At 54.5% G+C, this 57,671-nt stretch carries 50 protein-coding genes, 1 tRNA gene, 1 pseudogene and 1 riboswitch (1 of these 53 running past the window's edge); of the genes and pseudogenes, 48 read left to right on the plus strand and 4 right to left on the minus strand.

Annotated elements, in window-relative coordinates:
• Positions 1-127, plus strand: a pseudogene (locus HMPREF1508_RS10515) (IS256 family transposase); the annotation flags it as partial.
• 42 nt (positions 128-169) lie between these two features.
• Here HMPREF1508_RS10515 and HMPREF1508_RS02380 read toward each other — a convergent pair.
• Genes HMPREF1508_RS02380 through HMPREF1508_RS02390 form a run of 3 tightly spaced genes read right to left on the minus strand, consistent with a single transcriptional unit; the run spans position 170 to position 2,434 of the window.
• Complete coding sequence (locus HMPREF1508_RS02380) at positions 170-934, minus strand: ABC transporter permease (protein WP_044959113.1); 765 nt, start codon at positions 932-934, stop codon at positions 170-172.
• 13 nt (positions 935-947) lie between these two features.
• On the minus strand, positions 948-1,673 hold the full coding sequence (locus HMPREF1508_RS02385) for an ABC transporter permease (RefSeq protein ID WP_044959115.1): 726 nt from the start codon (positions 1,671-1,673) through the stop codon (positions 948-950).
• Complete coding sequence (locus tag HMPREF1508_RS02390) at positions 1,670-2,434, minus strand: ABC transporter ATP-binding protein (protein ID WP_044959117.1); 765 nt, start codon at positions 2,432-2,434, stop codon at positions 1,670-1,672. The genes HMPREF1508_RS02385 and HMPREF1508_RS02390 overlap by 4 nt, the downstream gene beginning before the upstream one ends.
• 162 nt (positions 2,435-2,596) lie before the next feature.
• On the opposite strand from HMPREF1508_RS02390, the gene HMPREF1508_RS02395 reads away from it, so the two are divergent.
• From HMPREF1508_RS02395 to HMPREF1508_RS10340, 11 genes are all read left to right on the plus strand, one after another.
• Positions 2,597-3,298 carry a response regulator transcription factor gene (locus HMPREF1508_RS02395; RefSeq protein WP_044959119.1) on the plus strand — a complete coding sequence of 234 codons (702 nt, stop codon included), beginning with the start codon at positions 2,597-2,599 and terminating at the stop codon, positions 3,296-3,298.
• A gap of 4 nt (positions 3,299-3,302) precedes the next feature.
• Positions 3,303-4,664 carry a sensor histidine kinase gene (locus HMPREF1508_RS02400; RefSeq protein WP_044959121.1) on the plus strand — a complete coding sequence of 454 codons (1,362 nt, stop codon included), beginning with the start codon at positions 3,303-3,305 and terminating at the stop codon, positions 4,662-4,664.
• Between the two features lie 244 nt (positions 4,665-4,908).
• Positions 4,909-7,527: a glycoside hydrolase family 3 protein gene (locus HMPREF1508_RS02405; RefSeq protein ID WP_044959122.1), complete on the plus strand. Its 2,619-nt coding sequence runs from the start codon at positions 4,909-4,911 to the stop codon at positions 7,525-7,527.
• Between the two features lie 345 nt (positions 7,528-7,872).
• Positions 7,873-9,030: a bifunctional glycosyltransferase family 2/GtrA family protein gene (locus HMPREF1508_RS02410; protein WP_044959124.1), complete on the plus strand. Its 1,158-nt coding sequence runs from the start codon at positions 7,873-7,875 to the stop codon at positions 9,028-9,030.
• A complete protein-coding gene (locus tag HMPREF1508_RS02415; RefSeq protein ID WP_198015547.1) occupies positions 9,020-10,120 on the plus strand; it encodes a phosphodiester glycosidase family protein in 1,101 nt (366 codons plus the stop codon). The genes HMPREF1508_RS02410 and HMPREF1508_RS02415 overlap by 11 nt, the downstream gene beginning before the upstream one ends.
• A 25-nt stretch (positions 10,121-10,145) precedes the next feature.
• Entirely contained in the window at positions 10,146-10,682 is a 537-nt protein-coding gene (locus HMPREF1508_RS02420) for a hypothetical protein (RefSeq protein WP_044959125.1), read from the plus strand.
• A gap of 72 nt (positions 10,683-10,754) precedes the next feature.
• On the plus strand, positions 10,755-11,606 hold the full coding sequence (locus tag HMPREF1508_RS02425; protein ID WP_044959127.1) for a class B sortase: 852 nt from the start codon (positions 10,755-10,757) through the stop codon (positions 11,604-11,606).
• A gap of 309 nt (positions 11,607-11,915) precedes the next feature.
• Entirely contained in the window at positions 11,916-13,415 is a 1,500-nt protein-coding gene (locus tag HMPREF1508_RS02435) for an efflux RND transporter periplasmic adaptor subunit (protein WP_044959131.1), read from the plus strand.
• Positions 13,415-14,107: an ABC transporter ATP-binding protein gene (locus tag HMPREF1508_RS02440; protein ID WP_044959134.1), complete on the plus strand. Its 693-nt coding sequence runs from the start codon at positions 13,415-13,417 to the stop codon at positions 14,105-14,107. The genes HMPREF1508_RS02435 and HMPREF1508_RS02440 overlap by 1 nt, the downstream gene beginning before the upstream one ends.
• Positions 14,107-15,438, plus strand: a complete 1,332-nt coding sequence (locus HMPREF1508_RS02445) for an ABC transporter permease (RefSeq protein ID WP_044959137.1) — start codon at positions 14,107-14,109, stop codon at positions 15,436-15,438. Before HMPREF1508_RS02440 ends, HMPREF1508_RS02445 begins: the two co-directional genes overlap by 1 nt.
• The gene (locus HMPREF1508_RS10340; RefSeq protein WP_198015548.1) at positions 15,435-15,599 is read left to right on the plus strand and encodes a hypothetical protein; all 165 of its coding nucleotides are present in this window, start codon (positions 15,435-15,437) and stop codon (positions 15,597-15,599) included. The genes HMPREF1508_RS02445 and HMPREF1508_RS10340 overlap by 4 nt, the downstream gene beginning before the upstream one ends.
• Positions 15,600-15,605: 6 nt before the next feature.
• On the opposite strand, the gene HMPREF1508_RS02450 is transcribed toward HMPREF1508_RS10340, so the two are convergent.
• A complete protein-coding gene (locus HMPREF1508_RS02450) occupies positions 15,606-16,652 on the minus strand; it encodes an aldose epimerase family protein (protein ID WP_044959140.1) in 1,047 nt (348 codons plus the stop codon).
• 310 nt (positions 16,653-16,962) lie between these two features.
• Here HMPREF1508_RS02450 and HMPREF1508_RS02455 point away from each other — a divergent pair, with 310 nt between their 5' ends.
• From HMPREF1508_RS02455 to ftsH, 36 genes are all read left to right on the plus strand, one after another.
• Positions 16,963-19,278, plus strand: a complete 2,316-nt coding sequence (locus HMPREF1508_RS02455; protein ID WP_242834482.1) for a transglycosylase domain-containing protein — start codon at positions 16,963-16,965, stop codon at positions 19,276-19,278.
• Positions 19,279-19,380: 102 nt separating this feature from the next.
• Positions 19,381-19,454 (plus strand) — tRNA-Pro (locus HMPREF1508_RS02460).
• Positions 19,455-19,687: 233 nt separating this feature from the next.
• Positions 19,688-20,620 carry a hypothetical protein gene (locus tag HMPREF1508_RS02465; RefSeq protein ID WP_156923157.1) on the plus strand — a complete coding sequence of 311 codons (933 nt, stop codon included), beginning with the start codon at positions 19,688-19,690 and terminating at the stop codon, positions 20,618-20,620.
• Positions 20,613-21,683 (plus strand): SPL family radical SAM protein, encoded by a 1,071-nt coding sequence (locus HMPREF1508_RS02470; RefSeq protein ID WP_044959147.1) that lies wholly within the window; start codon positions 20,613-20,615, stop codon positions 21,681-21,683. Before HMPREF1508_RS02465 ends, HMPREF1508_RS02470 begins: the two co-directional genes overlap by 8 nt.
• Positions 21,684-21,733: 50 nt before the next feature.
• Positions 21,734-22,990 (plus strand): hypothetical protein, encoded by a 1,257-nt coding sequence (locus HMPREF1508_RS02475; RefSeq protein ID WP_049906852.1) that lies wholly within the window; start codon positions 21,734-21,736, stop codon positions 22,988-22,990.
• A 91-nt stretch (positions 22,991-23,081) separates the two neighbouring features.
• Positions 23,082-24,104 carry a GTP-binding protein gene (locus HMPREF1508_RS02480; protein ID WP_044959149.1) on the plus strand — a complete coding sequence of 341 codons (1,023 nt, stop codon included), beginning with the start codon at positions 23,082-23,084 and terminating at the stop codon, positions 24,102-24,104.
• 83 nt (positions 24,105-24,187) lie between these two features.
• Positions 24,188-24,907: an HAD family hydrolase gene (locus HMPREF1508_RS02485; RefSeq protein WP_044959150.1), complete on the plus strand. Its 720-nt coding sequence runs from the start codon at positions 24,188-24,190 to the stop codon at positions 24,905-24,907.
• Positions 24,908-25,402: 495 nt separating this feature from the next.
• On the plus strand, positions 25,403-26,083 hold the full coding sequence (locus HMPREF1508_RS02490) for a F0F1 ATP synthase subunit A (RefSeq protein ID WP_006906879.1): 681 nt from the start codon (positions 25,403-25,405) through the stop codon (positions 26,081-26,083).
• 124 nt (positions 26,084-26,207) lie between these two features.
• Entirely contained in the window at positions 26,208-26,429 is a 222-nt protein-coding gene (gene atpE, locus HMPREF1508_RS02495) for an ATP synthase F0 subunit C (RefSeq protein ID WP_006906878.1), read from the plus strand.
• Positions 26,430-26,495: 66 nt separating this feature from the next.
• Positions 26,496-26,963, plus strand: a complete 468-nt coding sequence (locus HMPREF1508_RS02500; RefSeq protein ID WP_044959151.1) for a F0F1 ATP synthase subunit B family protein — start codon at positions 26,496-26,498, stop codon at positions 26,961-26,963.
• Complete coding sequence (atpA, locus tag HMPREF1508_RS02505) at positions 26,964-28,760, plus strand: F0F1 ATP synthase subunit alpha (protein ID WP_044959153.1); 1,797 nt, start codon at positions 26,964-26,966, stop codon at positions 28,758-28,760.
• A gap of 33 nt (positions 28,761-28,793) precedes the next feature.
• Positions 28,794-29,759, plus strand: coding sequence for an ATP synthase F1 subunit gamma (gene atpG / locus HMPREF1508_RS02510; protein WP_006906875.1), 966 nt, complete (start codon positions 28,794-28,796; stop codon positions 29,757-29,759).
• Positions 29,746-31,137, plus strand: a complete 1,392-nt coding sequence (gene atpD, locus HMPREF1508_RS02515) for a F0F1 ATP synthase subunit beta (protein WP_006906874.1) — start codon at positions 29,746-29,748, stop codon at positions 31,135-31,137. The genes atpG and atpD overlap by 14 nt, the downstream gene beginning before the upstream one ends.
• Positions 31,138-31,217: 80 nt before the next feature.
• Positions 31,218-31,637 carry an ATP synthase F1 subunit epsilon gene (gene atpC / locus HMPREF1508_RS02520; RefSeq protein ID WP_006906873.1) on the plus strand — a complete coding sequence of 140 codons (420 nt, stop codon included), beginning with the start codon at positions 31,218-31,220 and terminating at the stop codon, positions 31,635-31,637.
• A gap of 317 nt (positions 31,638-31,954) precedes the next feature.
• On the plus strand, positions 31,955-32,404 hold the full coding sequence (locus tag HMPREF1508_RS02525) for a MarR family winged helix-turn-helix transcriptional regulator (protein ID WP_084640211.1): 450 nt from the start codon (positions 31,955-31,957) through the stop codon (positions 32,402-32,404).
• Positions 32,401-34,155: an ABC transporter ATP-binding protein gene (locus HMPREF1508_RS02530; RefSeq protein WP_044959154.1), complete on the plus strand. Its 1,755-nt coding sequence runs from the start codon at positions 32,401-32,403 to the stop codon at positions 34,153-34,155. The genes HMPREF1508_RS02525 and HMPREF1508_RS02530 overlap by 4 nt, the downstream gene beginning before the upstream one ends.
• On the plus strand, positions 34,155-36,068 hold the full coding sequence (locus tag HMPREF1508_RS02535) for an ABC transporter ATP-binding protein (RefSeq protein ID WP_044959157.1): 1,914 nt from the start codon (positions 34,155-34,157) through the stop codon (positions 36,066-36,068). The genes HMPREF1508_RS02530 and HMPREF1508_RS02535 overlap by 1 nt, the downstream gene beginning before the upstream one ends.
• 123 nt (positions 36,069-36,191) lie before the next feature.
• On the plus strand, positions 36,192-36,815 hold the full coding sequence (locus HMPREF1508_RS02540; RefSeq protein WP_156923158.1) for a hypothetical protein: 624 nt from the start codon (positions 36,192-36,194) through the stop codon (positions 36,813-36,815).
• 171 nt (positions 36,816-36,986) lie between these two features.
• The gene (pth, locus tag HMPREF1508_RS02545) at positions 36,987-37,589 is read left to right on the plus strand and encodes an aminoacyl-tRNA hydrolase (RefSeq protein WP_044959160.1); all 603 of its coding nucleotides are present in this window, start codon (positions 36,987-36,989) and stop codon (positions 37,587-37,589) included.
• 8 nt (positions 37,590-37,597) lie between these two features.
• Positions 37,598-41,143: a transcription-repair coupling factor gene (gene mfd, locus HMPREF1508_RS02550; protein WP_044959257.1), complete on the plus strand. Its 3,546-nt coding sequence runs from the start codon at positions 37,598-37,600 to the stop codon at positions 41,141-41,143.
• A gap of 112 nt (positions 41,144-41,255) precedes the next feature.
• Positions 41,256-42,320, plus strand: coding sequence for a peptidylprolyl isomerase (locus tag HMPREF1508_RS02555; protein WP_044959163.1), 1,065 nt, complete (start codon positions 41,256-41,258; stop codon positions 42,318-42,320).
• A 126-nt stretch (positions 42,321-42,446) separates the two neighbouring features.
• Positions 42,447-43,739, plus strand: a complete 1,293-nt coding sequence (locus tag HMPREF1508_RS02560; protein WP_044959164.1) for a UDP-N-acetylglucosamine 1-carboxyvinyltransferase — start codon at positions 42,447-42,449, stop codon at positions 43,737-43,739.
• A gap of 187 nt (positions 43,740-43,926) precedes the next feature.
• A riboswitch (SAM riboswitch) is annotated at positions 43,927-44,026 on the plus strand.
• Between the two features lie 180 nt (positions 44,027-44,206).
• Complete coding sequence (gene metK / locus HMPREF1508_RS02565; protein WP_044959259.1) at positions 44,207-45,388, plus strand: methionine adenosyltransferase; 1,182 nt, start codon at positions 44,207-44,209, stop codon at positions 45,386-45,388.
• Positions 45,389-45,538: 150 nt separating this feature from the next.
• Positions 45,539-46,999: a sensor histidine kinase gene (locus tag HMPREF1508_RS02570; protein WP_044959166.1), complete on the plus strand. Its 1,461-nt coding sequence runs from the start codon at positions 45,539-45,541 to the stop codon at positions 46,997-46,999.
• On the plus strand, positions 46,996-47,685 hold the full coding sequence (locus tag HMPREF1508_RS02575) for a response regulator transcription factor (protein ID WP_006906860.1): 690 nt from the start codon (positions 46,996-46,998) through the stop codon (positions 47,683-47,685). Before HMPREF1508_RS02570 ends, HMPREF1508_RS02575 begins: the two co-directional genes overlap by 4 nt.
• 76 nt (positions 47,686-47,761) lie before the next feature.
• On the plus strand, positions 47,762-48,472 hold the full coding sequence (locus HMPREF1508_RS02580; RefSeq protein ID WP_044959169.1) for a metallophosphoesterase: 711 nt from the start codon (positions 47,762-47,764) through the stop codon (positions 48,470-48,472).
• Entirely contained in the window at positions 48,469-49,329 is an 861-nt protein-coding gene (locus HMPREF1508_RS02585) for an RluA family pseudouridine synthase (protein ID WP_044959171.1), read from the plus strand. The genes HMPREF1508_RS02580 and HMPREF1508_RS02585 overlap by 4 nt, the downstream gene beginning before the upstream one ends.
• 78 nt (positions 49,330-49,407) lie before the next feature.
• Positions 49,408-50,190 carry a histidine phosphatase family protein gene (locus HMPREF1508_RS09595; protein WP_049906854.1) on the plus strand — a complete coding sequence of 261 codons (783 nt, stop codon included), beginning with the start codon at positions 49,408-49,410 and terminating at the stop codon, positions 50,188-50,190.
• A gap of 103 nt (positions 50,191-50,293) precedes the next feature.
• Positions 50,294-51,733 (plus strand): proline--tRNA ligase, encoded by a 1,440-nt coding sequence (proS, locus tag HMPREF1508_RS02595; RefSeq protein ID WP_044959172.1) that lies wholly within the window; start codon positions 50,294-50,296, stop codon positions 51,731-51,733.
• 17 nt (positions 51,734-51,750) lie between these two features.
• Positions 51,751-53,118 carry an HD domain-containing protein gene (locus tag HMPREF1508_RS02600; RefSeq protein ID WP_044959262.1) on the plus strand — a complete coding sequence of 456 codons (1,368 nt, stop codon included), beginning with the start codon at positions 51,751-51,753 and terminating at the stop codon, positions 53,116-53,118.
• A gap of 89 nt (positions 53,119-53,207) precedes the next feature.
• Positions 53,208-53,483: an HU family DNA-binding protein gene (locus tag HMPREF1508_RS02605; protein ID WP_044959174.1), complete on the plus strand. Its 276-nt coding sequence runs from the start codon at positions 53,208-53,210 to the stop codon at positions 53,481-53,483.
• A gap of 209 nt (positions 53,484-53,692) precedes the next feature.
• Positions 53,693-53,932 carry an RNA-binding S4 domain-containing protein gene (locus tag HMPREF1508_RS02610; RefSeq protein WP_044959175.1) on the plus strand — a complete coding sequence of 80 codons (240 nt, stop codon included), beginning with the start codon at positions 53,693-53,695 and terminating at the stop codon, positions 53,930-53,932.
• A 93-nt stretch (positions 53,933-54,025) separates the two neighbouring features.
• Positions 54,026-54,352, plus strand: coding sequence for an FtsB family cell division protein (locus tag HMPREF1508_RS02615; protein ID WP_006906852.1), 327 nt, complete (start codon positions 54,026-54,028; stop codon positions 54,350-54,352).
• 79 nt (positions 54,353-54,431) lie between these two features.
• Positions 54,432-56,021, plus strand: coding sequence for a tRNA lysidine(34) synthetase TilS (gene tilS / locus HMPREF1508_RS02620; RefSeq protein WP_044959176.1), 1,590 nt, complete (start codon positions 54,432-54,434; stop codon positions 56,019-56,021).
• A complete protein-coding gene (gene hpt, locus HMPREF1508_RS02625) occupies positions 56,014-56,541 on the plus strand; it encodes a hypoxanthine phosphoribosyltransferase (protein WP_044959177.1) in 528 nt (175 codons plus the stop codon). The genes tilS and hpt overlap by 8 nt, the downstream gene beginning before the upstream one ends.
• Before the next feature lie 65 nt (positions 56,542-56,606).
• Positions 56,607-57,671 carry the 5' portion of an ATP-dependent zinc metalloprotease FtsH gene (gene ftsH, locus HMPREF1508_RS02630; RefSeq protein WP_044959178.1) on the plus strand. The gene runs 837 nt beyond the window's last position, so only the first 1,065 of its 1,902 coding nucleotides appear in the window; the start codon lies at positions 56,607-56,609; the stop codon falls past the right edge of the window.

The following is a 57,671-nucleotide window of genomic DNA, read 5'->3' on the forward strand; positions in this document are numbered from 1 at the left end:
CATTGCCGCCATATATAAAAAGATGAGTGAGAAGCAAAAACTAGAAAAAAATCTTTCGATATGGGGAGATGCTATTGTTTGGAGCGATTTCCATAAGGTGGACAGATTCTATGATCAATGGGATTAGCCATCAACACGTTTTGTCCTATAACCCGTGATTTCTGATAATTTACCTCATTTCTTTTTTCCCAAACTGGGTAACTGCCAATACGAAACACAGAACAAACATTACAACCGCACATGGCAGGAAGGGAAGCATCTCGAAAGCAGCGCCGGATGTTTCTGCCGTAAAGTCATAGAGCAAGCAAGATACAAGATAACCACTGTAACAATACGGGTAAACAATCCACAGCGGCGTGTTCGCAACCAATACGCCAGGAATAATAAGTAACAAATTCAATCCCACAGAAAGAATCGGCTTTTCAAACAGCACAGTAATTGCCCACATAGCTGCAATGCTCGGCAGCATTGTCAGAAACAAGCCCAGGCACCGTTGCAGCAGATACAGGACCGGTAAGGCTTCTGTCACTCCCATTGTCTGTGTTGCAAGCATCCCGGCAATTAGGAAGACGACAAGAAAGACCACTACTTCCATGAACAGATAAAATACCAGCACGCAGAACTTGGCAATGGAAAGCGCATATCGGCTGATTGGCAAAGCCAGCATTTTCAGAATACCATTATTTCCAGTTTCCCGACCTGCAATCATCACACAGACAACGATCATACTGAGTGGTAACAGATAATACGCATAAAGCAGTGTACTTTGAATGAACATGGCAGACCATGCGTTTGTAGATTCCGGGGTAAAATGGTGGCTTAGGCTTGCAACACCGGTTGTAACCACTAGTAGAGGTGCAATAAAGATCAGGGGTACGATCTTTGATCGTTTTACTTTTATAAACTCGATTTTGAGTAAATCACAAAAGCTCATTTTCTCATTCCTCCTACTCGTAGCGTCTATACTTCGCCAACCACAAACCCATGGCAAGGAAAAACAGTGTTTCCGCCAAAGCGACAAGTGTAACCGTCGGATCAGGCTGGGCGCTCATGGCTACCGCCGGTTTGAGAATGACCACAAAAGGATGCAGCAACAGAAGAGTCAGATCGGAATTTGCAAGAGCCATACCGCTTAAAAACCCGGCGATACCAATGCCAAGCGGCACCCACATATTTTCGAAACGCGAGGAAACCAACAGCATAAAGGACAACACCGGCATGGATGTGATAAAAGAATATCCGGCAAAGCAAAGCAAGGCACCCATTTTAAATGTTCCGTCCGGCAGATCCGCCATGCCGATTCGTGCAAGCGTCAAGTTTTGCAGCACGATTGCAAGCAAAAACATAACCGTCAGAAGTAAAAATTTGCATAGATACATTGTCGGGACACTTACAGGAAGCATATACATCTTCCTGACAGCATTCCCCTTAAACTCCATGTTGTAGATTATGCAGGTAGCAACAAGGATACCGAACAGATTCAAAACCAGAATCATGCCGTAAAGCTGGGTAAGCAGGACATCCATAGGAGCCAGCGGAAGATTTAGAAGTGCCTCTTTCCGCACAAGGAAATTAACAAACGCGTAGACGGCTCCCAAAACACCAACAGCCAGCAGGACAGGAATCACGCCGGTACGCTTTTCTTTCCGAAGTTCGATTGCCAGAATTTTCATAATCTAGCCCTCCGTTTTCTCTCTGTATTGTCCTTTTCAACGATAGAAAGGAAAACATCTTCCAAATTGTCCGCAGCGAAACCGGATTGCAGGGCATATTGACGCAGATCATTCATACTTCCCTCAAACAAAAGTCGTCCGTGGTTTAGAATACCAATATCATCCGCAATTAATTCGATTTCAGACAACATATGGGACGAGATCAGCACCGTACAGTTATAAAGACTGGGCAAGGATTTTACCAGATTGCGGATTTCGTGAATACCGGACGGATCAAGACCGTTGGTAGGTTCATCCAGAATCAGGATTGGCGGGCGCCCCAGAAGTGCTCCGGCAAGACCCAAACGCTGTTTCATACCCAGTGAATATTTTTTGGCCAGCCGGTCACCGAATTCGGTCAACCCTACCAGGTCCAGGGCATCCTCCACATCGGTTTTCGACAAGTCTAAAATGCGACGAATAATATCGAGATTTTCCCGACCGGTCAGATTTGCATAGAAGGACGGCGCTTCAATGAAAGAACCGATTTCTTTGAGAATGCTAATCCGATCACCCGGAAACTGCTTATTATCAATGGTAAAGTTGCCCTTTGTCGGTGCCGTCAGGCCCAGCAGCATTTTCATAGTTGTGGATTTTCCCGCGCCATTGGGACCAAGGAAACCATAAATGCTGCCCTTGCGAATATGAAGTGAAACATTGTTGACCGAAGTAAAATTCTTATACTTCTTTGTCAACTGTTCCGTTGTAATGATATAGTCCATAGAAATATCTCCTTTCGATGCTTTTATGGTTTTATGGTATAACTGCAACCTGACATCTACATTCTCCCGTCCTTACTTTTACCTTACTTTTTAAGGGATGAGACCGCAGAATATACGCCGATGATATAATGAAAATCAGGGAATCAGATTGGAGAAAACGCTATGGACAATTCCTTTTTGCACACTAAGAGGCTCCTGTTGGTAGATGATGAACAGGAGTTATTGAAGATGGTAACGGATATATTGAAAGATGCAGGATTTGAAACGATCTTTACGGCTGCGTCTGTCAAAGAGGCTATTTTAATCGCAAAAAAAGAAAATCCTGATTTCATTGTTCTGGATGTCATGCTGCCGGATGGAGACGGCTTTTCTCTGATGCAGCAGCTCCGTACGATTAGTAATGTACCGATCATTTTCCTGACAGCAAAAGACGAGGCAACAGATAAATTATCGGGCTTGGGTCTTGGTGCAGATGATTATATTTCAAAGCCTTTTATGCCGCAGGAATTATTACTGCGTATCTATGCGGTACTGCGTCGCGCCTATAAAGAGGATGCGCCGCTGCTTGTTTTAGACGGATGTACGATTGATTTTAGCCGGGCCGAAGTTCATAAGGGCAGCGAAATTATTTCCTTAACCGCCAAAGAACACACCTTACTCGAAACACTTGCCCACAATGAAGGAAAGATTGTTACCGTGGATGCGCTTTGTGAAGCGCTATGGGGAGATAATCCCTTTGGCTATGAAAACAGCCTTAATGCTCATATCCGGCGCGTCCGGGAAAAGATCGAAACCGACCCGTCAAAGCCTGTGTCCCTGATAACGATTAAAGGGTTAGGTTACAAATTGACAGCAAGAAAGTGATGTTATGAGATCATTTGCAAATTATATATCGAAACACCTCATATCTTTTGCCGCCTTTATCTTGATATTGCTGTTGCTTAACGCAGTAATATTCACTTTGACATTTCAAAAGATGGTGACCGAGGATTATGGAGATTCATCTCCGCAATCCATGTTGAAAATGACTGCTGCTGCCGCCACGCCGGAACAAGTGTCGGAAAATGCGCTGCAAAAGCTCCGGCAGAATCATATTTGGGCGCTTTATCTAAACGCAGATGGAAAATGTTATTGGTCGATTGATCTGCCCGATGAAGTACCGAAAAGCTATACCATCCAAGATGTTGCACTGTTTTCAAAAGGATATATTGAGGATTACCCGGTTTTTGTCTGGAACACCGATGACGGGCTGCTGATATTGGGGTATCCAAAAGACAGTTATACAAAACTCACCAGCAATTATTATTCTATTGCTATACTCAGGCGATTCCCTGTCTTTGCATTGGGAATGTTTGCATTGGATGTTCTATGTCTCTTTTTGGCCTATTATTTTTCTAAACGTAAAATCGTTCGCAGCACCGAACCGATTGTGTCTGCTATAGAAACTCTAGCGGACGGAAAAACAGTTTCCCTTCACATCAGCGGCGAACTATCGGAAATTGCCAGTAGCGTGACCAAGGCTTCTTCTATTTTGAACAGACAAAATGAGGCACGCGCAAACTGGATCAGCGGTATTTCTCACGACATCCGCACACCTCTCTCCATGATTATGGGGTATGCGGGCCGCATTGCAGAAAATGAAACTGCCAGCAGGACCATTCGGGAACAGGCAGAAATCGTACGGAAACAAAGCGTAAAGATCAAAGAGCTGGTAAGGGATTTGAATTTAGTATCGCAGTTGGAATATGAAATGCAACCGCTTCATAAAGAAGAAATTCGCTTATCCAAATTACTGCGCTCCTATGTAGCTGACTTGTTGAATACAGGAGTTGCCGACAGCTATCATATCAGAATTGAGATTACTCCTGATTCCGAAAATACTGTATTAAAATGTGATACCAGATTGATTTTACGAGCTGTGAACAACCTTGTTCAGAACAGCATGAAATACAATCCGCAGGGCTGTGAAATCTGCCTTTCTCTTGCAATATCCAACAATAAACTTATCCTGGCGGTTACAGATAACGGAATAGGAATGTCTGCGGAGAAACTGCAGGAGATGGAAGAAAAGCCTCATTATATGAAAAGCACAGATGAACGACTTGATTTGAGGCATGGACTTGGGCTGCTGATTGTCCAACAGATCGTCGAAGCCCATCAAGGAGATTTTGCGATTGTATCTGTTTTCCCACACGGGTGCAGAGCAACATTGACTTTCCCCTCCTCATGAAAAACAAGCCCAAAGAAGTATCTGTTCTCCTGCAAATATCCTTGTATTTCAAACGATTTGCGGGTTAGTTCTCAAAGTTTACAGGTAAATTTACAGGACTCTGTGTTACTCTTATTCATATCAAAGCAATATCCGTGAGAGATCATTTCATCGTTTATGAAAACTGAAGTTTTTATGGAGGAAATTCTATATCATATAGGAAATCATATCGGAACAATGAGGTAGATTAGAAATGAGGTGAGGAATGGCGAAACTTTATGCAAGCAGAAGTCCAGAGGTCTCTGAGAGGGAGAGGCGCAACGGAGAACGCTCTCGGCGAATTGCAAGCCAGGGAATGGTTCTCCTGGAGAATAACGGTACCCTTCCGCTGCGAGAGACATCTGGGAATATCGCTCTCTATGGCAATGGAGCGCGGCGCACGATTAAGGGAGGGACCGGATCCGGCGATGTCAACAGCCGTGAGATCGTCAACGTTGAGATGGGACTGGAGAATGCCGGTTATCAGGTTGTCACGAAGGAGTGGATTGATCGCGACTGTCAGAATGTGGCAGCCGCGCTGCGCCAGTATCAGGAGAAAATCACTGCCAACCTGCGCGGGAATGGTCAGAGCGCAATTATGGATATTTTCACGAACCCTTTTATTGAGCCGGCAATTGTGTCTGTTGAGGATGACGATATCAAGACGGATTTGACAGATACGGCCATATATGTCCTCTCAAGGAATTCAGGAGAGGGAGCGGATCGCCGGCTTGATCCGGGACAATATTATCTCTTCGAAGAGGAGATTGAGGCCTTGAAGAAGCTGGCCGTCGCATATGAGAATCTGATTTTGGTTCTTAATGTAGGCGGGGTCATTGATATGAAGGCAATCAAATCCATTCCGGGGATAGATGCGGTTCTTCTTATGTCCCAGGCCGGCAATTATGGGGGTTATGCTCTGGCCGATGTTCTGACCGGAAAGGAAACACCCTCTGGTCATCTGACCACAAGCTGGCCGGTCAATTATGAAGATACGCCGATTGCCGACAGCTTCAGCTATCGGAATGGAGATCTGGATGATGAGTACTACACCGAGGGAATTTACGTAGGTTATCGGTACTATGACAGTTTTAATGTGACCCCGCAATATCCCTTTGGCTATGGTAAGTCCTATACGAAGTTCCGACTTGAGGCAAATGACATCGAGCTTGATGGGGATACCATTCGTCTGCAGGTAAGAATAATCAATGCGGGAGATCGCTATGCGGGCCGGGGTCTGGCGCAGGTCTATGTCTCCGCGCCCGCCGGAAGGCTGGAGAAGCCCTACCAGGAGTTGAGGGGTTATGCCAAATCCACCCTTTTAGAGCCAGGCGCTTATCAGGATCTGTCTATCGAGATCCCAACCAGATCGCTGGCTTCCTATGATGAGGAGAAGGCCGCCTGGATCCTGGAGTCCGGAGATTATCTGATCCGCCTTGGTCAGCACTCCAGAGACAGCCGGGTTGTCGCAAGGATTCACCTGGATCGGGAAGTAGTTACGGAACACCTGTCCAATCGCCTGCCTTTGGATTGCCGAATGCAGGAGCTGTCCAGAACAGGTGTCAGGCCCTATTCCTATCCTGATGAGGAGGCAGAGATTGCCAATGCCCTGGTTTTGGAGCTTATGGCAGAGGAGATAGACAGCCGCAGGGTGACTTATTCCAAACTACCGAAAGAGATTCCCCTGCGTGCGGCGCAGACAAGGCGGTTGACTTTAAAGCAGGTGAGAGAGGGGCAGATTTGTCTGGAGGATTTCCTCGGGCAGCTGCGTCCGGAGGAATTGGCCGCTCTTTGCGTCGGAAGTCAGCGAGGACAGTTTGGTGCCTCAGGTCCTCAGATCGGCGCATCATCGACTGCGGTTGTCGGCGCGGCCGGGGATACGACATCTCTTCTGATCGATGATTGCGGAGTTCGCAATCTGGTGACTGCGGATGGGCCGGCAGGACTTCGCCTGTCCAAAAGCTTCAAGGCAGATACGAAGGGGAATGTCCTGACCTCCGGTATGGCAATCCCAGGCTTTGAGTTTCTGGAGACTCTGGCTCCCAAGCCGGAGATACCCGCTGACGCGATAGACTACTATCAATACACGACGGCGATTCCCATCGCGACGCTCCTGGCACAGACCTGGGATCTGCATCTGATTGAAGAGGCAGGCGATATTGTGGGTGAGGAGATGGAAGAGCTGGGTGTCGACCTCTGGCTTGCTCCCGGCATGAATATTCATCGCTCTCCCCTCTGCGGTCGCAATTTCGAATATTATTCAGAGGACCCGCTGATCACCGGGAAATGCGCTGCGGCCGATACCCTGGGCGTGCAGAAACATAAGAGTGCAGGCACGACGATCAAGCATTTTGCCTTTAACAATCAGGAGGATAATCGAAATCATGTCAACTCTCATGTCAGTGAGAGGGCTGCTCGCGAGATCTACCTCAGGGGCTTTCAGATTGCGGTTGAGACTGCGCACCCCTGTTCGATTATGACTTCCTATAACCTGATCAATGGGGAGCATACGGCAAACAGCTACGATCTTCTGACGGCCATTGCCCGAGATGAGTGGGGATTTGACGGAATCATCATGACGGACTGGGGGACGACAGGCAGTATGGGGCAGTTGGATCCCGGCGGTAATTCCAGTGAGAGAAAGTATGGCGATTCCTATGCGTCAGGCTGTGTCAAGGCTGGAAATGACCTGACCATGCCTGGCAGTCAGGAGGATGTCGACGATATTTTGAATGCCCTTGGAAAGAAGGAGGGGGAAGTTCCCTATCCTTTGACGCTGGCGGAACTGCAGAGAGCCGCGGGCAATATGCTGAAGCTGATTCTGCGTATGGACCGGCCGATATAATCTGGGCGGGCTTCCCGTCTATGGTTCCCTTTTCCTTCTCGCGGCAGTGCTTACAGGCGGTCTGGTTGCGAAGAAGAGAAGACAGGCAAGATAAGAGAGTATGTAAAGTCGCAAAAAGAGAATTTAGTTGTGATCAGAAAGAGCGTTTGAGTCGTTTGACTTAAGCGCTCTATTTTTTGGCCAGGGAGTATTCGCTTTAAGGTTCATTTAAGGGCGGGCGTCTAGTCTATGTACAAGTCAATTCGGATCGCGCGATGACGGATGAAGAAATATGAGGAGCGACCAGCTCATATCATACTGACTCCGGAGCGCGGGAAGAGAGCGAGACTTGGAAAGGAGGACGCTATGGATGACTATTTCATCTTGATCCCGGCCCATGAGCCGGACGATAGGCTCTTGGAACTTGTGGAGGAGCTGCGGGGCAGAAGCGGCTCCCTGGAGGCAAATCTGCATGTGCTGGTTGTGGATGACGGAAGCAGGAGGCCGGAGGCCCAGGCTGTCTTTCGCTGTCTTGAGGAACTGGCCGGCCAGGCTGGATCGGACTCCGATTCCATGCCTGAGACGGATGAGAGCAGGACAAAGACGAGGGAGAGCAGGGCGGAGACGGGATTTCGCCTGATGCTCCTTCGGCATCCGCAGAATCGGGGAAAGGGAGCTGCTCTTCGCACAGGTCTTGCCTATTTGAGACGGCTGGTTGAGAAGCCCGGCGTTGTGGTCTTAATGGACGCAGATGGACAGCACAGGCCGGACGATGCCCTGCATCTGGCTCACCGCTGCCTGTATGGGGCCAACGGACTCTACCTGGGGAGCCGGCATTTTTCCGGGGAAATCCCACTGCGCAGTAAGCTGGGAAACCGGTTGACCTGTCAGGTCTTTGCTCTGGTGACAGGGCAGAAGGTCTCGGACACGCAGACGGGACTGCGGGCCTTCTGTACGGCCTACATTCCGAAAATGTGCAAGATCGGCGGAGAGCGGTATGAGTACGAGATGCGCATGCTCTTAGAATTTGCCGGAGATCGGATCCCCATTTATGAGATCCCGATCGAGACAATCTATGAGAACAATAATGCCGGCAGTCACTTCCATGCGGTGAGGGACTCCATTCGCATCTACAGGGTGATTTTCGAGCAGATCATCTCCTTTGCCGGAGTTTCTCTCGCGTCCTTTGGGCTGGACTATCTGCTCTATGCCCTGATGACATTGATGATTCCTGTCGTCGGGGCTAACGTCCTGGCCCGTCTGATCAGCGCGGCCTTTAATTACAGTCTGAACCGGAAGCTCGTTTTCCATCATCGGGGCAGGCTGGGAAGAAGTTTCAGCCGCTATGCGTTGACGGCTGTCCTGGTGCTTTGCGCTGACACATGTCTGGTCTATGGGCTGACCGCACTTGGGCTGGGGGCACTGACCGCCAAGCTGATCGCGGAACCGACCATCTTTATCTTCAGCTATCTGGTCCAGAAGAACTTTGTATTTGTGAGAAAGGAGGTGCCCTATGTGGCCTGAGAAGAAAAAAATAGAGGACGAATTTCAGGAGGGCAGAGAAGGTAAGAATCCCGGATCAGGGACTCAGAAGAAATCAGACGGCGGAAAGGGCCGGGGACTGGCAGGAAGAAGATTTCGTATCGCTTCGACGGCCCTTTTGATCGCCTTCAGCAGCTATTTTCTCCTGGATACCTTTGTCCTGGCCCGTTCCTATGCCGCGTCCAGCCAGAGCTCTCTCAGCAGCTCGGAATTCGCCAGTCTGAAATCGTCAGGCAGCTCCGGGAGCTCTTCATCCTCCTCAGGGAATTCAAAGAGCAGCTCCAGTCAGACGACCGGGACCTTGACGGAGGGGAGCAGCGGAAGCGGAGTGTATGCTGACGCGACGGTTGTAGGGACTTATTCGGACGACAATGTGACCATTACGGTATACCGCTTCTATGAGAACAGTACCTATATCTATGTGGCGGATGTTCAGGTCAGCTCAGCGGAATACATCAAGAGCGCCTTCGCCCAGGGGACCTACGGAAAGAACGTGACAGCCAAGACATCCAGCATCGCTGACAGCGTCGGAGCGATCCTCGCGATTAATGGCGACTACTACGGGGCCCAGGAATCCGGCTATGTGGTTCGCAACGGCGTTGTCTACCGGTCTACAGCTGACAGCGATGATCAGGTCCTGGCTATTGGGACAGATGGATCCATGAAGGTGGTTAATGCCTCCGACGCGACAGCGCAGGAGCTGGTTGATCAAGGGGCCTGGCAGGTCTATAGCTTTGGACCGGGTCTGATTCAGGACGGCAATGTCACTGTGACGGTCAATTCCGAGGTGGGCAAGGCCATGGCCTCCAACCCGAGAACCGCGATCGGCCAGGTCGGACAGGGTCACTATGTCTTTGTGGTCTCTGATGGGCGTAGCAGCGAGAGCCAGGGACTCTCCCTCTACCAACTGGCCCAGTTCATGAAATCTCTTGGGGCCACAACGGCCTACAATCTGGACGGCGGAGGATCCTCCACCATGGTCTTCCAGGGTAAGGTAATCAACAATCCCACAACAACGGGACACGGAACGAGTGAGAGGAGTGTGAGCGACATTGTCTACATCGGAAGCTAAGAAAAGAAGCAGAAACTATGGACTTATGACCGGATTTATCCTGGCCTTCGGACTGATTTACGAGTGTTTCAGTTATGGAGTGTATGCCCCGGCCATGTATTTGGCCTTCCTGATTCCCCTTTTGGGAGGTCTGGTTCCAAGCCTGATTCTCTGGTCCGGGGTCAAGGGTCATCGCAGAGGCCGAATCGGAGCTGATCCCGGAGAAGACGCGGATGCGGGGACAATGGCCGGCTTGAGGCAAAAAGGAGGCCATGGCGTCGGAAGGGCGATTTCTTCCCTGACCAGAAGTATCTGGGACGCCGCGGTACTGACTCTGACCCTGGGAAGCCTTCTGAGCGGAGTCCTTGCCATTTACGGGACAAGCAACCGCCTTATTCTGGCATACTGGCTGGCCGCAGGCGGATTGACAGCACTGGCTCTTTTCTCTCTCGCCCGGGATCTGAGGGCAAAGAAAACCCCGGATGTCTCCCTGTCTCTGTCGAGAGCCTACTCCCCGAATCCGGGCCGGGCAGACAAAAGGGATCCCGCGAACCTGGAATACGTCTGGGAACAGGCGGATTGACTTTGCCCAATCGATTGATTAGAATGGGTTCTATTCACAAAACATTCATAAATGCAATTGATTGGAAGTTCTATGAGAGAAATAAAGCAGGAGCCAAAGAAGGAGAAGAGGAAGAAGTCGGGAATTGTCTATAACATCCTGATCGCTGTCTGTTTCCTGGTAATCGTATATTCAGGGGGGAGGATCCTCCTGACGCTGAAGGATTATCATGACTCGGAGCAGGTGTACCAGAACGCCAGGGGCGCGGTCACTGTGGCGGATTCATCGAAAGAACAGGCCAAGGAGTGGTATCAGCAGGTGATGGTCGACTTCCCCGAGTTGCTCAAGCAGAATGACACGGTCAAGGCCTGGATCTATATGGAGAACAATGACCACGTCAATTATCCGGTGCTCTACAAGGAGAATGATGATAATTACTGGCTGCGAAAGTCCATGGACGGCAAGTACGCGATTGCCGGCTCCATCTTCCTGGAGGGGAAGAACCGGCCGAACTTCGAGGACTACCACTCCCTGGTCTACGGGCACCAGATGAATAACAAGACCATGTTCGGGAGTCTGAGCGACTACAAGGATGATCCGAATTATTACCAGGATCATCAGTATTTTCAGATTATCCGGGGAGATGTGGTCTATCGCTATCAGGTCTTTGCGTGGTCCGACCAGAACGAGAACAGCGATGTCTATGCCGTCTTTAAGGACAAGGGAGAGGATTACGCCAACCATCTGAAGCTTCTAGAGAAGGACGCCATGACTAAGACGGACGTGCAGGTCAGTGCGGATGATAAGGTGGTGACCCTGTCTACCTGCTCTAAGACGTCTGACCGCTTCATTGTCAGCGGAAAGCGGGTGGCCGCCTATGTATACGCGTCCGGACAATTGTTAGATGAAGCGCAGGCCAATGCCTACGAGAGCCAAAATCCCTGATGGCTGGCCAGACACCTCTGTGTCGTGGCTTTAAAATTGAATAGGAAGCCAGGGGCTGTGAGAATTGCGCGAACGCGTTTTCACGGTTCCTTTTTCTTGTGTCCAGGGGAAAAGGATGTCTATAATAGACAGTAAATCAGCGGAGGACAGCCTGCTGGGAAAGCATATCAGACAAGGCCAGGGGCTGCACAGACCGGGCGTAGCCCTGAAGGCAGCAGGCCAGAAGCCTGGCGCGGAAGATGGAAGGTTGGAGGTAGCAGGCGGGGGTTTGACATTAGCCTGGAATCCTGGAATATCGTGAGGCTTATTATGAAGGCGAGATTCATACAGTTTTGGAAGAAGCACAGGAAATTGCTTGTTTTTCTGATCATCGTTTTAGCTCTGGTCATCGCTGCCATCGTCCGCGCGCAGTTCGGTAAGAAGGCCGCAGATAAGGAGCCGAAGACAGAGACGATTTCCAGACGGACGATCGTCAAGTCGGTCACGGGAAGCGGCAAGGTGACCTCTGTGCAGAGTCAGGATCTGACCAGTGATCTTCTGGCCAGCCCGATCAAGACCGTAAATGTCAAGGTGGGGGACCGGGTCAGGGCCGGTCAGCTGATCGCGCAGATGGATACCAGCCGCCTGGAGGCCAGCCGCGACAGTCTGAAGGAGCAGATCCGGTCTGCCCGTCAGGCACAGAAGGAGACGGAGACACAGCTGGCTCAGCAGGCAGCCCAGGCGAAGCAGAGCCAGCTGCAGGGAATCGAGGAGAAGCTGGAGGAGGTCAGGAGCAGAAAAGACCAGGCAGAGAAGAGTCTGAGCCAGGCCCAGGACAAGCTGAAGCGGGATTTGGAGACAGGAAGCGGAGCGGACGCGGCCACGCTGGCGGCAGACCGGGTCCAGGTTGAGCAGAGCCAGGCAGCCCTGACGGCCCTTCAGGCACAGGAAACAGCGCTGCAGGCTCAGTTGGAGGCTCTTGAAAATGCACCGTCTGCCGACTTGTCCTCTCTGGGGAATGCCGGATCCTCTGTCACAGAGTCAAGTATATCAAGCTTGCAGAATCAGCTGGATCAACTGCAGCAGCAGATTGACAAGGGCGCGATACGAGCCTCTATGGACGGACTGGTGACGCAGGTGAAGGCGGAAGCGGGCAAGACCTACAGCGGCGGCACCATTGCCAGGATCGAAGACGACTCCTCCTTCCAGATTTTAGCAACGGTCGCGGAGGCGGACATCCCCGATGTTCAGGCGGGGATGGCGGTCAAGGTCAAGACGGACGCGACTGGGGAGGCGGAACTGGACGGCAATGTGACGGCGGTCGCCCCGGCGGCCGGATCTTCCTCCTCCGGGACAGGACTTGGTGGGCTGGGCTCAATCGGAGGACTGGATCTGGGAAGTCTCAGTGGCCTGGGAGATCTTGCGGGAGCTTCTTCCGGATCTTCCTCCTCCGGTTTTACAGTGACAATTGCCCTTCCTGCCGGAAATGATCGCCTGCGCCTGGGGATGAATGCGGATGTCAGCATTATCACCTCTTCGGCGCCTGACGCCCTCAGCGTCCCCTTTGAATCCGTGCAGAAGGCGGAAGACGGTAGCTCCTTCATTGAGATTATCGAGCACAAGAAGACAGGAGAGAGCGGGGATAAAAAGCAGGAGGAGATCAGCGTCAGACGGATCGCGGTCACGACAGGTCTGGAGGGCACCTACTATACCCAGATTGTCTCTGATCAGGTTCAGGAGGGGATGCAGGTCGTGGTTCCGGAGACAAAGAGTGACAATTCCGTCAATCAGCTGCTCAATTCCATGGGGGCAGGCGGAGGAGTAAACTGATGGGAGAGGTCATCCGCTTAGAGCACATTGTAAAGCGATTCTACCTGGGCCAGCCCAATGAGCTGGAGATTCTGCACGATATCAATTTTTCTGTACAGGAGGGAGAATTTGTCTCCATTGTCGGGCCCTCCGGATCCGGCAAGTCTACGCTCATGAATCTGATCGGGGTCTTAGACCGGCCCACAGAGGGGCGGTATTTTCTGGACGGGATAGATCTGAGCCGGGTCACGGACAACGATCTGTCCGATATCCGCAACAAGAAGATCGGCTTCGTCTTTCAGACCTACAATCTGATCGCCAAGACAAACGCCCAGAAGAATGTGGAGCTTCCCATGCTCTATGCCGGACTGGGACGGAGCGAGCGCAGAGCCCGGGCCAGGGAGCTTCTGGAGATGGTGGAGATGACAGACCGGGCCAGGCATTTGCCCGAGGAGCTGTCCGGCGGACAGAAACAGAGGGTGGCGATTGCCCGGGCCATGGCCAACGATCCGGCCATCATTCTGGCGGATGAACCCACCGGAGCTCTTGATACCAAGACCGGACGTCTGGTCATGGATCTGTTTCACAGGCTGCACAGGGAGCAGGGCAAGACCATTATCCTGATCACCCACTCCCCGGAGCTGGCGGCGGAAACCGATCGGATCATCGCGATTCGCGATGGTCAGATCATGGATCAGGGAGGGAGAGACTGATGCTCCTGGGAGAGAATATCCAGCTGGCATTTGCCAGTCTTAAGGCCAACAAGATACGAGCCTTCCTTACCATGCTCGGAATTATCATCGGAATCTCGGCTGTCATCGCCATTTTCACCGTGGGAAATTCCCTGACGCTCTCCATATCCGACAATATGCAGAGCGCGGGCGCCAACGACATCTATGTCAATGTCATGCCGCGCTCAGAGGAGAAGGGGGAGAGAGATCCCAGGCAGGCGGTGGACGGGATCCGCTTTGCCGGCCGGCAGACAAGAGAGAGCATGCAGGAGAGCGATTACATCAGCGACGCCATGGTCAAGGGACTGGTCGACTACCTGGGGGACAGGGTCCGGGCCGTCGTGGTCTGGGGACAGAGCGGGAATGTAAAGCTGAGTCAGAAGACGGGCAGACAGAGCGCGGACGTCAATCTTTTGGGGGTAAATGCCGGGTTTTTCTTAAATCATCCGAACAGTATTCAGGCCGGGCGAATGTTCTCGGCCGAGGATTTTACCAATCAACGCCGCGTAGCCCTGATCGCAAAGGAGACGGCGGAAAAGATGTTTGGCGACAGGATACAGGACGCTTTGAACCAGGAGATTGAGATGTCCCTGGACGGAAAGACTTACGGCGTTACGATCGTGGGAGTCTATCAGAGCGAGAGCAGAAACGCGGCGACACAGACTGCCTTCGCGGGTTCCTCTTTCTATATACCGATCGGAACCTACAATCAGATGGTGGGCAAGACGGGCGGTCGCTACCGCATGATTCAGGTTATCGCGGCGACGGGGCATGCCGATCAGCAGCTGGATCAGAAGCAGAACCAGGAGGAGCTGACTGCGGCAATTGATACGTATTTTAAGCCCTACTATCGGAACAATCCGAATTACCAGGCCAAAGCGGTCACCTTCGGCGGTCTGGTCAACATGCTGATGACCATGCTTGGGACGATTACGACAGCCATTTCCATTATTGCGGGAATTGCCCTTCTGGTGGGAGGCATTGGAGTTATGAATATCATGCTGGTCTCCGTCGCGGAGCGAACCAGGGAAATCGGGACCCGCAAGGCCCTGGGAGCCAGGAATTCCTCCATCCGGGCTCAGTTTATCGTAGAGGCCATGGTCATCTGTCTGATCGGAGGCCTGATCGGGGTCATTCTGGGAATCACCCTGGGCGTAGCGGCCTCTCAGCTTCTGGGCTATCCGGCCAGGCCGTCCCTGGGAGGGATCCTGATCGCCCTGGGATTCTCCATGGGGATCGGAATCTTCTTCGGGTATTTTCCCGCCAGCAAGGCAGCCAGGATGAATCCGATCGATGCCCTCAGATACGAGTGAGAATTCCCCGGCGGGAACAGGCAGGCAAGATGCTGACCGGACTTGCCGGCCACAGGATCGATGAGAGCATCCCTGTGGTAGAGACAGGAAAGATACTGACCACCCTTGTTGCCCATCGGGTCAATGAGAGAATCTCCGACAGGGTAAGCAGACAGAGGTAGTTTCTGTCAGATCACAGAGAAGGCAAAGACGGTTCGGCTGTGCACAGGCTGCCCCGCGTAGATCAGAGGAGAGGTAAAGCTTTCGACATTGATGGCATTGGGGAAGTACTGGGTCTCAAGGCAGACCCCGCCCTGCCTGGGATAGTGACAGCCTCCCTTGCCGATCTCACGCTCATCAATGTAGTTGCCGGTATAGAACTGGATTCCGGGCAGGTCGCTTGAGACGGTCATCCGGCGGCCGGAGACGGGATCCGAGAGAGTGGCCACGGGGCGAACCTGGCCATTGCAGTCTCGCAGAATCCAGTTGTGGTCATATCCGCCCGCATATTTCAGCTGATCATAATCTGCTTTAAAATCCCGGCCGATGGGCTTTGGCACGCGAAAGTCCATGGGACTGTCCTCAACAGAACGGATCTGTCCGTCGGGGATGGAAGCGGCGTCAGCATAGGTGAAGGCGTCGGACGGAATCTGCAGCAGCTGATCGAAGACCTGACCGGAATTGTGGCCGGCCAGGTTGAAGTAACTGTGGTTGGTCGGATTAAAGAGAGAAGTGCGATCGCAAATGCCCTCGTAGTCGATGATTAGGCGGTTGTCCTCGCTCAGCTGATAGGAAACGGTCATGGTCAGATTGCCGGGGAAACCAAGGTCCATATGAGGGCTTGTGATGGCAAATGAGATAGAATTCTCACCGGCCTCTACCAGCTGCCAGACGCGGTGGTGAAAAGAGTCGGAGCCGGAGTGCAGATTATTAACGCCGTCATTTGCCTCCAGATGATAGAGCCTTCCCTCCAGCGCAAAGGCTGCTTGGCCGATCCGGTTGGCGTTGGGGCCGACAGTGGCGCCAAAGCAGGCGAAATTGCGGAAGTAAGATTCCAGATCCCGGTAGCCCAGGACGATGTCCGCGGTCTCTCCTCTGCGGTCTGGAACATCCAGCTCCAGCAGGACAGCCCCCAGATTCATGAATTTGGCGCGCAGACCCCTCCTGTTGGAAATCGTCCAAATTCTCACTTCTTCTCCATGAGGACCTCTGCCCCAGATCTCTGACTCAGTCATTTTCCCCTCCTCGAACTTTGATTCATCAAACTCCCATAGACTTTCCGCTACTGGCTCATTTTCGGCCGACCTTGCCCTCTCATATCGCCCGGCCGGCTGTCCTTTGGCAGTGCGCTTGATCCTATTTTAAAAAGAAGCAGGGCGGTCGGCAAGAGGAGAATCCATCGCCGGCGAAGGATACAGTCGCCATATGAAAGGATCGACGCCGGGTCAGGGGAAATACGCAGGGTTTCGTCGATCAGGAAAACGCAGGCTTTTGCCGGTCAGGAAAAAGTTGCTTATATTGAAGGCAGAAGGTAAAATACGGGCTATGAGTGAGATTAAAAATAATGAACAACTGCATAGAGTCGGGAGTTCTGAGCACAGGAGCCCTGAGCACAGGAACCCCAAGCCCAACAAGCCCAAAAAGAAGAAGCGCAGAGTCTGGCGTGTGGTTCGTCTGATTCTTCTCATCCTCCTGATCATGATTGCGTTCGCTGCGATCTACCTAGTAGCGGGAGGCTACGCGAGTAAAATCATAGCCATGCACGACGAGGCGGTTCAGCTGGTGGCCAATTCCTCGGAGGAGACCTTCGAGGCCTCCCGATCCAGCTTTGTCTACGACAAGGACGGAAATGAACTGGCGGAGCTGGGGGGCAAGAAGAAGATTCAGTATGTGACCAGTGATAAGATGCCCAAGCAGGTCAAGGAGGCTTTTGTCGCTATTGAGGACAAGAGCTTCTACAGCCATCCCGGCGTCAGCCTCAAGGGAATTGCCCGCGCGGCTCTTGCCATGGTCAGAAACCACAAGGTCTCAGGGGGCGGATCCACGATTACCCAGCAGCTGGCGAGAACGGTCTTTCTGACCCAGGATAAGACCTGGGAGCGCAAGGTGGAGGAGATCTTTGTTGCCCTGGAAATGGAGAAGAAATACTCCAAGGACCAGATCCTTAACTTCTACATCAATAATGTCTATTTCATGAATGGCTTCTACGGCATCGGTACCGCGTCCCAGGGCTATTTCAGCAAGGATATCGGCGAGTTGAGCCTGGCGGAGATCACTTATCTGTGCGCCATTCCCAATCGCCCGAGCTATTATGATCCGATCAATCACCCTGAGAACACGGTCGTGAGACAGACTCTGATTCTCAAGAACATGCTCAAGGATAAAAAGATCAGCCAGGAGGAGTATGATCAGGCCACCGGGCAGCAGATCGCCCTGAATCTGTCCCAGGATCAGAAGGAGTTCCATAATTATGAGACCACCTTCGCCGAGTACTCCGCCGTGCGGGCTTTGATGACGGCGGACGGATTTGACTTCCAGTATCAGTTCAACAGCGATGATGAGCGCAAGGCCTATGAGGACAAGTACGGCAAGGAGTACGACAGCTACGCCTCCGAACTCTACACAGGCGGCTACAAGATCTACACCAGTCTGGACGCGAATTTACAGCAGTCCCTCCAGACCGCAGTGGACAAGAACATGAGCAAGCTGAGCGAGACGACGGATAAGGGCATATATGCGGCCCAGTCCGCGGGGGCCGTCATTGACAACACGACCGGGAATGTGGTTGCTATTGTCGGCGGCCGAAGCCAGGATAACATCACGACCTACACGCTGAACCGCGCCTATCGCTCCTACCGTCAGCCTGGTTCTTCCATCAAGCCCATTTTAGTCTATACGCCGGCGCTTGAGACCGGAAAGTATACGCCCGACACCCGCGTGCAGGACGCCCCCATTACCAATGGACCTCAGAACTACGGCAATTCCTATATGGGCAATGTCACATTGACCCAGGCCGTGGCCTATTCGCTGAATACGGTTGCCTGGAAGGTCTTTAAGGATGTTAAGCCGGCCAAGGGCTTGCAGTATCTCTACAAGATGCATTTCGCGGAGATATCCAAGAATGATGAGAATCTGGCGGCGGGGATCGGCGGACTGACGAACGGGGTCACAACCGTAGAGATGGCCTCGGCATACGCGGCGCTTGAGAATGACGGCAAATACCGTGAGCCGACCTGCATCGATCATATTGACGACAAGAATGGCAACACCATTTACAGGAACAACCACGGGGAGACACAGATCTATAAGTCGGATGCCGCTCATCAGATGATCACTATGATGAAGGCGGTTCTGGATTACGGAACCGGCGCAGGCCTGAAGCTGAGTAACCAGGTGGCCGCGGCCAAGTCAGGAACGACCAACGACTATAAGGACGGCTGGTTCTGCGGCTTCACACCCTATTACACCACGGCGATCTGGACCGGCTATGATACGCCCAGGTCCATGCAGAATCTGACCGGGGCCAATTACCCGGGACGGATCTGGAGGGACTTCATGACCGCGGCCCACAAGAAGCTGACTTACAAGAACTTCTCCTGGGAGACATCGAAGACGTCTTCTGACAGCAAGTCCAGCGGAAGCAGTTCAAGTCAGGAGACTGATGGGCAGAAGGAGGATAAGAAGAATTCCGCGGACAGCGACAGCAAGTCTCAGACGGATTCCACCGGGCAGGAGTCGCCCGCGTCGGAGGACAGCTCTTCGTCCAGCAGTTCAAAGGGGAAATCTTCAGAGTCAAACAGCACGAACCAGAGAGGCGGGGGCGAAACGGACAGTCCCGCCAGTCCGTCCAGCGGTCATTGACAGATAGCCTCTGACAGCGGTTGTTGATGGAATACCTCCCCCTTGCTATTTGGGGGAGGATTTGTTATTATTCAAGGGCTGATTTCCCAAGGAGGAAGTCATCGGCGTGTGGCTCAGCTTGGTAGAGCGCTACGTTCGGGACGTAGAGGTCGCAGGTTCAAATCCTGTCACGCCGACTGCTGTTAAGGAAGAGGAGTTTCGGAGGGGATCCGGAGCTCTTTTCTTATTCATGGAGATGGAATGCTCGCGGCGCGACTGCTTCATTGTCCATGAGGATCATGCGCCTGCCTGACATCTGTGGGCCTGTATGCGGCAGAGATTTTGGAAAGAGACCTGGAAGATGGTGTCAGGCGCAGGGAGCTTCAGGAAAAGCGGATATCATATTCGCCAGACAGAGAGTGGAGGAGAGATGCGGATACTGCTCTTCGCGGCCCTGTGGCCGGAGGTCAGAGAACTGGTTCGAATGACGGGAATGCGCGCAAGGCAAAGCCAACTGCCATATCGCCAGTATCAGGATGAGAGGGGGGAAGTCCTTTTGACCCTGACCGGACCGGGGCCGGTGGCTGTGGCGGCAGCAGTTGGCGCTGTCCTGGCTGTGCACGGCCCAGCTTCGCTTGTCCTGGTCGGAAGCGCGGCGGGGAAGATGATCGGTCAATATGTCGGTCCCTATCGGGTCAACCGACTGATCGACGCGGACGGGAGAAGGAGCTTCTACCCGGACCTGATCTACCCTTGTGCCTTCCCCCTGCCGGAGGCTGCTCTGTACAGCCGATCCAGGATCTGGACTCCGGAAGAAATTAGGACGGTTTGTGACCCAAAAGGGGGTCTGGGCGGGGAAAGCCCCGCGGGACGAGGACCAAATAGCGGAGCCGGCGTCTCGCTCTTTGATATGGAGGGGGCGGCCTTTTTTCAGGCAGCCAACAGCTACCTGGGGCCTCAGCAAATTCATATCCTGAAGATGGTCTCTGACAGGGGACAGGCAGAGGGAGAGAGGATGACCGCGCAGCTCCTGGAGACTCGCATGCGAAGCGGGCTTTCGCAGATAGAGGCCTATCTGAGGGCCCTGATGAAGGAGGCCCGGAAGGAAGAAGAGACAGCAGATCGGATGGCAGCTGTCCTGCCCGGTCAGGAGGAGCTTGTCAGAAGAGCCGGTGACCTCTGCTGCTCCGCCAGCATGAAAGAGCAATTGAAGCAGCTTTTGACCTATGCCGGTCTGGCGGGAAAGGACTGGAGAGGCCGCCTTAAGCAAATGGAGGCAAAGGAGAAGCTTCCCGCGGCGGACCGGCGACAGGGCAAGCTTCTCCTGAGGGAGCTTGCAGACTGGGTGATGCGGGATGAGTGAGCAGTTTCGCCATATTTACATCGAAAAAAGGGCTCTGGACTGGCCGAGAACCGGACAGATTCTGAGGCATTTTCCAGGGGCCGAACAGATCCTGATTGATCACTATAAGGATGTCTTCAATCGCAGGCGGCAGGATGTCGGTCTGCAGATCAATCACCGGAGTCTGATTCTGGCTGTCCGCCAGGGGGAGGCGGTATACCCGGGGGCGCCGGTCTGCCAGAGCTTTGGAAGGAGTCATTTTTATTACGCGTCTTCCGTCATGAACTGCCCCTTCAACTGTGAGTACTGTTATCTCAAGGGGATGTACCCCTCCGGGAATATCGTTATCTTCGTCAATCTGGAGGAGATTATGGAGGAGGTGGACCGGCTTTTGACAGAGCATCCGGTCTACCTCTGCGTCTCCTACGACACGGATCTGCTGGCGCTGGAGGCGGTGACAGGGTATGTCTCTGCCTGGGCCGATTTCGCGGCTGAGCGGCCGGGCTTAAGCCTTGAGGTTCGGACCAAGGCGGCTCTGCTCTCGGGCTGGGATCACTACCGGGGGCGAAAGGATCTGATCTTCGCCTGGACCCTGTCCCCGGAGACCTATATCAGACAGATGGAGATGGGAGCTGCCAGCCTGACTGCCCGGCTCAAGAGCGTCCGGGCTGCTGTCGAGGCCGGCGCGACTGTCCGGCTGGCCCTGGACCCCATGATCTTTCAGCCCGGCTGGAAAAAGGCCTACGCAGACCTGGTGGACCGGATTTTTACAGACCTGTCTCCTGGACAGATCATGGACGTCAGCATAGGGAGCTTTCGCGTCTCCGCGGATTACTTAAAGCGATTGCGCCGCAATCAGCCCTTTGCCGCCAGTGTGCAGTTTCCCTTTGTGACAGAGGGAGGCTACTGTCACTATCCGGCCCCTCTCCTGGAAGAGATGGAGAGCTTTCTGCGGGAGAAATTGCTGGCCTACGTGGAGGACAAGCAGATCTTCTCCTGGGAGGAGGGGATTGACACAAGCCGATCGATCGAGGAGGGCTTGACGCAGGCAAGGCCGATTGACGGCAGTCATACAGGGGAGTAAACTGCAAGGAAGTCAATTTGAAACAATGAAACACCCAGGGAGCATCCAAAATGAACATCAGACAATGGATCGAACCGACCTTCACCCAGGGAGGATTTGGTCTGGAAGAAGAAAATCAGCGGGTGACTCCGGAGGGATTTCTGGCACAGACGGATCATCCCTTTGGGGATGATCCGGTTCTGGACCGGGATTTTTGCGAGAGCCAGCTGGAGATCATTACCGGGGTACACCATAATCCCCGGGAGCTGGTCAAGGCGCTAGGGGACAAGCGGCGGGAGGTAGCCCGCTTTCTGGCGGGGCAAAACACACCGGAGCTGCTCTGGCCCTTCTCCAACCCTCCCTGCCTGCGTTCAGAGAAGGATATCCGAATCGCGCAGTTCGTGGGAGAGAAAGCGGAGAAAACCGTCTATCGCAACTATCTGGCGGGCAAGTACGGCAGAAAGAAGCAGTCTCTGTGCGGCATCCACTTCAACTTTTCCTATCCACAGGCTTTCCTGGACTGCCTGAGGGAAGAGGGCGTCTCTGCGGATCAGATCTACCTGAACCTGGCGGAGAAGCTGCTGGCTTATTCCTGGCTGATTGTCGCCCTGACGGCGGCCTCCCCCCTGATGGATGCTTCTTTCGAAGGTGGAAAGCCGGGGGAGATTTTGGCCGGCATATATTCCTCCTACCGCTGCTCGGACAGGGGCTACTGGAATGAGTTTGAACCCGTCCTGGACTTCGACGCCATCCCGAATTATCTGGACTCCATGAACTACTATGTGGAGACCGGCAAACTCTATTCCGCGGCGGAGCTCTACTATCCGGTCCGCCTGAAGCCAAAGGGCACCAATGCCCTGGATAAGCTCCGGGAAGGCGTGAACCATATCGAGCTGCGCATGCTGGATATCAATCCCCTGCGGGATGAGGGGATTGACCCCTCGGATCTGGAGTTTCTGACTTTGCTCCTGCTCTATCTGACTGCCAGGCCCAAGATGGATCTGTCTGTCATGCGTCAGAGGCGGGCCATGCGGAATATGAAGCAGGCGGCATCCTATCCTCTGGAAAAGGTGTCCCTCTTCTGGACGGACGGGCAGATGCACCCTCTGCCTGAGCTGGCGCTGGAAATTCTTGCGGATATGGAGAATGTGCTGGGAGCTCATGAGGCGATCAGCCGTCAGATCGATAAGATTAAAGATCCCGACAGGCGTTATGCCAGTCAGATTCTGGATCGCTATGGAGAGGACTATATCGGCGGAGGACTGGCCCGGGCGCGCGAACTGGCGGGGATAAGCGAAGGAGATCTGAGACAGAAGGACAGAAAGTAACAGAAGGCAGGAAAGAAGCGTAAGAGACAGATAAACTCTGAGATAAAAGGATGCGGCTGTGTCCAAAAATAACCGGAGAAAAGGAGATTCAATGACGAAAATTGATTTGATTACCGGGTTCTTAGGCTCCGGAAAGACGACCTTTCTGCGGCATTACGCCAGGTATCTGATAAATCAGGGAATGAATATCGCGATCCTGGAGAATGACTTTGGAGCCATCAATGTGGATCGCATGCTCTTATCCGATCTGGAGGGAGAGTCCTGTGATGTGGAAATGGTTCTGGGAGATAAGGACTATGAGACCCATCAGAGACGCTTTAAGACCAAACTCATCACGCTCGGCATGCTGGGCTATGACCGGGTCCTTGTGGAGCCGTCGGGTATTTATGACGTGGATGAGTTCTTCGACACCCTTCAGGAGGAACCGCTCAACCGCTGGTATCAGATTGGAAGCGTTATCTCTATCCTGGATGCTCATTTGCCGGAGAATACGGATGAGGAGACCGACTATCTTCTGGTATCGCAGTTGGCCAATGCCGGAAAGGTGGTGTTATCCAAGAGCCAGGAGGTGGATGAGAAATCTTTTTCCCGGACAGTGGACCATATAAACCGTGCCCTAGAGCATTTTCACTGTGACCGTCGGCTGACGCTGGGCGAGATAGAGACCAAACCGTGGGATCAGCTTACAGACGCTGATCTGGAGGGGATCTGTCGGGCCGGTTATCAGCGAGCAGACCACCTCAAGCTGCCTGTCAGCCGGGAAGACCAGTATGACCAGCTCTTCTATATGAATGTACAGGCGACAAGAGAGGAACTGGCGGAGGACCTGCGGCAGATCTTCGCGGATCCCGCTTGTGGCCATGTGATCCGGGTGAAGGGCTATTTGAATTTGCGCGCGGATGGCAGAGGGCGTGGGGAAACAAATCATGCCGAGGAAGATGTCAAGCGAGCCGGTCAGGCCGGCTGGCTTAAGGTGAATGCCACTGCGGATGGAATCGAGTTGAGTGACAGCGCGCAGGGCCAGGAGGTTCTGATTGTGATCGGAGAGGGCCTGGATCAAAATCGTATTGGCGGGCATTTTCACTACGCGTTCGGGACAGACAAGACGCAGTAAAAATGGAGGAGCTTTGTGCTACTCTGGTCAAATATGGCTACCCTGAAATTGTAGAAAAAAGTAAGGAAGTTAAAGGAGCAAATATGAAGTACAAGGCGGCAATCTTTGATATGGACGGGACTGTACTAAACACGCTGGATGACCTGGTGACTGCCCTCAACTGGGCTCTGGAGCGGAGCGGCCATCGCCACGATTATCAGGGCGATATGGTTCGGCAGTTCTTTGGCTCCGGTGTTAATGTGGCCATTCAGAGGGCTTTAGCCTATGAGAAGGGTATGCCGGAAGAGAATCTGGTCAGGATAGGAACTCCGGGCTTTGAGAATGTTGAGGGAGTATCTGATCAGGAAGTGGAGGAGATCGCGACGATTTATAAGCCCTTCTATGCCGAGCACGCCAATGACAAGACCGGCCCCTACCCCGGAATTCTGGACCTTCTGAAGACCCTTCGCGCGAAGAAGATTCCCACGGCTGTGGTATCCAACAAGCCTGATGAAGCGGTCAGAATTCTGGCCGAGGAGGTCTTCGCCGGCCTTTTTGACACCTGTATCGGCGAGCAGGATGGCATCCCGAGAAAACCGGCCCGGGATATGACCGATCTCGTCCTGAAGCGGTTGAACGTTGTCCCCGAGGAGGCGGTCTATATCGGTGATTCCGAGGTGGATATGCAGACGGCAGCCAATGGAGGAATGGACTGTATCAGTGTTGACTGGGGATTTCGCAGCCATTCTTTTCTGGAAGAGAGAGGGGCAGGCCCCATTGTCTCTGACGCGGCGGCGTTGGAGGCAGAGATCCTGAGGAGCTAATGGCCGGCAAAATGAAATGCTGCGGATATAGGCTGCGGGATCTGATTGCCCGGCAGAAAAGGTTTATGCTGCGAGCCTTGGGTATTTATAAAAAAGCGGGAGAGACAGAAAAAATCAGACAAAGAAATAGATGAAAAACAGAGAAATATTGGTAAATTATTCTAGGGCTGAGTTACTATAATAAGCGCACAACAAGCAATCACAGACGTGCTTTGCAGATATTCTGCTGTGAATAGAAGAAAGACCTCGTCTCATGGCAACCGGCAGAGGTAGAGTTCTATACCATGCAGAATGGTAGAGGAATTTCGGTACTCACCCCAAGGGGGCCGGCCGATTTGGCAGTGCCAGACAAATTCTGCTGGATGTCTTAGCGAAAGAGGAATGAAAGTGCTAGAATGACAGTTGATTTTTGTGATTTTTCGCGAGGAGGATCGCGGCATTGGGAATGGGATTTCCCAGAAGCTCTGCCGCGTGAGTTTGGTAAGGGAGTCTGCAATGGCCCAGGAGTTAGTTGAGAAATTACAGGTACAAAAGGCGTTTACCATCCCGATCTTCGGGGGAATTGATATCTATGAATCGCTCCTGATCACATGGGTGGTTATGGCTATTCTGATCGTTCTGTCCCTGTGGCTGACCAGTCACATGTCCGTGGAGCATCCGTCCAAAAAGCAGCTCTTCGTAGAGAGCGCGGTGACCTGGCTGGACAATTTCGTCAAGGGGATGCTGGGCGAGGGAGCAGCGGAGTACTCTACCTATCTGGAGACCATTCTTCTCTATATCGGTCTCTCCAATATCATCGGACTGCTGGGGCTTAAGCCGCCCACCAAGGATCTAAGCGTCACGATTGCGCTTGCGGCCATGTCCATTGTTCTGATTGAGGCGGCCGGCATTCGGAAGAAGGGAGTAGGCGGCTGGCTCAAGGCCTTTGCCAAACCCATCGCCATCATCACGCCCATCAATATACTGGAAGTCTTTATCCGGCCTCTCTCTCTGTGCATGCGACTGTTCGGCAATGTCCTGGGCTCTTACGTCATCATGGAGATCATTGAGTACATTGTGCCTGTGGGCCTGCCCTTGGTCTTCAGCGCGTACTTTGATATTTTCGACGGCTTTATTCAGGCCTATGTGTTTGTTTTCCTGACCTCCCTCTTTATTGCGGAGGCAGTTGAGGATTAGCGGGACAGGTGTCCTGCTAAGTGAAGATAATAGCGGCGGATGCCGATATTATAGAGCCCCAAGGGGCATTTAAACGTGGAATTTGTTCCAAAATCAATATTCTGGCTTTCAGGAGGAAAAAATCATGAGTGTTACAGCAATCGGAGCAGGTATTGCAGCCATCGCATGCATCGGAGCTGGTCTCGGTATCGGTATCGCAACCGGTCACGCAGCGGACGCAATCGCAAGACAGCCTGAGGCGGACAAGAAGATTCAGTCAAATCTGATCCTGGGCGCAGCGCTTTCCGAGGCGACCGCGATCTACGGATTTGTGTTGGGCATCCTGATCATTTTCATGCTGGGCTGATCCACGCAGAGACGGCGCCCGCGGGGCGGGAACCGCGGATGTGGAAGCAGCAAGTTAGGAGAAGCAATGTTACACATTGATTTGACAATTCTGTGGGTTATCATTGACCTGATCATCCTCTATTTTATTCTGAAAAAATTCCTCTTCGGACGGGTGCGCGACGTTATTGCCAGGCGCGAGGGACAGATCAAAAAGTCCTATGACGACGCGGCCAGCGTCAAGGCGGACGCGCAGGCCCTGCATGAGAAATACGAGGCCCAGCAGCAGTCAGCGCAGGCGGAGGCGGCCAATATCCGCACGGAGGCGATCAAGAAGGCCAATGCCGAATATGACCGCATCCTGGGCGAAGCCAGCGATCGCTCTGATCAGATGATTGAAGAGGCCAAAAAGAAGGCTCAAGCCGCGGCGGAGATCGAGCGCCGTGAGGCGGAGGAGAAGATCACCGATCTGGTCAAGAACGCTGCGGCCAAGCTGGTGGACTCTCAGACCGATGAGCAGATGTATGACGCCTTCCTGAAGGAAGTGGAGAAATAAATGAGCGAGACCAATACAAGGGATGTGAGCACAATGCTTCAGGCCAGGCTGCGGTGTGTGACGCCGCCTTCCGAGAGGCAGGTTGCTCAGTTCAAGGAGTTTTTATCAAAGCGTTATCATACCGCCAGCGCGGCGGATGTGGATCTGACTGTTGAGACGGACCCTTCGGTCGGCGGAGGTTTCATTCTGGCTGTGGGCTCCGATGAGTTTGACTGGTCCACCCGGGGCAGGGAGCGCCAGTTTGAAGACCAGATCGATGAAGCCCGTCAGAGAGCCTCGCGGGGCGCGGATCAGGGCAAGATCGTATCGATCATGCAGGAGGCCGTGGAGGCGTTCCATCTGGCGGCCAAGGCCTCTGAAGTGGGAACGGTTGAGACTGTGGGAGATGGAATTGTCACCATCAGCGGCTTTGACCACGTTCAGTACGGGGAGATTGTTCTCTTTGACAATGGCGTCAAGGGTATGATCCAGGACATCAAGTCCGATAGCGTGGGCGCCATTCTCTTCGACCAGGAAGGAACAATCGGCGAGGGAAGTCATGTGACCGGGACCGGTAAGCGGGCCGGGATACCTGTATCTGACGCGTACCTGGGCCGCGTCGTTGACGCTCTTGGCAATCCCATTGACGGAGGAGTTGCGATCAAAGCGTCGGACTACCGCCCGATTGAGAATGAAGCCCCCGGTATCATCGACCGTCAGCCGGTCAATGTTCCCCTGCAGACCGGTATCCTTGCCATAGACTCTATGTTCCCGATCGGCCGCGGTCAGCGTGAGCTGATCATCGGAGATCGGCAGACCGGTAAGACAGCCATTGCGACGGATGCCATTCTCAATCAGAAGGGCAAGAACTGCATCTGTATCTATGTGGCGATCGGACAGAAGTCATCTACGATTGCGGGGATTGTCAACACCTTACAGGCGCATGACGCCATGGACTACTCCGTCGTCGTCGCCTCGACGGCTTCTGACCCGGCGCCCCTGCAGTATATCGCGCCTTATGCCGCAACAGCTCTGGCTGAATACTTCATGCACAAGGGCAAGGACGTGCTGATCGTCTACGATGATCTGTCCAAGCACGCGGTTGCCTATCGGGCCCTGTCCCTTCTTCTCGGACGGTCGCCCGGACGGGAAGCCTATCCCGGAGATGTCTTCTACCTGCATTCAAGGCTTTTGGAGCGCTGCGCCCGTCTCTCTGAGGAACTGGGAGGAGGATCCATTACCGCCCTGCCCATCATTGAGACCCAGGACGGGGATGTATCCGCTTATATTCCGACCAATGTAATCTCCATCACAGACGGTCAGATTTTCCTGGAGCAGGATCTCTTCTTCGAGGGACAGCGTCCCGCCGTCAATGTCGGCCTGTCCGTATCCCGTGTGGGAGGCGCCGCGCAGACCAAGGCTATGAAAAAGGCCACCGGATCCCTGCGTATTGATTTAGCCCAGTATCGGGAGATGCAGGTCTTCACCCAGTTCTCCTCCGATTTGGATGAGGCGACGAAGAATCAGCTGGCGCAGGGGGCAGTTCTCATGGAATTGCTCAAGCAGCCGCAGGGATCACCGCTGTCTATGAGCGACCAGGTGATCAGTCTTCTGGTCGCTGAGAATGGGAAGATGATTCATGTGCCTGTCAAAGAGGTCAAGGAGTATCAGAGACAGCTCCTGGCTTTCTTCGCCGACAAGCATCCGGAAATCGCGGGAGAGATCGATAAGAGCGGCCGCCTGACAGATGCCCTGACACAGTCTGTCTTAGAGGCTGCCGATGAGTTCGCTCCCCTATATGAGAAGGCCCAGGCTTAAGCGCCTGGCATTGCATTAGTACAGAGGAATTCCATGGGCCAGATACGTGAGATCAAAGATCGTATCAGCAGCATTGATAACACGATGAAAATCACCAATGCCATGTATATGATCTCATCTACGAAAATGAATAACGCCAGGAGGTCCCTGGCAGCCACCGAGCCCTATTTCTACGCTCTGCAGGACATGTTCGCCCGCGTTATGCGCCATCTGCCGGAGGGCTTCCACCATCCCTATCTGGATAACCGCGAGAAGCGGCAGCAGGAGGGGGGACTGCGCAGGGCAATCATCTGTGTGACTGCGGATAAGGGATTGGCCGGCTCTTATAACCACAACATTATCAAGCTGACAGAAGAACTTCTGGCGGATCATCCCAACGGCATGCTCTTTACCGTCGGCGAAGTGGGAAGACAGTATTTTTTGCAGCATCACATCGAGGTTGACGGCGAGTTCCACTATACCGCCCAAAAACCCACCCTGGCCCGGGCCAGAAGCATTGCTTTCGAGATGCTGGATCTCTTTGAGGAGAAGAAGATCGATGAGGTCTTTATCGTCTTCACTTCGATGAAGAATTCAATGGAGACCCAGTGCAACATGACCCAGCTGCTTCCTCTGATCCGGCTGAATGCCAAGCCCTTTAACCAGGAGGAGGCGATGACGGCCATGGGAATTCAGGAGGATTTTGAACTGGAGCCCAATGCCTCGGAGCTTCTGTATAATATCGTTCCGGATTATCTGAACGGATATATTTACTCCGCCTTAGTCGAGGCCTTCTGCTCCGAGCACTCCGCCCGCATGCAGGCTATGGACAGCGCCAACAAGAACGGACAGGAGCTCCTGCAGGAACTCAATATCCGCTATAACCGGGAGCGCCAGGCGCAGATCACTCAGGAGATCACAGAGGTTGCGGCGGGCGCCAAGGCCAGAGCTCAGCAGCTGGCGGCTGCCGCCGGGCGCAAGAAGCTTAAGAAAGGAGTCATGCCGGATGCAAATCGGTAAGATTGTACAGGTCATGGGGCCTGTTGTAGACGTGGAATTCGCAGAAGAGCCCCTTCCGCTGATCAAGTCAGCCCTGCAGGTTGACAATCACGGCAAAAAGGCAGTGATGGAGGTCTCCCAGCATCTGGGAGGGAATCTGGTTCGCTGCATTATGCTGTCCGCCTCAGAGGGGCTGCAGAAGGATATGCCCGTTCTCGCTACCGGCGCCGGGATCGAAGTGCCGGTGGGAGAGCAGAATCTGGGCCGCCTCTTTAATGTCCTCGGGGATACCATTGACGGAGGGGAGCAGATCACAGGCGCAGAAGAGTGGGAGATCCACCGCAAGCCGCCCAAGTTCACAGACCAGAATCCGGTACAGGAGATCCTGGAGACCGGAATCAAGGTCATTGACCTGATCGCCCCTTATGCCAAGGGCGGTAAGGTCGGCCTTTTCGGCGGCGCCGGTGTCGGCAAGACCGTCCTGATCCAGGAGCTGATTCACAACATTGCCACACAGCACGGCGGCTACTCTATTTTCACCGGCGTCGGCGAGCGGTCCCGTGAGGGAAATGATCTCTTCTCCGAGATGAGCGCGTCCGGGGTCATCAAGAATACCGCCTTAGTCTTCGGGCAGATGAACGAGCCGCCCGGAGCCCGTATGCGCGTGGCTGAGACCGGACTGACCATGGCGGAATACTTCCGGGATGTTCAGCACAAGGATGTCCTCCTCTTCATTGATAATATCTTCCGCTTTGTCCAGGCCGGTTCAGAGGTCTCCTCTCTTCTGGGACGGATGCCCTCCGCCGTGGGCTATCAGCCCACCCTGGCCAACGAGATGGGAGAATTGCAGGAGAGAATCGCTTCCACCAAGGCCGGGTCTGTCACCTCTGTCCAGGCGGTCTATGTGCCCGCGGATGACCTGACGGATCCCGCCCCGGCGACCACCTTCGCCCACCTGGACGCGACTACGGTATTGAGCCGTAAAATCGTCGAGCAGGGTATTTACCCGGCGGTTGATCCTCTGGGATCTTCTTCCCGCATTCTGGAGGAGAGTATCGTGGGCAAGGATCACTACGAGACGGCTCAGCGGGTTCTGCAGGTTCTGCAGAAGTACAAGGAGCTGCAGGATATCATCGCGATCCTGGGGATGGAGGAGCTGTCCGACGAGGACAAGCTGACCGTCTACCGGGCCCGCAAGGTGAGAAACTTCCTCTCCCAGCCCTTCTCTGTCGCCGAGCAGTTCACCGGAATTCCGGGCCAGTACGTGCCTTTGGAGGAGACCATCCGCGGTTTTCAGGCGATCCTGGACGGCCAGATGGATGATTACCCGGAGAACGCCTTCTTAAACTGCGGGTCCATCGATGACGTCGCCAAGAAGGCCCAGGAGGAAGCGTCTTAAAAGGACAGTATCAGAAAGTGGAACCGGGGAGGAGGAGCTGAACCGGTCAGGGCGTCACAAGGCCTATAAGGAGTCTATCTATGGCTGATCAGGCAACCTTCTTTCTGCGCGTGATCGCGTCAGACAAAAAATTCTATCATGACCAGGCCGAGGCTCTGGTCGTGCAGACCGTGGACGGCCAGCAGGAGTTTTTGGCCCATCACAGCCAGGCCATTCTGGCCATTTCCCCCGGGGAACTCAGAATACGCACCAGAGACGGCGAGTGGATCGATGTCGTGGCGGGATATGGGTCCATGGTCTTCGCCAACAACCGGGCCACGGTTCTGGTGGACACCTGTGAGACGGAGGAGGAGCTGGATGCCAGAAGAGCGGAGGAAGCTCTGGAGCGGGCCAAGGAGCGCCTGAGGCAGCAGCAGAGTCAGAGGGAGTACCACATGACCCAGGCGGCCATGGCCAGGGCCCTCTCCAGGCTCAAGTTCAAGGGCAAGGAAATGCACTGAGAATGGATTGGGATTGATATAGAAAAGCAAGTTTTGACGGGCGGATTCCTGCGGGGATCCGCTTTTTTTAGCTGGCTTTGCTTTTGAAAGAAAAAAGACAGCTTTGTTTTTTAAGGGAATGGCTTTCCCTTTTTAAAGGGAAAAGAGGTTGACAGATACGGGGGCAATTCCTACAATATAATTCAGCGCCGAACAGTTCGGAACCGAACTGTTCGATAGTGAACAGTCTGAGCCGGGCGTTTATCCTGCGGATACGAGGACCATGACCTGTAAGCTTATGTGAGCCGGGGTTGGCCGGGACAGAAGGAGCATGTTATATGTGTGAGCCGAGAGAAGAGAGGTATTTGGGGCTGGCGATTTACCGGCTGTCCAAGCGGATTCGGGAGGAGATGCAGCGGGCGGATGCCGAGGATCAGATTCCCCAGGAGATTGCCAAGTGCGGTTGGATGATCGGTCTGATCGCCAGGAATGAGGGCGACATCTATCAGAAGGACCTGGAGTCCATGATTCCCCTGGCCAAGTCGACAATCACCGGTATCGTTCAGACCCTGGAGAGGGGAGGCTTCCTGAGAAGGATTCCGGTCGAGCGGGACGCCCGTCTGAAAAAAGTTGTTCTGACACAGAAAGGACAGGACTTTCAGAAGCGGTCCGCAGACCGTTTCAGGAAACTGGAGGATCAGCTGCGAGCCGGAATCTCCCCGGAGGATCTGGACTGCTTTTTCCGTGTGATCGATCAAATGAGTGAGAATTTTGAGGTGAAGCTATGATCAGAAAGTTGGCAGAGCAGGTGAAAGAGTATAAGGGAGCCTCCATTGCTACTCCCCTCTTCATGCTCTTAGAGGTCGCGATGGAGATGATGATCCCGCTGGAGATGGGGAACATTTTAGACAAGGGGATCCAGGGAAACAGTCTGCAGGCGATCTTCTTCTACGGGGGGATCATGATCCTCCTGGCCCTTGTCGGTCTTTTTGCCGGTTTTGCCGGCGGCAAGTACGGGGCCAGGGCCTCCGCCGGCTTTGCCCGCAATTTAAGAGAAGCCCTCTTCCGCAAGGTTCAGACTTTCTCTTTTGCCAATATTGACCACTTTTCCACCGCTTCTCTGGTCACCCGCATGACCACGGATGTCACCAATCTGCAGAATGCCTATCAGATGCTTTTGCGCATGGCGGTTCGGGCGCCGGCATCCCTGATTGTGGCCATGCTTATGGCCTTCTATATCAACGCCAGGCTGGCCAGCGTTTACCTGGTGATTGTGCTGCTTCTGGGCCTTTTCCTCTTCGTGATCATCTCTGTCGTGCGTCAGATATTCAGGCAGGTCTTCCGGGAGTACGACAACTTAAATGAGTCCGTCCAGGAGAATGTCACCGGGATTCGCGTGGTCAAGGCCTATGTCCGGGAGAGCAGAGAAAAGGAGGTCTTCTCAAAGACCTCGAAGGCTTTGCGCAAGATGTTCGTCAAGGCGGAGTCCATCATAGCTACGGGAATTCCTGCCATGTCTCTGGCGGCCTACGGGTCCATCCTTCTGATTTCCTGGTTCGGGGCCCATATGATCGTCTCCTCGGAGCTGACAACAGGAGAGCTGGTCAGTCTTCTGGCCTATTCCATGAACATTCTCATGTCGCTGATGATGCTCTCCTTCGTCTTTGTCATGATTACCATGTCCGCGGCATCCGCCGAGCGTATCGTCGCGGTTCTTGAGGAGGAGCCGGAGATTGTCAATCCCAAAGATCCTTTGACGGAGGTCCCGAACGGGGAGATTGTCTTTGACCACGTCAACTTCGCCTATAAGAAGAAGGCCGAGAATTTCGTCCTCTCCGACATCAATCTGACCATCCGCTCCGGCGAGACCATCGGGATCATGGGGGCGACCGGATCGGCAAAGACCTCATTGGTCAACCTGATTTCCCGCCTCTATGATATCTCAGGGGGAAGCCTCAAGGTGGGCGGCAACGATGTCAGAGACTATGATCTTAAGACCCTGCGGGACGCGGTCTCGGTCGTTCTTCAGAACAATGTGCTCTTTACGGGAACGATTGCCGAGAACCTTCGCTGGGGCAACAAGACGGCCACGGATGAGGAGCTGAGACGGGCGGCAAAGATGGCCTGCGCCGATGAGTTCATCGATCGCTTTCCCGAGGGCTATGATACCTTTATCGAGCAGGGGGGGACCAATGTCTCCGGCGGTCAGCGGCAGAGGCTTTGTATCGCCAGGGCTCTTTTAAAAAAGCCGCGTGTTCTGATTCTGGATGACTCCACCTCGGCAGTCGATACCACGACAGACGCCAGAATCCGCAAGGTCTTTCGGGAGGATATTCCGGATACGACCAAGATTATCATCTCCCAGCGTGTCTCCTCCGTCCGGGATGCCGACCGGATTATCATTATGGACGACGGAAGAGTCAATGCCTTTGACATGCCGGAGCACCTTCTTGAGAGCAATGACATCTACCGCGATATCTATGAGGCTCAGACCCAGGGAGGAAGCGGAGACTTTGATGAGAACGGAGGTGAGGATTGATGGCAAGAGCAGAAATAAGCGGCGGATCAAAGAAGAATATTCGCGGCAGCATAAATACCTTCCGACGCCTGATGAAATTTTTGTTTGCGAGCTACCCGGTGCACCTGCTGGTTGTACTGGCCTGTATATTCTTAAATGTCTTTGCCAATGTGCAGGGAAATCTTTTTATTCAGACCCTGATTGACAGCTATATTCTGCCCCTGACCAGGCAGGTATCCGCAGGACAGGCGGCGGATTTCGGCCCCCTCTTAGCTGCCATGGCAAGGGTGGCAGGCTTCTACGGGATCGGGATAGTCTCTGTTTTGGTCCAGGGTCTGGTGATGGCCCGAGTGACGCAGGGAATGATGGATAAGGTCCGCCGCATGCTCTTTACCCATATGGAAGACCTGCCGATCCGCTACTTTGACACCCATGGCCACGGGGATATTATGTCTGTTTACACCAATGATGTAGATACCCTTCGGCAGATGATCTCCCAGTCCATTCCCCAGATGGTCAGCTCTGCGATTACGATTGTGGCGACGCTGATTTCCATGATTATCCTCTCTGTCCCGCTGACACTGGTTACCTTGTCTATGGTCGCCCTGATGCTCTTTGTGACCGGAAAGCTGACCGGCCAGTCGGGCAGGTACTATGGAGCTCAGCAGAGGGATATCGCCAGAGTCAACGCCCATATTGAGGAGTATATGAGCGGACAGAAGGTGGTTCAGGTCTTCAATCATGAAAAGGAGGCCATCGATCGCTTTGTCGAGCTCAATGACCAGCTTTTTCATTCTGCAGACAATGCCAATAAATTCGCCAATATCATCATGCCCATCAACGGACAGCTCGGGAATGTTTCTTATGTCCTGTCCGCAGTGATCGGCGGTCTTTTGGCCATGCGGGGACTGGCCGGAATGACCCTGGGCAGGCTGGCCTCTTTCCTGACCTTTAACCGATCCTTTACCATGCCAATCAACCAGGTCTCCATGCAGATGAATTTTATCGTCATGGCCATGGCGGGAGCGACCCGTATCTTTGCCATGCTGGACGAGGGGAAGGAGAGGGATGAGGGATATGTCACTCTGGTCAATGCCCGCGAGGACGAGAATGGCAATCCTGCAGAGAGCACAGAGAGAACCGGCCGTTGGGCCTGGAAGCATTATCACAGGGAGGATGGGACGACGACCTACACCTGGCAGAAGGGCCATGTGACCTTCGAGAAGGTTAACTTCGCTTATCTTCCGGGCAAGCAGGTCCTCTACAACATCGATATGTTCGCCGAGAAGGGACAGAAGCTGGCCTTTGTCGGAGCTACCGGTGCCGGCAAGACGACCATCCTGAATCTTCTCAACCGCTTTTACGATATTGAGGACGGCAAAATCCGCATCGACGGGATCAATGTCAATAAGATTAAGAAAGATGATCTGCGCCATTCCATGGGCTATGTTCTCCAGGATACCCATCTCTTTACCGGCAGCATCGCCGACAACATTCGCTTCGGCAAGCTGGACGCCAGCATGGAGGAGGTGGTCGCGGCGGCCAGGCTGGCTAACGCGGACGGTTTTATCCGCCGCCTGCCTGAGGGCTATGACACAATGATCTCCGGGGATGGAAGCAATCTCTCCCAGGGACAGAGACAGCTTCTGGCCATTGCCAGAGCGGCCATCTACAATCCTCCGGTTCTGGTCCTGGACGAGGCGACATCCTCCATTGACACTCACACGGAGAAGTTGGTGCAGAACGGTCTGGACGCCCTGATGAAGGGGAGAACCTCCTTTGTCATTGCCCACCGCCTGTCAACGATTCAGAATGCGGATTGCATCATGGTTATGGAGCAGGGGCATATTATTGAGAGAGGAAGTCACGAGGAACTGATTCAGCAGCATGGCAAGTACTACCAGCTCTACACGGGGAAAATCGTCAACGACTGAGATGATACCTTAATGAAATCTTAAAATATCCGGATAGAAAACCTTAAAACAGCTGGATTCTTTGCTTTTTGCCGGAATTATGTTACAGTGATGGGGCATTTTAGGAAAGAGAGGATCCAGTTTATGAGGAAGTATTTAGCACTTTTCATGGCGTCGATGACCCTGATCTTCGCCCTCGCGGCCTGTGGACAGAAAGATATCTCAGGAGACTATACGGCCACGGTTAAGATGAGCGATATCAATGACGCTGCCGAGAAGGCGGATGACGCGATTACCAAGGGCTTCATGGAGAACATGAATGTCACACTGAAGATGAATCTGGACAAGAAGAACTACAGCATCTCCCTGGACAGCGACAAGCTGATCAGCGATGTCAAGCAGTACGCGACAGATCACTTCGACGAAATTGTCGACGAGGCGCTCAAACAGCAGAATATGGACAAGAGTCAAATCACTGACGACCTGGCCAAGAAGGCCGGCTATGACAGTGCGCAGGCCTTCTATGATGAGCTCAAGAACCAGATGCTCAAGGCCATGGAAGACGCCATGAAGAAGGAAGTGGCAAAAGGAATTGACACCAATTCCAAGGGCAGCTATAAGGTTGCCGGCGGCAAGGTGATCTTTGCGGAAGGAGGCTCCAAACTGGGCCTGGGACAGGGCCAGATTAACAAGGATGGCAGCATTACCATCAAGATATCTGACAGCCAGCTGAAGATTGATCACATTGATTTCGTCAAGAACAATTAAGCTTTCCGTCTGAAAGAACAATTGAGCTTCCGTCGCAATTGCAGGCTGAGAAGAGGCTGTGAAGAGAGGGCTGACCGCCAGAGATCGCACCTGTGCACGAGACGCAGATGCGGACAGGGCGGTCGGTCTTTTCTAATGAGCCGGGGCATTCGGCAGAGCAAGGAGCTTTTCATGTATATGATCGCGGGCCTGGGAAATCCGGGTGAGAAATACAGGCATAGCAGACATAATGCGGGATTTGATACCATAGACCGTCTGGCTGATCAATATGGGATCTGCCTGCGGGAGATGAAATTCGAGGCCCTCTATGGAAAGGGACTCATTGAGGGAAGACAGGTGCTGCTGGTGAAGCCGACGACCTATATGAACGACTCCGGCCGGTCGCTCCAGCAGTTTGTCCGCTTCTATCAATTGGATCCTCTGGAGGACATGCTCGTGATTTCTGACGATGTGACCTTAGACTGCGGAGTGATCCGGGTGAGAAAGCAGGGGTCGGCCGGTGGTCACAACGGCTTAAAGAGCATTATCGCCTGCCTGGGGACGGATCGCTTTCCCAGGGTACGTGTAGGGGTGGGGAAAGTTCCGACGGGGGGAGATATGATCGCCCATGTTCTGGGCAGGATCCGTCCTGAGGAGCGGGAGAACATGGCTCTGGGAGAGGAGCATGCGGCTGAGGCGGCTGTCATGGTCATGGAGGGGCAGATCGCGGAGGCCATGAACCGCTATAACGGGATGCGGCCGGAAGAGAACAGCCCTTGCAAGGCCAGAGGATGAGAGAAGAGATGAGAGCGTTTTTTGAGCCCTTTGAAACATTAGAAGAGATGCGCGAGCTTCGCCGGGACTTGAGGGACGGCGGAGCTTTCTATGCTGTCTTGGGATGTATCGATCCCGCCAAGGCCCAGCTGATCTATGGGCTGGGAGACGGCTATTTGGTCAGGCTGGTTGTCACCCGCGATGAGAAAAGGGCCAGACAGCTGGCGGAGGAGCTGGAATTCTTCACGGAAAATGTCTTCTATTATCCGGCCAAGGACCTGCTCTTCTATCAATCGGATATCCGCTCCAATGTGCTGACCCGTCAGCGTATGCAGGCGGTTGAGGCGCTGCGGGGGAAAGAGGAGACGGTCATAGTGACCACCTGGTCAGCCCTGATGAATAAACTGCCCCCTTTGTCCTCCTATGATAAAAACATCATTGAAGTGGCGCAGGGAGATGACATGCCGGTGGAGAAATGGCGCCTGGCCCTGATCGGAAGCGGCTATGAGCCGGTGGCCAGGGTGGAGCATCCGGGGGAATTCGCTGTCCGCGGGGGGATTATTGATGTCTTTCCCCTGACGGATGCAAACCCCATCCGGATTGAGCTCTGGGGCGACGAGGTGGATACCATGCGCCTCTTCGACCCTGACAGTCAGCTCTCTCTTTCGGATGAGGATCCCCTGCAGACCATCCGCATTGTTCCCTCGGCGGAGATTGTTCTGTCCCCGGAGGAGCTGCGGCGGGGCCTTGCGGGCATCCGCGCGGACGCGGACCGGGTCTGCGCCGGCTACAGGGAGAGCTTCAAGACCGAAGAGGCCGCCCGGATCAAGGCGGCGGCGGACCAGATCATTGAGGATGTCGAGGGGGGATTTGGGAGCCAGCAGGTTGAGTCCCATCTGACTTATTTCACCGACCAGACCCTTTCGCTGATCGACTACATCCCCGAAGACGGAGTGATCTTTCTGGATGGATTTCAGGAGCTGATGGAGTCTGGCAAGGTCATTATGGAGGAGTTCTCCGATTCGATGATGCGCCGTCTTGAGGAGGGCTATATCCTGCCGGGACAGATGCAGATGCTCTATGACAATGAGAGCCTGACAGCAAAGCTGCGGGGGAGACGGGGAGTCCTCCTCTCCGCCCTGGAGGGGTGCGACCAGGGCCTGGAAGTCAGAGAGCATTTTCATATTCGGATCAGACAGGGGAGCGTCTACAATAACAGCTATGAACTCCTGCTCAAGGACTTGCGGGAATACAAGAAAAATCGCCGCAAGCTGGTCTACGTGGGGAGCTCCAGAACCCGGGCCAGGCGTCTGGCGGATGACCTTCTGCAGGAGAATCTCAATGTCTTCTATACAGAGGATCCGGAGCATGAGGTCAAGGAAGCGGAGATCATGGTCACCAGGGGTTCTCTGTCGGCCGGCTATGAGCTGACAGATGCCGGATTTGTCCTCCTGACGGAAGAGGACCTCTTCGGAGGACGAAGAAAACGCAGAAAGCGCGGCAGGCGGCACAGAGAGGGGGAGGCGATCGCATCCTTCGCCCAGCTGCACGAGGGGGACTATGTCATTCATGAGAACCATGGACTGGGTATCTACCGGGGCATGGAGAAGATCGAGGTTGACCAGGTCACCAAGGACTATATCAAGATAGAATACGCCGACTCCGGGATCCTCTATATCCTGGCCAGTCAGATGGACCTCCTGCAGAAGTATGCCGGGGCGGACGCCAGGAGACCCAGGCTCAATTCGCTGGGGAGTCAGGAATGGTCCAGAACCAAATCCAGGGTGAAGCGGGCTGTAGAATCTGTGGCCAGGGAGCTCGTGGAACTCTACGCGGTTCGCCAGGAGGACAAGGGATATGCCTATGGTCCGGACACGGTTTGGCAGAGAGAATTTGAGGAGGCCTTCCCCTACGAGGAGACGGAGGGACAGCTGGAGGCCATCGAGGCCGTAAAGAAGGATATGGAGAGTCCCAAGATCATGGATCGGCTGATTTGCGGGGATGTGGGCTTCGGCAAGACGGAAATTGCCCTGCGGGCGGCCTTCAAGGCCGCGCAGGAGGGCAAACAGGTCGTCTATCTGGTTCCGACAACCATTCTGGCCCAGCAGCATTACGATACCTTTGTCCAGCGGATGGCGCCTTATCCGATCAAGGTGGGCCTGCTCTGCCGCTTCCGGAACAAGACGCAGCAGGCGCAGACAGTGAGCGAGCTGGCCAGCGGCCGCGTGGATATTGTCATCGGGACCCACCGGGCCCTGTCCAGGGACGTGGTTTTCCGCGACCTGGGGCTCCTGATTATTGATGAGGAGCAGCGTTTCGGCGTCAGGCATAAGGAAAAGATCAAGCAGATGAAGAAGAACGTGGATGTCCTCAGCCTGTCGGCGACTCCCATTCCGAGAACGCTGCATATGAGTCTGGTGGGGATCCGCGATATGAGCATCTTAGACGAAGCCCCTATGGAGCGAACCCCCATCCAGACCTTCGTCTTTGAGCACAATGACGAGATGATACGGGAAGCGGTTCTTCGGGAGATGGCCAGGGGCGGACAGATCTACTATGTCTTTAACCGGGTGGCACAGATTGCCGATATGACGGCCCGTCTGCAAAAGCTCCTGCCCGAGGCCCATGTCGCCTATGCCCATGGGAGGATGTCCCAGACAAGGCTGGAAAATATCATGGTGGACTTCATCGATGGGGAGATCGATCTTCTGGTCTCCACCACAATCATCGAGATCGGCCTGGATATTTCCAATGTCAACACGATCATCATTGACGACGCGGACAATATGGGCCTGTCCCAGCTCTATCAGCTGCGGGGCAGGGTGGGAAGAAGCAACCGGACCGCCTACGCCTTCTTCATGTACCGCAGGGGAAAGCTGCTCAAAGAGGTAGCGGAGAAACGGCTGCTGGCGATAAAGGAGTTCTCCGATCTGGGGAGCGGCTTCAAGATCGCCATGCGGGATTTAGAGATCCGCGGAGCGGGAAATGTCCTGGGAGAGAGCCAGTCCGGACATATGGAATCCGTGGGCTATGATCTCTACTGCAAGATGCTGGGAGAGGCGGTTCGTCAGGAGAAGGGGGAGGAGATCTACGAGCCCTTCGAGACCTCAGTGGATCTGGACATGGACGCCTATCTGCCTGAGTCCTATGTGGCGGACGCCGGCCAGCGCATGGAAATTTACAAGCGTATCGCGGACATCCGCAGCGAGGAGGACCATGACGCCATGCTGGAGGAATTGATTGATCGCTTTGGAGAGCCGGCAAGGGCCGTACAGAATCTGCTCTGGATCGCCCTCTTTAAGGCTCGCGCCCACAGGGCCTGGATCAGGGATATCAGGCAGAAGGGCTGGCAGGTGAGCCTGACGCTCTTTCACCAGGCCCCGATCAATCCCGCGGTGATTCCGCAGCTGATCAGCCGCTACAGCCCTTATCTGCACTTTACGGCAGATCCGCAGGAGCCCCGTCTGGAACTTGATTTCGGCAGAAATTCCAGGATGGAAAAAAGACAGATTCCGGAGGCTTTGCGCAGCTTTGTAGAGGAGTTTCGGGAGCTGGCTGTGGACCGGGAGGCTTAAGGCGCATGGACCGGGAGGCAACTTGTCTGTGAGACGGCGGACGACTATAATAAGAGCATTAAATCATACGAGAGAGAACGGGATAGGCCCGTGGACAACAGGAGAATTGGGAATGAAGAGGATATTTGCTTCTCTGGCGGCTCTGGGACTGGCAGGAGCGCTTCTGATCAGCGGATGCGGGATCAATGCAAAGGCGAATCTGATCAAGGTCAGCCAGGGAGAGGGAATAGAGCTTGGCTATGGTAATTTCGTGGCAAGGCTTATGCAGGCTCAGTATGACGCCAGCTATCGCAGCTACTATGGGGACCGTTACTGGACAACGGATATGTCCGGAAAGGGTAAGACCCTGGAACAGCAGGTCAAGGAGACGGTGGCGGATTCCCTGAAGCAACAGTACGTTGCCCGTCAGCATGCTGCTGACTTCAATATCAGTATCAGTGAAGAGGAATCGAAGAAGATCGGCGAGGCCGCGGACAAGTTCCTGGCCGCCAACTCCGAGGAGGCTGTCAGGCAGCTGGGGGCCGAGAGGGATTACGTCGTTCGTTTTTTCGAGGATCAATACTATTACTATCATGTGGAACAGGCCTTAGAGGGGCAGGCTGACACGACGGTCAGCGACGAGGAGGCTAACCAGAAGAAGTTCTCTTATGTGAAGTTCGCCTTTCAGTCCACCGACAGTTCTACGGGTAAGACGAGTCAGGTGACGGAGGAGCAGAAGGCGGAGCTGATGAAGCAGGCCAAGACCCTGTCTACCTCTGCTGACTTCGATACGACGGCAAAGCAGATGAAGCAGACGGTGCAGACAGCGAATTACGGAAAGAGTGATGTGGGAGACAAGTCCTACAAGCTGCCTCAGGCGGTTCTGACCGCCCTGGAGGGTATGGAGGTCGGCAAGGTCTCTGACGTCGTCACGGCTGATAATGACGGTTATTATGTGCTTCGCTTAGACAGTCTGTCCGACGCGGACGCGACGGCCGCCAAGAAGAAGACACTGGAGAATAAGAAGAAAACAGAGCACGCCGAGGAGGTCTTCAAGCAGTGGGAGAACGAGGACGGCATGACCCTGAATGAAGCCGCCTGGAGCAAGGTCAAATTTAACAGTCTCTTCCAGACCAAAGGGCAGAAGCTCAAGAACCAGAGCGGAACAAACAGCGGTTCTAAGGGGGCTTCGTCTTGACAGTCATTACCCGCACTCACTATAATTGTGAACTTGTAATGAATTCCTGTATGATAAGTGAAGAAAAAGAGCCAGTGCGCAGTGGCGTTCGCGGTGGTAAAACGGCGATATAGAGGTGTGGAAAGTATGGATCAATATGTAGTTCAAGGCGGAGTCGCTCTGCACGGCGAGGTGGATATTTCCGGCGCCAAGAATGCGGCTCTGGCGATCCTGGCGGCGGCCATCATGACTGACGAGACGGTTCGCATCGAGAATCTTCCGGATGTTCACGATGTGATTGTCATGAACGCGGCCATGGAGGATATCGGCGTTAAGATCAGGCATGTCGACCGGCACACGGTTGAGATCACGGCGGATCAGGTGAATCGCCTCACGGTGGATTATGAGTATATCAAGAAGATCCGCGCCTCCTATTATCTGCTGGGAGCGCTTCTGGGCCGTTTCAAGGAGGCGGAGGTAGCCCTTCCGGGCGGCTGCGATATCGGGAGTCGTCCCATTGATCTGCACATCAAGGGCTTTCGGGCGATGGGCGCCGAGTGCGAGGTCAGCTACGGACTCATGGGAGCGAGGGCGGACCGGCTCGTGGGCGCGCACATCTTCATGGATAAGGTTTCTGTCGGAGCCAGCATCAACGTGATGATGGCGGCTGCCATGGCAGAGGGGAAGACGGTGATCGAGAATGCCGCCAAGGAACCCCACGTAGTTGACGTGGCCAACTTCCTCAACAGTATGGGAGCCAATATTCGCGGGGCCGGGACGGACGTCATCCGCATCCAGGGAGTGGAGAGGCTGCACGGAACGACCTACTCCGTGATTCCCGATCAGATTGAGGCCGGAACCTTCATGTGCGCCGCGGCGATCAGCCACGGGGATGTCACGGTGAAGAATGTCACGCCCAAGCACCTGGAGGCAACCAGTGCCAAGCTCATGGAGGCCGGCTGCGAGATCGTCGAGTACGATGACGCGGTTCGGGTGATCGCCAAGAGTCCCCTGACGCCGACCTCTGTCACGACTTTGCCTTACCCGGGCTTCCCGACAGATATGCAGCCCCAGATGACCGTTGTTTTGGCTCTGGCTTCCGGGACTTCGACCGTGACAGAGACGATTTTTGAGAATCGCTTTCGCTATGTGGATGAGCTGGCCCGCATGGGCGCCTGCATCAAGGTAGAGGGCAATATTGCCATTATCAGAGGAGTGAATCAGTTTACCGGGGCCCGCATCTCCGCCCCGGATCTTCGCGCCGGCGCCGCCCTTGTGATCGCCGGTCTCGCAGCCGACGGGATTACGACGGTCGATGATATCCACTTTATACAGAGAGGCTATGAGAGTTTCGATCAGAAGCTTAGGGGCCTGGGGGCTCAGATCGAGTGCGTCTCCAGCGAGGAGGCCCTGCGCAAGTTTATCGGCAAAGTGGGATGACGGGTCCGCGAGCTCTTCCGGAAGGATGACAGGAAGGGGGATAAGACCCGTATACAGTTTCAGGAATATGTATGCCCGGTTGTCAGAAGTATTGACAGCCGGGCATTTTCTGGGCTATCGTAGGCACCGTTGAGACAGTCAGATCCTGTCAGAAAATACCGGCCCGCGCGGCAGGTTACATACAGTTCTCTTATTCAGAGTGGTGGAGATACATAGGATCCGTGAAGCCACGGCAACCCCCAAAGCGGTAGGTGCCAACCTGAGCGAGTATGTTCGAACAATAAGAGGATTTGATTATCTTCACTTGAGTCAGATCCGCAGTTACGTGCGGATCTTTTTGCGCATGGCAGTTTCACGTGCGCCCAATTGTTCATGGCCATCAAGAATGATTTGTAAATCGTTGCCGGTCTGACCCCGGCTCTGGAAATGGCCGAGCCACAGCTCGATGGATGAGCGGAAAGGAAAATATGGAGAGAAGAATCTTTACCTCTGAGTCGGTGACGGAAGGACATCCGGACAAGGTCTGCGACGCGGTGTCTGACGCGATCCTGGACGCCTGCATGGCCCAGGATCCTATGAGCCGTGTCGCCTGCGAGACCGCGGCCTGTACCGGATTCATCCTGGTGACCGGGGAGATCACGACCAAGGCCAGGCTGGACATTCCGTCCATTGTCAGAGAGACGGTCAAGGAGATCGGCTATGATGACGCAAAAACCGGCTTTGACGGCAATACCTGCGCCGTTCTTGTCGCTTTGGACCAGCAGTCCGCGGATATCGCCATGGGTGTTGACAAGGCGCTTGAGGCCAAGGAGGGGAGCCTGACCGACGACCTGGACACCGGGGCCGGAGACCAGGGGATGATGTTCGGTTACGCCTCGAACGAGACGGAGGAGTATATGCCTTATCCCATTGAGCTTGCCCACAAGCTCGCCCTGCGGTTGACTGAGGTCCGCAAGGAGGGAAAACTCTCCTATCTTCGCCCTGACGGCAAGACCCAGGTCTCCGTCGAGTATGACGAGGAGGGCAGACCCGCCCGCCTGGATGCCGTTGTCCTCTCCACCCAGCATGACGATGAGGTCAGCCAGGAGCAGATTCACAGTGACATTATGAAATACGTCTTTGATCCTGTCATTCCCAGGGAGATGGTGGATGAGAGAACCAAGTATTTCATCAACCCCACCGGCCGCTTCGTCATCGGCGGCCCTCACGGAGATGCCGGACTGACGGGACGCAAGCTGATCGTCGATACTTACGGCGGCATGGCCCGGCATGGCGGCGGCGCTTTCTCCGGCAAGGACTGCACCAAGGTAGACCGGTCCGCGGCTTACGCCGCCCGCTATGTGGCCAAGAATATCGTGGCGGCCGGTCTGGCGGACCGCTGTGAGATTCAGCTGAGTTACGCCATCGGCGTCGCTGAGCCGACCTCCATCAATGTCGATACCTTCGGCACCGGGAAAATCTCTGATGAGAAGCTGGTGGAGCTGGTTCGCAGGCATTTTGACCTGCGCCCGGCCGGCATTATCAAGATGCTTGACCTTCGCCGCCCCATCTACCGCCCCACGGCTGCCTACGGTCATTTCGGCCGTAACGACGTGGCCTTCCCCTGGGAGGCCTTAGACAAGGTGGAAGTGCTCAAGAAGGCCCTCTGAGTTCACAGGATATAGTATAATAAAAGCCGCAAGCTCTGCTTGCGGCTTTTATTACGACTGTGGGATGCTAGCGACGCGCGTATTCCCGCGTATTTCATCGTTGACTTGGAACATATGACAATAAAAGGCCCGTTGGGCCGGGGAGAGAGGATGAATTTTCGCAAGAGACTGATAATTTCCTTCGCCATTGTCATTGTGGTTCCCATTCTTTTGGCCATCCTTCTGCTCTATGGAGTACGCTTCCTGGGCCGGGGGTCCGACCAGGGACTGGTGACAGATTCCATGCAGATCATGAACCGCTACTCCAGGAGGGCCTATGAGACCATTCTGGAGCAGGCCAGGACAGATCCGTCCGTTTTGCTGAACACAGATTATCTGCAGAAGGAGAACGAGAACCTGAAGAAGAGCTATACCAGTCTGCTGGTTCGCTATCGGGATCAGGTCTATTACAATGGCCTGTCCGAGCACAGCAATCTGGATCCGGAGCATCTGCCATCCTTTGGGACGGGAGCCAGGGACGCCAATAATTTCACCTACCTGGAGGGAGACGCCTCTACGATCGTCCGGCAGATTGATTTCTACACGATCAACGGCTCCGTGGGGAGCGTCTACCTGCTGACTTCCGCCAGCGGGGATCTGCCGGAGGCAAAGAGGCTGATTATTCAGTATATCCTGGCAGTGCTGGCCATCCTGATTTTGACCGCCGTTTTCCTGACAGCCTGGATCTACTCCGGCATGGTTCCTCAGGTCCGCAAATTGACAGAGGCGGCCGAGAATATCCGGGAGGGCAACCTGGACTTCAAGATCGAGATGGAGGGGAAAGATGAGTTTGCCCGGCTTGGCAGCGCCTTCGAGGAGATGCGCGCCCGTCTGGAGGATTCCTCCAGACAGAAGTTAGAGAACGAGAAGGAGCAGCTGGCTCTGATCTCCAATATCGCGCACGATCTCAAGACCCCGATCACAGCCATCAAGGGCTACGCGGAGGGGATCCTAGACGGGATCGCGAGAACGCCGGAGAAGCAGGAGGCCTATGTTCGGACCATCTACAATAAGGCGGGGGAGATGGACAAGCTGATCAATGAGCTGACCACCTACACAAAGATTGACACCAGCGGGATCCCTTATAACTTCCGCCACATGAGCGCCAGAGACTACTTCGACGACTGCGCCGGGGAGCTCACCGTGGAGCTGTCCAACCAGCAGATTCGTCTGGGCTATGCCAACCAGTTGCCCGAGGAGACAGAGGTCATCGCTGACCCGGAACAGCTGCAGAGGGTCATTTCCAATATTGTCGGCAACTCCGTCAAGTACATGGGACATGCCGATGGTCATATCAACATGCTGGTGAAAGATGTAGGCGATTTCGTCCAGGTGGAGATGTCTGATGACGGACAGGGCATCACAGCGGCCGACCTGCCCTATATTTTTGACCGGACCTTCCGGGCCGATTCCTCCCGCAACTCCAATACGGGAGGCAGCGGGATCGGTCTTGCCGTTGTCAAGAAAATCATCGAGGATCACGGGGGCAAGGTCTGGGCCAGGTCGACTCCCGGCAAGGGAACCTGTATTTATTTCGTTCTGCGCAAGTATCAGGAAGAGGAAGTCAGATGAGCAAAGTACTGATTATTGAAGATGAGCGCTCCATTGCGGAGCTGGAGAAGGATTACCTGGAGCTGAGCGAGTTCTCGGTGGATATCGAGACCGACGGAGCTGCCGGGCTGAAAAAGGCCCTGGAAGGGGACTATGATATTTTTATTCTGGACCTGATGCTGCCGGGCGCGGATGGCTTTGAGATCTGCCAGAAGATCCGCGAGGTCAAGGACAGGCCGATTCTCATGGTCTCTGCCCGCAAGGACGATATCGATAAGATCCGGGGTCTGGGTCTGGGGGCCGATGACTATGTGACAAAGCCCTTTTCCCCCTCGGAACTGGTGGCCAGAGTCAAGGCGCATCTGGCCCGCTATTCCCGCCTGGTGGGAGCGTCCCCAATCAAGAATGACTGCCTGGAGATCCGCGGTCTCAAGATCGACAAGTCCGACCGGCGGGTCTGGATCAACGGGGAGGAGAGGACATTTACCGCCAAGGAATATGAGCTGCTCCTCTTTCTGGCGGAGCATCCCAACCATGTTTTCTCCAAGGATGAGCTCTTTCGGGAGATCTGGAATATGAGCTCCAATGGGGAGGTCGCCACAGTGACCGTTCATATCAAGCGGATCCGGGAGAAAATCGAGATGGACTCCTCCAAGCCACAGTATATCGAGACGATCTGGGGCGTGGGATACCGCTTCCGCGTCTGAGGGGCAGAGGCGCGGACCGGCGAGTGGGGACAGATCAAGAGAAGAGACGCGGATCGGCCGATCGGAGAGGAGTGATATGTCCAGGAAATTGTATATCTCAGACTGTCATTTCTTCCATAAGGCCCTGCTGACGTCGATGGACCGCAGGCCCTTTGAGGATCTGGACCAGATGCACGCCTGTATGATCCGCCAGTGGAAGGCGGCGGTCGGCCCCAGGGACGAGGTCTATATCCTGGGGGACTTCTCCTATGGGAAGGGGCAGGAGACCATGGAGATCCTGGATCAGCTGCCTGGCCGCCTGCACCTGGTCATTGGGAATCACGACCAGTGGTTTCGGAAGCTGGATCAGGAACACCTGTCTCGTTTTGTCTGGGCGGCTCCATACAAAGAGATTCGGGATCAGGGGCGGCATGTGATTCTCTCTCACTATCCCACCTTTTGCTACAACGGGCAGTATCATGTGGGGAAGGACGGATCGGCCAATGTCTATATGCTCTATGGACATGTGCATGACACGAGGGATGAGCGCCTGGTCCACCATTTCCTGCGGCAGAGCCAGCAGATGGAGGTGCGGGGCAGGGATGGCACAGTCCACCAGCTGCCCTGCCAGATGATCAACACCTTTTGCATGTTCAGTGATTACCGGCCAAGGACTCTGTCAGAGTGGATTGCGATTGATGCCGAAAGACGAAAGAAGCTGGATCTTGAGGCGGCTGACATGGAAGAGATTCTGCACCCCGACTGGGGAAAGCGGGACAGGGGAAATCAAAGGAAGACACAAGGATGATGCGGACGGAAATTATATATGAGGACGCAGACCTCTTTGTCTGCTATAAACCGGCGGGATTTGCCACACAGACAGCCTCTGCCCTGCAGGCAGACCTGGTCTCGGAATTGAAGAACTACCGCAAGAGCCGGGGAGAGTCAGACTATATCGGCTTGATTGGCCGCCTGGATCAGCCGGTCGAGGGCCTTATGGTGATCGCCAAGAACCCGCGGGCTGCCGGGAAGCTGGAGGCGGCGCAGGCGAAAGGAAGGATCGACAAGTACTATCTGGCGCTGACACAGGGACTGCCGAAGGGACCCGGCTGTGGGCAGGAGGCGGATTCCCTCCATCGGAAGGGAGAATGGATTTTCCTGGAGAACGACATGCTGCCAGCTTCCCGCGGCAAGAATGGCCGCCTGCTTGCGCCGGAGGACAAGGGGACCAAGAATGGCCACCAGCCTGCGGCGAAGGACAAGGGGGCGAAGAAGACCCGCCTGCCTGCGCCGGGGACTGGGGAAGCTAAGAAGACTTGCCAACTTGCGCCGGGGATCAAGGGAGTCAGGAAAGCCCGCCTGGAATATCAGATCCTGGACCATTCAAAGACAAAAGACGGTCGGGCATTAGCCCTGCTTCGCGTTCACCTGCTGACGGGACGCCATCAGCAGATTCGCCTGCAGTTGTCAGGTCTGGGCAGTCCGATCCTGGGAGACGCCAGGTACGGGGCCGATCCCAACGGCCAGCCACTGGCCCTTTGTGCCTGTCAGCTATCCTTTCCACATCCAGGGACGGGAGAGCGGATCTCCTATGAGATTTTGCCGAGGGGGACAGCCTTCGGCCGATTTAAAAACTGTCTCGAAGAAGGATCGGATGGAATCTGATATCGACCTGTCATGAGATCAGAGCCGACCTGACAGTGTCTTTGCAGGCGCCAGGGCTTGCCAGGAAATGAGGAGAACATGAACTTATATATCATTCGGCACGGACAGACCGATATGAACGTCCTGCACCGCATGCAGGGCAGGACAGATACCAGACTCAATGAAAAGGGAAGACAGCAGGCCAGGGAGGCGGCGAAATTCCTCAAAAAGGAGAAAATCGTCCCGGACCGCGTGATTGTAAGCCCTCTAGATCGAGCCAGGGAGACGGCGGAGATTGTCTCCGGCAGGCCCAGAGACCTCCAGGAGCCGGATGACCGGATCATTGAGATGTGCTTTGGAGAGGCGGAGGGCAAACCCAATGAGGAGCTGGCCCAGGGCTTCTATGAATCTTTCTTTCGCACGGTCGTCGACTATGAGCCGCCGGACGGAGCGGAGAGCTACGAGGACCTCTTCGACCGCATCGCGGACTTCGTGGAGGACTTGAGAGATCAGTATGTTCTGTGTGCAAATAGGGGGGCTGTGGTAAGCGATTGCGAAGAGCCTGTACAAGAAGATGCCGGAGAATGTCATATTAGGAAAGACAGAAGGTGTCAGGATCGTAAGACAGGGCCCACAATTTTCGTCGTCTCGCACGGGGCGGCCCTGCACGCCCTTTTGGCCTATGTCGGCCATGTGGAGCGAAAGGACTTCTGGAAGATCGATGTCAATAACTGCGCTGTCTTTCAGGTCTTCCTCTCCGATCAGAAGCGTGAGCCCGACGGCAGGCCGGGAAGCGATTATCAGGATCATTTCGCCCGGCTCTATGAGGGCTTCGGGCATGGACACTACCTGAATATGACGGCTCAGATTGACAGAAAATAGAGCATTTTCTAGAATAGGGCAGTGAATGCCCGCGAGGATTGTCGGGGAGCTGGCCGCTGTGTGCCAGTCGAAGGCAAAGGAGAGGGGCGTGTGAGGAGATATCATGGCTAAGGATAAGAAGTTTGTTGAGGAGATTACACCCAGAAGCGAGGATTTCGCCCAGTGGTATACCGATGTGGTGAAGAAGGCGGAGTTGATGCAGTATTCCTCTCTCAAGGGATTTATGATCTATAAGCCCCTCGGCTATGCCATCTGGGAGAATATCCAGAAGAATATGGACGCGATGTTCAAGGAGACAGGGGTGGAAAACGTCTACATGCCCCTGCTGATGCCGGAGAGTCTCCTGAAAAAAGAGGCGGATCATGTCGAGGGCTTCGCCCCGGAGGTGGCCTGGGTAACCCAGGGCGGCATCCAGCCCCTGCAGGAGCGACTGGCCATCCGGCCGACCTCAGAGACCCTCTTCTGCGATCTCTATTCCACCATTGTCCAGTCCTATCGGGACCTGCCAAAGGTCTACAACCAGTGGTGCTCTGTTGTCCGCTGGGAGAAGACTACCCGTCCCTTCCTCCGCTCTTCCGAGTTCCTCTGGCAGGAAGGTCACACCGCGCACGCGACCGCGGAAGAAGCCGAGGCCAGAACCATTCAGATGCTGAATGTCTATGCGGATTTCTGCGAGAAATATCTGGCGATTCCCGTGATTAAGGGGCGCAAGACCGATAAGGAGAAGTTCGCCGGAGCAGAGGCGACATACACCATTGAGACTTTGATGCATGATGGCAAAGCTCTCCAGTCAGGAACCTCCCACAACTTCGGGGACGGATTCGCAAGAGCTTACGGGATTCAGTACACGGATAAGAATAATCAGCTGCAGTATGTGCATCAGACCTCCTGGGGGGTATCTACCCGCCTGATCGGGGCCATTATCATGGTGCATGGAGACGACTCCGGCCTGGTGCTTCCTCCCCGTATCGCTCCTGTCCAGATTGTCATTGTGCCCGTCATGCAGCAGAAGGAGGGAGTTCTCGAGAAGGCCGAAGAACTGCGTCAGCAACTGCAGAAGGCCGGATTCTCCGTCAAGCTGGACGACTCTGACAAGAGCCCCGGCTGGAAGTTTGCCGAGGCGGAGATGAGGGGAATCCCCCTTCGCGTTGAGGTCGGACCCAAGGATATTGAAAAGGAACAGGTAGTCATGGTTCGCCGTGACAACCGCAAGAAGGTCTTTGTGCCCATGCATGAGCTCACAGAGAGGGCGGGACAGATTCTCGAGCAGGAGCAGGAGGATATGCTTGCAAGGGCAAAGGACTTCCTGAACAGCCATATTTCAGATGCGCACACTTATGAGGAATTCAAGGACGCCGTTGCAAACAGGCCGGGATTCATCCGCGGCATGTGGTGCGGAGACGAGGCCTGTGAGGACAGGATCAAGGAGGATACGACGGCGACCAGCCGCTGCATGCCATTTGACGAGGATGCCATTGATGACAAATGCGTCTGCTGTGGGAAACCCGCGCACAAGCTGGTCTACTGGGGTAAGGCATATTGATGAGAAGAGGTCAGAAGCTGTCAATTGATCTGCCGGCCCCTGTGCGGCAGATCATTCATACTCTGGAGGCGGCCGGCCATGAGGCCTATGCCGTCGGCGGATGCGTCCGGGACTCTGTCCTCGGGCGCATTCCGGACGATTGGGATATTACCAGCTCGGCCAGGCCCCGGGAGATTAAGGCCCTCTTTTCCCATACGATTGATACGGGGATTCAGCACGGGACTGTGACCGTCATGCTGGATCATATCGGCTATGAACTGACGACCTACCGCGTCGACGGGGAGTATCTGGACGGACGTCATCCCAGGGCGGTTCGCTATACGCCCAGTCTCACGGAGGATCTGAAGCGCCGTGACTTTACAATCAACGCCATGGCCTACCATCCCGATCGGGGCCTGGTGGACGAATTTGACGGGATCGGCGATCTAAAGCGAAAGCTGGTCCGCTGCGTGGGGGATCCCCATCAGAGATTTACCGAGGACGCGCTTCGCATGCTCAGGGCGGTCCGCTTTGCGGCCCAGCTGGGCTTCGGGCTGGACGCGGACACAGCGTCAGCCATCCGGGACCTGGCTGAGAACTTAAAGAAGGTCTCGGCAGAGCGCATTCGGGTGGAACTGATGAAGACCATCTGTTCCCCTCATCCGGCCTGCCTTGAGATGGCCTATGAGCTGGGGCTCACAGCAGTTTTCCTCCCGGAGTTCGACGCCTGTATGAGGACGCCGCAGAATACCCCCCACCACTTTACCGATGTGGGCCACCATACCCTGCTTGTCATGCAGGGGGTGCCCAGGGATCCTGTCCTGCGCCTGGCGGCCCTCCTTCATGATATCGCCAAGCCGGTCTGCAGAACGACGGATGAAAAGGGCGTCGACCACTTCAAGGGGCATCCAAAAGAGGGGGCCAGGATGGCCGGGGAAATTCTCAGGCGTCTGCGCTTTGACAAGAATACCACGGATCGGGTAGTACAGCTGGTGCGCTATCATGATGAGCGCCCCGGGGCTGATCTGCGGTCCGTCCGCCGGGCTATGGTTCGGGTGGGAGCACAGGCTTTTCCCCGGCTCTTTGCCTTGAAGCGGGCGGACATGCTGGCCCAGAGTGATTACAAGCGTGAGGAGAAGCTGGGGGAGATTGACGATTTCGAGCGCCTGCGGGAGCAGATTCTGCAAAAAAAGGAGGCCCTGTCCGTGGGAGACCTGGCTATTTCGGGAAGGGACCTTCTTGAGATGGGACTGCCCCAGGGAAGGCTGGTGGGAGAAGTCTTATCCGCCCTTTTAGAGGATGTCTTAGAGGAGCCGGAGCACAATCAGGCGGACTATCTGAGAAAGAAAAGCCGGGAAATTCTCTTAAATCTCGAGAAAAGCCCGCAAGACGGGGCTTTTTCTTGACAAGCAAAATAAAATCCATTATAAAGGGTTTATACGATTCGGGGGAGAACCCAAGGAGAATCGGAACTGTTAATATAGGAGGAATAGAAATGAACAAGACTGAGTTAGTTGCAGCAATTGCAGAGCAGGCTGATCTGTCCAAGAAGGATGCAGAGGCAGCGCTGAAGGCATTCACCGACGTTGTATCTAAGAGCCTTAAAAAGGGCGAGAAGATCCAGCTTGTCGGCTTCGGCACCTTTGAGGTTTCCAAGAGATCCGCAAGAACCGGACGCAACCCCCAGACCGGCAAGACCATGAAGATTGCTGCTTCTAAGGCACCTAAGTTCAAGGCCGGCAAGGCACTGAAGGATGCTGTAAACAAGTAATTCTTCGAATTGAGCGATTTGTAAGAAATTGCAGAAGACAGAGAGCCGATCGCCATATAGCGTAAGTGCATGGATATGCAGGTGCGAAATATGGAGATCGGTTTTTCTTATTCATGATTGAGGGATGACTGTGGCTTAAGGATGCCTGCGGCCAGTCTCATTTTGCCGGATATGAGTTCAAAGGGACGATATTTTAAAAGGAGCGGGATATGAGACTGGACAAGTTCCTCAAGGTTTCAAGATTGATCAAGCGCAGAACCGTGGCCAACGAGGCCTGCGACGCCGGTCGCGTGCTTGTGAACGGCCGGCCGGCCAAGGCCTCTGCCAAGGTCTCGGTGGGAGATATCATAGAGATCGCCTTCGGGAATCGCACGGTTAAGGTTCGTGTTCTGGAGATACAGGATACGACGAAGAAGGAAGAGGCCAAGGAGCTCTTTGAGTACCTCTGACTTGCCAAATCCGTCCCGTGCTCCTATCATAGTTGTATTCAGAGAGCTTAATCTGTGAGCTGTCAGCAGGGGATCAGACCAGGAAAGAAATTCATGAGCGAAGAGATTAGACCAATCAAAAGGCAGGAAAGGCCACAGGCCAACAAGACCAGGCGGCGTCGGCGGGCAGTTTTTGCCCTGTTGACAGTGATCTTTGCTGTGACGATGTTGGTCCAGCTGACCCGTCTCTACCAGAAACAGAGGAGCTACAAGGAGAAGGCTGCCGTCTACCAGAAGGAGCTGCAGCAGCAGGAGGAGAGAGCCAAAGAGCTTGAGAACCAGGTGAACTACACGATGACAGACGCTTACGCGGAGCATGAGGCCCAGAGCAAGCTGGGGATGGTTCATCCCAATGAGATCATCTTCCGCGAGAAGAAATAAGGACAGGAGGACTCGACATTGGCTTGTCGGGTTTTTTCTTGTCAGAGGATAGCAGACGCGGTCGGCGGCCCGCAGGCAAGTGAGGGGATCCGCCGGAGCGATTGAAGCCCTGTCTTGGAAGCGCGGGCGACAGGAGAAGAGAGAGGAAGGCGAGGCGGTGGACGATTTTGCGGAGAGGATCTGGTCTTATGCGGTGGGAGAAGAAATGCTTGCGCCCAAAGACCGTCTTCTTCTGGCGGTCTCCGGCGGGGCGGATTCGGTTGCCCTCCTGCGGCTGGCGCTGATCTGGAGACAAAAGTACGATCTGCTCCTGCGGGTCTTACATGTAGAACACGGCCTTCGGGGGAGGGAGAGCCTGGAAGATGCTGCCTGGGTCAGGAGTCTGTGCCGGGAGCACAGCCTGCCCTGTCAGATCGTGCCGGTGGAGGTGCGGGCTCTCGCGGAGATGGAAGGGCGGTCTGAAGAAGAGGCGGCCCGCATACTCCGCTATCAGGCCCTGGAAGAGGCGGCGGCCCGATGGGACGGGGCAAAAATTGCCCTGGCCCACAATTTAAATGACGCGGCGGAGACCCTTCTCTTTCATCTGGTCAGGGGGACCGGTCTGGAGGGATTGGCGGCAATCCCCCCCAAAAGGGGCAGGATCGTCCGCCCCCTTCTGACCGCGTCCAGAAGAGAGATTGAAGACTGGCTGCGTGACCTGGGCCAGGAATGGAGAAGGGATCGAAGCAACGAGGAGGATACCTACAGCCGCAACCGGATCCGTCATCAGGTCCTGCCTCCCCTTTTGGGGGAGAACCAAAGAGCCCTGGAGCACATGGCGCGCACGGCGGGAATCGCGAGAGAGGCGTCAGGTTATATCCGAAGGCAGGCAAAGAGAGCCCTGGACCGGTATCTTCTGCCGGGAGGACAGGAGAGGGGAGATTTGACAGAGCTCCTTCTGCCCCGCCCCGCGAGCTGGATTCTCTCTCTTGACCTGAAGAGGGAAGACCCCTTTTTACAGAGGGAGATTCTGCGTCTTGCCCTAGAGACGGCGGCCGGAGAGGCTAAAGACCTTGGCTGCGCGCATGTGCAGGCCCTGCTCGACCTTTTGCGCGGCCAGGCGGGACGGCGGCTGGATTTGCCCTATGGCCTGCTCGTCATTCGGGGCTATAAGAGTCTTCAGTTCTTTTCGAGATCGTCTGGAGAAGAGGAGACAGGCCCTGGACCGGAGACAGGCCCCGGACCGGAGACAAGCCCCGGGCTTGAGACAGCTAACAGGGCGAAGATCCGTCAGGACCGCATTCCCACAGATCTTGAAATCGGTGACGCGGGGCTGATCGCGCTGGGGGAAGACCGCTATCATTACCGCCTGATTGAGGGCGGGGGAAAGGAGCAAAGCCAGCTGGCGCCCTATACGAAGGCATTTGATTATGATAAAATCAGGACTGCTCTTCAGATTCGCTTCAGAGAGCCGCATGATCGCATCTGTATCGATGTGGCAGGCCACAGACAGAGCTTGAAGCGATTTATGATCAATCGAAAGATCCCCGCGGGCCTCAGGGCCTCCTGCCCTCTTCTGGCGGATGGATCTGAGATTGTCTGGATCATCGGATACAGGCAGAGTCAGTTTTATCAGGCGAATCAGAACACGAAAAGAGTCTTGGAGATTAGGAGAGTGAAAGATGAGTGAGAAGATCAGAGTGATGCTTTCCGAGGATGAGCTCGACGCAAGGATCAGGGAGCTGGGCACGCAGATCAGCAAAGATTTTCAGGGCAGGGAAATTTTCCTGGTCTGCATCCTGAAGGGGGCTTCCTTTTTCGCCTGTGAACTGGCCAAGCGCATTACAGTTCCTGTAACCATGGACTTCATGTCGACCTCAAGCTATGGAGCAGGCACCGTCTCCTCCGGCAATGTCGTTATTAAGAAGGGCTTGGATCTGGATCCCTCCGGTCAGAATGTGCTGATTGTTGAGGACATCATCGATTCCGGCAATACCTTCCAGTTCCTGCTCAACTGGTTCCGGGATAAGGGAGCCAAAAGCGTGCACACCTGCTGCCTTCTGGACAAGCCTGACCGCCGCGAGGTTCCGGTGGAGGTCGATTACACCGGATTTTCCATTCCGGATGAATTCGTTGTGGGTTACGGCCTGGACTACGATCAGAAATACCGCAACCTCCCCTATATCGGGGTTGTTGAACTGAACGGCTGAACCAAAGAGAAGCGATGAAAGCGACCGGATATTGTCTTGTGGGATAAGCCGGCCGCTTTCTGCGCATGTATCGCGCCAGGCGCAGGAGAGGAGTAAATTTGGATAACGAGAACAGGCGCAGACGGGGAGCGGCCATCTATCTGCTGATATTGCTTGGCCTGATGATCGTCTGGTATTTCAACGCGCCCAGGCTCGGCAAGGCCATGAGCGACAGCCAGCTGCAGAGCGCGCTGCAGGCAGGACAGGTTAAGAACGTGGTGATCCACCAGAACGCGCAGGTTCCCACGGGGAGCGCCGATGTCGAATTGGCGGACGGACAGGAATACAAGCTGGCCGTGTCGGATGTGAAGACCCTTGAAAATACCCTTCGGACGGCGGGATTTGACAATTACACACTCAAGGATGTGAGGGACAATCAATGGCTTATGGCCGTTCTGCCATCTGCTGTGGTAGGGGTCATATTGATCGTCTTCTTTATCCTGATCATGAACGCTCAGAACTGGGCCCAGAACGGCGTCAACGGTCAGATGATGGACTTCGGTAAGAGCCGGGCAAAGATGGCCAGAAAGGAAGACACGAATATAACTTTTGAGGATGTGGCCGGTCTTCAGGAGGAAAAGGAGAGTCTGGGAGAACTGGTTGACTTTCTCTCCGATCCGGGGAAGTTCACTCAGGTAGGGGCTCGTATTCCAAAGGGAGTGATCCTGGTAGGCCCTCCGGGAACGGGTAAGACCCTGCTGGCCAAGGCAGTGGCGGGGGAAGCAGGGGTTCCCTTCTTCTCAATCTCGGGTTCTGATTTCGTGGAGATGTTCGTCGGGGTCGGCGCTTCCCGCGTCAGAGACCTCTTTGCGGAGGCTAAGAAAAATGCCCCCTGCATTGTTTTTATCGATGAGATTGACGCTGTGGCGAGGCGCCGCGGAGCCGGTCTGGGCGGAGGCCATGATGAACGGGAGCAGACACTGAATCAGATGCTGGTAGAAATGGACGGCTTCGGGGTCAATGAGGGCATCATTGTTATGGCGGCGACCAACCGGGTAGATATCCTGGATCCTGCCATTATGCGGCCCGGGCGTTTTGACCGGTCGGTCTTTGTCGGCAGGCCTGATGTGAAGGGAAGAGAGGAGATCCTT

Origin of the sequence: Shuttleworthella sp. MSX8B, from assembly GCF_000524295.1 — a bacterium.
GTDB lineage: Bacteria > Bacillota > Clostridia > Lachnospirales > Lachnospiraceae > Shuttleworthia > Shuttleworthia satelles.

Coding starts and splice junctions, on each gene's coding strand:
- HMPREF1508_RS02570 (WP_044959166.1), top strand. CDS start 45,539: ATGAATTTTCGCAAGAGACTGATAATTTCCTTCGCCATTGTCATTGTG.
- HMPREF1508_RS02405 (WP_044959122.1), top strand. CDS start 4,909: ATGGCGAAACTTTATGCAAGCAGAAGTCCAGAGGTCTCTGAGAGGGAG.
- atpD (WP_006906874.1), top strand. CDS start 29,746: ATGCAAATCGGTAAGATTGTACAGGTCATGGGGCCTGTTGTAGACGTG.
- HMPREF1508_RS02555 (WP_044959163.1), top strand. CDS start 41,256: ATGAAGAGGATATTTGCTTCTCTGGCGGCTCTGGGACTGGCAGGAGCG.
- HMPREF1508_RS02470 (WP_044959147.1), top strand. CDS start 20,613: ATGAGTGAGCAGTTTCGCCATATTTACATCGAAAAAAGGGCTCTGGAC.
- hpt (WP_044959177.1), top strand. CDS start 56,014: ATGAGTGAGAAGATCAGAGTGATGCTTTCCGAGGATGAGCTCGACGCA.
- HMPREF1508_RS02425 (WP_044959127.1), top strand. CDS start 10,755: ATGAGAGAAATAAAGCAGGAGCCAAAGAAGGAGAAGAGGAAGAAGTCG.
- HMPREF1508_RS02390 (WP_044959117.1), bottom strand. CDS start 2,434: ATGGACTATATCATTACAACGGAACAGTTGACAAAGAAGTATAAGAAT.
- HMPREF1508_RS02575 (WP_006906860.1), top strand. CDS start 46,996: ATGAGCAAAGTACTGATTATTGAAGATGAGCGCTCCATTGCGGAGCTG.
- HMPREF1508_RS02585 (WP_044959171.1), top strand. CDS start 48,469: ATGATGCGGACGGAAATTATATATGAGGACGCAGACCTCTTTGTCTGC.
- atpA (WP_044959153.1), top strand. CDS start 26,964: ATGAGCGAGACCAATACAAGGGATGTGAGCACAATGCTTCAGGCCAGG.
- HMPREF1508_RS02530 (WP_044959154.1), top strand. CDS start 32,401: ATGATCAGAAAGTTGGCAGAGCAGGTGAAAGAGTATAAGGGAGCCTCC.
- HMPREF1508_RS02380 (WP_044959113.1), bottom strand. CDS start 934: ATGAGCTTTTGTGATTTACTCAAAATCGAGTTTATAAAAGTAAAACGA.
- HMPREF1508_RS02435 (WP_044959131.1), top strand. CDS start 11,916: ATGAAGGCGAGATTCATACAGTTTTGGAAGAAGCACAGGAAATTGCTT.
- HMPREF1508_RS02395 (WP_044959119.1), top strand. CDS start 2,597: ATGGACAATTCCTTTTTGCACACTAAGAGGCTCCTGTTGGTAGATGAT.
- HMPREF1508_RS02560 (WP_044959164.1), top strand. CDS start 42,447: ATGGATCAATATGTAGTTCAAGGCGGAGTCGCTCTGCACGGCGAGGTG.
- metK (WP_044959259.1), top strand. CDS start 44,207: ATGGAGAGAAGAATCTTTACCTCTGAGTCGGTGACGGAAGGACATCCG.
- mfd (WP_044959257.1), top strand. CDS start 37,598: ATGAGAGCGTTTTTTGAGCCCTTTGAAACATTAGAAGAGATGCGCGAG.
- HMPREF1508_RS02420 (WP_044959125.1), top strand. CDS start 10,146: ATGACCGGATTTATCCTGGCCTTCGGACTGATTTACGAGTGTTTCAGT.
- proS (WP_044959172.1), top strand. CDS start 50,294: ATGGCTAAGGATAAGAAGTTTGTTGAGGAGATTACACCCAGAAGCGAG.
- pth (WP_044959160.1), top strand. CDS start 36,987: ATGTATATGATCGCGGGCCTGGGAAATCCGGGTGAGAAATACAGGCAT.
- HMPREF1508_RS02465 (WP_156923157.1), top strand. CDS start 19,688: ATGCGGATACTGCTCTTCGCGGCCCTGTGGCCGGAGGTCAGAGAACTG.
- HMPREF1508_RS02445 (WP_044959137.1), top strand. CDS start 14,107: ATGCTCCTGGGAGAGAATATCCAGCTGGCATTTGCCAGTCTTAAGGCC.
- HMPREF1508_RS02610 (WP_044959175.1), top strand. CDS start 53,693: ATGAGACTGGACAAGTTCCTCAAGGTTTCAAGATTGATCAAGCGCAGA.
- HMPREF1508_RS09595 (WP_049906854.1), top strand. CDS start 49,408: ATGAACTTATATATCATTCGGCACGGACAGACCGATATGAACGTCCTG.
- HMPREF1508_RS02525 (WP_084640211.1), top strand. CDS start 31,955: ATGTGTGAGCCGAGAGAAGAGAGGTATTTGGGGCTGGCGATTTACCGG.
- atpC (WP_006906873.1), top strand. CDS start 31,218: ATGGCTGATCAGGCAACCTTCTTTCTGCGCGTGATCGCGTCAGACAAA.
- HMPREF1508_RS02615 (WP_006906852.1), top strand. CDS start 54,026: ATGAGCGAAGAGATTAGACCAATCAAAAGGCAGGAAAGGCCACAGGCC.
- HMPREF1508_RS02490 (WP_006906879.1), top strand. CDS start 25,403: ATGGCCCAGGAGTTAGTTGAGAAATTACAGGTACAAAAGGCGTTTACC.
- HMPREF1508_RS02580 (WP_044959169.1), top strand. CDS start 47,762: ATGTCCAGGAAATTGTATATCTCAGACTGTCATTTCTTCCATAAGGCC.
- HMPREF1508_RS02540 (WP_156923158.1), top strand. CDS start 36,192: ATGAGGAAGTATTTAGCACTTTTCATGGCGTCGATGACCCTGATCTTC.
- HMPREF1508_RS02385 (WP_044959115.1), bottom strand. CDS start 1,673: ATGAAAATTCTGGCAATCGAACTTCGGAAAGAAAAGCGTACCGGCGTG.
- HMPREF1508_RS02475 (WP_049906852.1), top strand. CDS start 21,734: ATGAACATCAGACAATGGATCGAACCGACCTTCACCCAGGGAGGATTT.
- atpE (WP_006906878.1), top strand. CDS start 26,208: ATGAGTGTTACAGCAATCGGAGCAGGTATTGCAGCCATCGCATGCATC.
- HMPREF1508_RS02480 (WP_044959149.1), top strand. CDS start 23,082: ATGACGAAAATTGATTTGATTACCGGGTTCTTAGGCTCCGGAAAGACG.
- HMPREF1508_RS02605 (WP_044959174.1), top strand. CDS start 53,208: ATGAACAAGACTGAGTTAGTTGCAGCAATTGCAGAGCAGGCTGATCTG.
- HMPREF1508_RS02440 (WP_044959134.1), top strand. CDS start 13,415: ATGGGAGAGGTCATCCGCTTAGAGCACATTGTAAAGCGATTCTACCTG.
- HMPREF1508_RS02500 (WP_044959151.1), top strand. CDS start 26,496: ATGTTACACATTGATTTGACAATTCTGTGGGTTATCATTGACCTGATC.
- atpG (WP_006906875.1), top strand. CDS start 28,794: ATGGGCCAGATACGTGAGATCAAAGATCGTATCAGCAGCATTGATAAC.
- HMPREF1508_RS02410 (WP_044959124.1), top strand. CDS start 7,873: ATGGATGACTATTTCATCTTGATCCCGGCCCATGAGCCGGACGATAGG.
- HMPREF1508_RS02400 (WP_044959121.1), top strand. CDS start 3,303: ATGAGATCATTTGCAAATTATATATCGAAACACCTCATATCTTTTGCC.
- HMPREF1508_RS02535 (WP_044959157.1), top strand. CDS start 34,155: ATGGCAAGAGCAGAAATAAGCGGCGGATCAAAGAAGAATATTCGCGGC.
- HMPREF1508_RS02485 (WP_044959150.1), top strand. CDS start 24,188: ATGAAGTACAAGGCGGCAATCTTTGATATGGACGGGACTGTACTAAAC.
- HMPREF1508_RS02455 (WP_242834482.1), top strand. CDS start 16,963: ATGAGTGAGATTAAAAATAATGAACAACTGCATAGAGTCGGGAGTTCT.
- HMPREF1508_RS02450 (WP_044959140.1), bottom strand. CDS start 16,652: ATGACTGAGTCAGAGATCTGGGGCAGAGGTCCTCATGGAGAAGAAGTG.
- HMPREF1508_RS02415 (WP_198015547.1), top strand. CDS start 9,020: ATGTGGCCTGAGAAGAAAAAAATAGAGGACGAATTTCAGGAGGGCAGA.